This window comes from Ornithinibacillus jepli (genome assembly GCF_047228935.1).
Lineage (GTDB): Bacteria > Bacillota > Bacilli > Bacillales > Amphibacillaceae > Ornithinibacillus.
The window spans coordinates 1-57,671 of the sequence record NZ_JBFEGG010000004.1 but is presented as its reverse complement, the minus strand read 5'-3'; the positions used below and the strand labels follow the sequence as shown (position 1 = coordinate 57,671).

The following is a 57,671-nucleotide window of genomic DNA, read 5'->3' as shown; positions in this document are numbered from 1 at the left end:
CCTTTAGCACTTGTTCGATCTCTAAAGGATAAATATTTTCCCCACCAGAAATAATCATGTCTTTCTTGCGACCAGCTACATATACAAAACCTTCCTTATCCTGTCTCATTAAATCACCGGAATAAAACCAACCATCACGTATAGCCTCTTTCGTTTTTTCTGGTAAACCCCAGTACTCTTTCATAACATGTGGCCCCTTGATGAGTAACTCTCCTATTTCTCCTCTTGGAACAGGATTCCCATTATCATCAACAATGGCAATATCACAAAACATAACTGGTTTGCCTATTGAGCCTATTTTTCTCTTATAATCTTCTTGAACTAGCATAAAAATAGTAGGGGAAGTTTCCGTCATGCCCATTCCTTGTCCAAATGGTAAGCCCTTATCCAAATATGCTTCAATCAATTCCTTAGGGCACGGAGCACCTCCACTATAAAACCAGCGAACCGTTTTAAAATTTGCTGATTCAAATAATGGATGTTTTCGGATGGCATCATGTATTGTAGGAACACCCATCACGATGGTAACCTCATATTCTTCTATCATCTCAATAGCCTGTTTAGGATCAAATTTAGACGGAACTACTACTGTCCCCCCCGCCAAAAGAGCTGGGAATGCAAATAGTCCAATACCTCCAATATGAAATAACGGTAAAAGCACAATTACATTATCATTAGAAGTAATATCGATAGCGTATTGATTGTTTAACGCATTCCAAAACATATTATCCTGGGTTAAAACCGCTCCCTTAGGTCTCCCAGTAGTTCCTGATGTATAACAAATGATAAATGGGTCCTCTGATGTGTTCACACTAGCTTCTATCAATGGTTGCTCAACTATTTCAAAGGGCTCATCAAAATAGTAAGCGTTTTCAAAATTAACATAGTTACACACCTCATCGTATAGCTTAGCAGTTCTACTTTCGTAAAGAATGATAGTAGCACCACTATCTTTTATTTGGAATTCTAATTCCTTTGCAGTCAACCTAACATTCAGTGGAACTGCAACAAGACCTAGCTGGGCAATTGCAAAATATGTAATCATGTACTCTACTCGATTTTGAGAAAGGATTGCTACCCGGTCTCCCTTTTGTAAATGAAAGTGGTGTTGAAGTAATGTTGCCATTTGATTGACTTTATTTGATAATGCTTTGTACGTATAACTCTCTTTTTCTCCTATTAATGCAATTCTATCTGGTGTAATAAAAGCCCTTTTATGAACCCAGTAGGAAATAGGCTTCATTCCAATAACCCCTCCTAATTATTGATACCGTTAAATATAATTTCCATTGCTTCATCAAAAACATGATCTGGTACAGTTTCTTTCTCCCAGAAAACCCAACGCATTCCAATAAATTGACCAATCCCCATGAAGCAATACGCAACCGTTTCTGGATTTAATGGTTTACATTCTTTCTTATCAATCGCCTCTTCTATTGCTTTTATAAATCCTTCGGCAATCTTTTCATAATACCAACGATAAAGGTTCATATCGACTAAAACAGATTGTTGTACGATACTATATAAATTGCGATGATTGGTTAGCCATTCAAAGAATGCAACATATCCTGCACGTTGTTTCGCTTCAAAGGAAGTTTCCTTTTCCATTGCTACTTTAATTTGGTGACGAAAACTGGAGCTTAGTTGCCGAATTAATTCTTCAAACACTTCTTTTTTTGTTGAAAAATAGTTATAATAAGTCCCTTGCGCTACACCAGCTCTTAACGTTATTTCAGCAATGGATGTTTCAAAATATCCTTTCTCTCCAAAGATATCCTCTGCTGTATCTAATATCTTTTGCCTCGTCATTAGCCCTTTTCTTGTTAATTTAATTTCTGACATATGAATCACCTCTCACTTTTTATATTATAAAAAGTATTCAGAAAAATATCAATAACTTTTTTATGAAAAAATAAAACTCCATCTCCGTTATCTGAGATAGAGTTACATTATACATTTATTAATATGAACTTAATTCCTCCGACTCAATAATTAAATCATACATCTCCCTTGTTGGTGCCATTGGCTCAACACCTAATTCTTCATCGAGAACATGGCAGCATTTTTCATACCATTTTATTGCTTGTGGTCGATTATTTAATTGATAATAACTATACATTAATAGTCGATACGCTTCCTCCCAGGTTGGGTCTACGCTTATAATTTTTTCACAAAGTTTTATAGTTGCATGGAAATCTAGTATTCTTACATTAACTTGTGCAAGTCTTTCTGATCCACGTAAGAACAGCGTTTCTAATCTTTCTCTTTCCGATTCACACCAAGTGGTGTAACGGAGGTCTTCTAGATAACCTCCACGATATAGAGTTAATCCCTTTTCCAGTAGTTCTTTTGCTTTTTTTGCCTCTTTTTCTTCTAAGCCTTTTGCAATTAACGTCTCAAAATTATGAATATCTAACTCATAGCCTGATTCTGGATTTAAGCCATAATAGCTACCTTTTCGAATAATGAAGAAAGATTCTTCTCTAGCCTTCCGTTTTGGTTCAAGTGCTTTCAATAATGCATTAAATGAAACTTTGAAATTCTTCCCTGCCGTATCCGGGTCCAGTTCAGGCCAAAGGCTTGTAAAAATCTCTTCTTTTGATAAAAGCTTACTGCGATTGGTAACAAATAGTTCAAATAGCTCCTTAGCTTTACCTCGTTGCCAATCTCGATCCTCTAAGACTCTAGAACCAATCGTCACTTGAAAAATACCTAACGCCTTAATTGTTAACGTATATCCAGGGTGATTACTGTGTTCATTTAATTGAAGCTCAGCCATGTATTTCGAAACAAGCTGTGTTTCAATTCCTAGATGATTTGCTTTTAATAAGAGTGGGGCAATATTTTGTAAGTCAGTTGGGCCGAATACAGTCTTTTTCTTTAGGAAAAAGTCATAGCCCTCTGTTTGGATTTCCTGTATAAAATATGTCATATGCTCTATAAAGTTCTCATCATCGTCTTCCCGATCAGCAATAAATGCCCCCCAAAAAGCAGCTACCATCAACCCATACCGATCCCCGCAACTTTGGAAATCATCACGGACTTCCTTTAGAATCGTTTTTGCTTTGTCATAATGAAAATTATAAATTTCTGTTAACAGTAGTCCCACCTTTATTAGTGCACTCAACCATTTGTCCTTTACCTTTTCTGTTTCAGCAAGCCCTTTTCTTGCTGACTCTACCGCTCGTTCATAATCTTGGTTTTTCCCAAAAAGAATCGACATCCCCATGTAAGGTTCTGCCTTTCCTCTTGAAATATTTATCTTCTCCATTATTTCTAATGCTGTCTCATAGCATTCTAAGGCAAGATTGGAATCATATTCGGATAATTGAACAGCATGTCCCATCCTCATCCATCCACACGCTTCCACAAATGGGGATTGCGTTCTTAGTCCTAGTTGTATTCCATCTGAAGCTAGTTGTTTACTCTCTTCCGCATTTCCCATAAACGCTTCAATAATAGATAATAGTAAGTCTGTTTCACGATGGGATTGTGGCAAGTGCTTTGAAAATGTTTCACTGGTTGCTTTTTTCCGTCTCCATAATACTTCCTTCGCTCTTGCCAACCTACCTGTTCGAAGAAGAATTCTTCCTTCTAAATTCCCGTCCTCAATCGGTATATTGAGAGATTTCGCACGATCAAACCATGCCTCTGCCTTGTTTGCCTGTCCTAGGTTTAATAGATTCTCTGCTAATAGTTGATAAAGCTGAGCCATCTCTTCGTTAGGGGTATTCTCTTTTTCCCGCATATTAATTGCTTGCTTTACAAAGCGTTCAGCCTGATCTGGTTGAATCGTATCTAAATAAATCCGTGCTTTCCCCTCAAAAGCTAGCCCAATCAAATTATAATTCTCCTGGTCATAGCCTGGAATAATACTAATAATCCGGTCAAAATTCGTTTCTGCTTTATCATACTGCGAGCGATACCGTTCAATTTCTCCTTGGTAAAAATAAAGCACAGGATATATTTCTTTATACGTATCCGGAATAACGGTTAAAATATCATATAAACTTTGTAGCCTGCCAGACCGTAGCATCATAACCCCATATTCATGTACTAAAGCAGAAACTTGCGCATATTTCTCTACTTTCCGGTAATGATAAATCGCACCTTCCACATTTTCTTGTCTTTCAAAGTATTGTGCTGCCCTAACATGAAGGTTGCTATATTCAGATGGATAATTTTTCTGCAAACGATTTTCTAAAAATGCTTTAAACAATGCATGATAGCGGAAATAATTCTCTTCCCCTTCTACAATAAATAAATTTTGCTCAAATAAACCATTTAATATATCCCCAGATCCGTTAATCTGTAGTACATGATCACAAGCATCTGGAACTAAAACATCCATAATGCTAGATTGCAATAAGAACTGCTGAATAATTAAGGATTGTTTCGTTAGCACTTCAGATGCTAGGTATTCAAACAAGTCCTCAAGCGATGGTTGGCGATTCTTAAAAATCGTATCGATTGATGACTCATCTACTAACTGTTGGGTGATCATATGAAAAGCAATTGCCCAGCCCTCTGTAAGCTCATAGATTTTGTCTACTTTTTCATCGCTAAGTTCTATATTTAATAAATCTTCTAAAACAAAGTACATTTCATTAGCTGATAAAATTAAATCGTCCTGCGTAATTTCCAGTAAATCGCCCTGCACTTTCATTTTCGGGAGTATCTCCCACTTCGGTTTCTTTCGGCTAGATATCACAATATGTACATTTGAGGGGGAATGCTCTAGTAAAAATAATATCCATTTCTCAATTTCATAAGAAGAATTCACGTGATGATAGTCATCCAATATGATTGTGATATCTTCTTTTAACTCCATTAGTTCATTAATAAACATTGATGCCAAAGCATAGATTTGTTCTGTATCTATATAACTCCCAAGTTCTTCATATTTCTTATCAATATTTTTTCCGAACTTAGGATAGTGCATTTTAATTGCTGCTACTATTTTAGTAAAGAAAGGTAGTATATCATCATCTGCTGCTGATATCGTATACCAGCATGCCTTTACATTGGAATCATGTACGTATAAAGCAAGTGCAGTACTTTTCCCATAGCCTGCCCCAGCATAAAGAAGGGTTAACGTGTGATTGGAAATAGCCGATAATTTACGATTCAAATTTCCACGACGTATAAAACGCTCACGTATTGGTGGTGGAGCGTACTGACTTTGGATGATAGGGATATTTCGCATCACATTCACTCCTTTCTTGCTAGTTGCTAGTAAAGTCATAATCTTCTATACATTTTATCACAATTTTTATTTTCTGGAATATTTCCTTATGATAGTTTATATAAAATATGATATAGTTTTATATATTCTTAATCTAAGTAAATTATGATGTAGCTCGGCTACAGTTCAATATGGGGGATTTATAAATGACAACATTAAAGAAAGCAACATTTGCTGGTGGCTGTTTCTGGTGTATGGTAAAACCTTTCGACCAGTGGGACGGGGTTCATGCTGTAGTGTCAGGCTATACTGGGGGACATCTTGAAAACCCTACTTATAATGAAGTAAAAACAGGTACAACTGGACATTATGAAGCAGTTGAAATCACCTTCGATCCAAGTATTATTTCCTATAAAGAAATACTAGAAGTATACTGGCGCCAAATTGACCCAACCGATGCAGGTGGTCAATTCCAAGACCGAGGCGACCAATACCGTACAGCTATTTTCTATCATGACGACGAGCAAAAAGAACAAGCCGAAGCTTCTAAACAAGCATTAGCCGATAGTGGTAAATTCTCTAAGCCTATCGTAACCGAAATATTACCAGCCGTTACATTCTATCCAGCTGAAGACTATCATCAAGACTTTTATAAAAAAAGTGAAAAAGAATATAAAGAAGACCGTGCCAAGTCTGGCCGTGATGAGTTCATTGCGGAGAATTGGCAGTAGGTTGAATGAGCATCCTCTTGGGAGGGTGTTTTTTTGTTTGGAATAGGAGTTTGGTACTGAGGGTAGATAGATGAATGTGGTTATAGTAGTATTTTTCCCTCTGGTTCGGTGAATATTTACTGGGGTTCGCCGATTTCTGGCAAAAGTCCGGCGATTATGTGCAATGCTTCGGCTAATTTCCAATTAATTTCGGCGAATCACTGATGTTCGGCGATTTTTTCTACGCGTTCGGTTACTTATCTTCTAACTTCGGCCACTCACAACTCCCCAATATATAAAAAAGCAAAACCACATAAGTGATTTTGCTTTACTATCTTATAAGAAAATGAAATAAAGAACGAATATCACAAACAAGAAGTACATTACCGGATGAATTTGTTTCGCTTTTCCAGTTACAAGCATCGTAATTGGGTAGAAAATAAATCCAATAGCAATACCAGTTGCGATACTGTATGTTAATGGCATCATGATAACCGTTAGAAATGCCGGAACAGCGATTGTAAAGTCATTCCAATCAATATCCTTAAGTGCAGTTGCCATTAAAACTCCCACAATAATTAATGCTGGTGCTGTAACTGCTGAAGTAACGATACTTAATAATGGCGAGAAGAATAATGCTAGTAAGAAAAATCCTGCTGTAACAACTGAAGTAAATCCAGAACGTCCACCAACTGCAACTCCTGATGAAGACTCGATATATGAAGTAGTTGTGGAAGTACCAACTGCGGCACCTACTACTGTTGCAGCTGAGTCAGCAAATAATGCTTTACCTGCACGTGGTAATTTATTATCCTTCATTAATCCTGCTTGTGAAGAGACTGCTACTAATGTTCCTGCAGTATCAAAGAAATCCACAAATAAGAAGGTTAAAATAACAACTAACATTTGAATTGTAAAAATATCACCAAAGTGTGTAAATGCTTCACCGAAAGTTGGAGCAAGACTTGGTACACTTCCAACGATTCCATTAAATTCAGCTAATCCAAAAATTAACCCTACGATTGCTGTAATTACCATTCCATAAAAAATTCCTGCTTTTATTCTCATTGCTAACAGGATAACAGAAATAACAAGACCAAAAATAGCAAGTAATACAGCAGGAGAAGTAACATCTCCAATAGCCAATAATGTTGAATCATCATTTACGACAATTCCTGCATTTTGAAGACCAACAAATGCAATAAATAATCCAATACCAGCTCCAACTGCTTTTTTCAATTCAGCAGGGATGGCGTTAATAACTAATTCACGAAGACCAGTTAATGTTAAAACAATAAAGATAAGTCCAGATGCTAATACGCCAGCTAAAGCTGTTTCCCAAGGAATATCCATTCCAATTACAACGGAGAAGGCAAAGAATGCATTTAATCCCATACCAGGAGCAAGTGCGATTGGGTACTTAGCTAAAAGACCCATTAATAGCGTACCAATTGCTGCAGCGATTGCAGTTGCAGTAAATACTGCCCCTTGATCCATTCCAGCAGCACTTAAAATATCTGGGTTAACAAATAAAATATAAGCCATTGCTAGGAAAGTTGTTAATCCAGCAGTAAATTCAGTGCGGAAATTTGTTCCTAATTGTTCAAATTGAAAAAACTTCTTCATTACTTTTCCTCCTAAAAATAACAAGTATGATTGCAAAGAAAAAAAGCAAGCTTAATTCCACCAAAATGGGGGATCTAAGCTTGCTACCAAAAAACTACGTGAGAAAAGTAATCTGATCATAGTAAATAGTAAACTATCATCTAGTTCATTACTAATCTGCGTAGTCAGACCATTTACGGCGGTCTGGTAGAAACTTCGGGCCATATCCCCTAAATTATACGCATAGTATATTCTTTTACCTTGTTCCTGATAGTATATTACTATTTCACTAGATAAATGTCAACTATTTCCGAACGTTTTTTTATAAAAGGAAATTATTGTTCGTATTTTTATTCCCACTCAATTGTTGCTGGTGGCTTACTCGTAATGTCATACACTACTCGATTAATATGTGCAACCTCGTTTACAATTCTAGTGGAGACTTTTTCTAATACATCAAAAGGTATTCTAGCCCAATCTGAAGTCATTCCGTCGATAGAAGTAACCGCACGAATACCAATTGTGTAATCATACGTACGAGCATCTCCCATTACACCGACACTTCGAATATTCGGTAACACGGTGAAATATTGCCAAATATCGCGTTCTAGTCCTGCATTAGCGATTTCTTCACGAAGAATAGCGTCTGACTCACGAACAATTTCAAGCTTTTCCTCCGTCACTTCGCCTAGCACACGAATTGCAAGTCCTGGTCCTGGGAACGGTTGACGCCATACAATACGGTCTGGTAATCCTAATTGGGAACCGAGTTCACGAACTTCATCTTTAAATAAAGTGTTAAGTGGTTCAATTAGTTCAAATTGCATATCTTCAGGAAGTCCACCTACGTTATGGTGCGATTTTATCGTTTGAGCTGTATCCGTTCCGCTTTCAATGATATCTGTATAAAGCGTTCCTTGTGCTAGAAAGTCCATATTTTTAAGTTTTGCGGCTTCATCATCAAAAACATAAATAAACTCATTACCGATGATTTTGCGTTTTTTCTCTGGATCATCGACACCTTTAAGTTTTGATAGGAAGCGCTCTGAAGCGTCGACTTTGATCACATTCATATCAAAATCATCAGCGAAAACCTTCATAACATCATCTGCTTCGTTCTTACGTAACAAACCATGGTCAACAAATATACAAGTTAGTTGGTCGCCAATTGCTTTATGAATTAATGCCGCTACAACAGAGGAATCCACACCACCACTTAGGGCACAAAGTACGTGACGGTCACCGACTTTTTCCCTAATTGCTTTAACTTCTTGTTCGATAAAGTTTTCAATCGTCCAATCACCATTAGCCCTACAAACATCAAACACGAAATTTCGTAATAATTGATTACCGAATTCCGAATGGCGTACTTCTGGGTGGAATTGAACACCGTACATATTCTTTTCTTTCATACTAAAAGCAGCAATTGGTGTAGAAGGATTGATAGCATCAACTGTAAACATTTCTGGAGCTTCAACTACTTTGTCTCCGTGACTCATCCAAACTGTTTGCTCTTCTGGGGTTTCACTGAATAATACTGGATTGTTTTGTAGTGAAATGGTTGCTTTTCCATACTCACGGTTCTTTGATTTTTCTACTCTTCCACCGTAATGTAGAGCCATTAATTGCATACCATAGCAAATTCCTAGTACTGGTATATCTAATTCAAAGATTCTTTCGTCTGGGCGGAAGCTGTTTTCATCGTATACACTATGTGGTCCACCGGAAAGAATGATACCTTTTGGATTTATTTTTTTGATTTCTTCTATTGTGATTTTGTGTGAGTGTAGTTCACTGTATACACCGAATTCTCGGATTCTTCTTGTAATTAATTGGTTATATTGGCTGCCAAAGTCTAATACTAGAATCATTTCGTTGTCCATATTTTATTCTCCCTCAAGTTTTATTAAAATTATTTACTAACTACCAAACCCGCGACCCGAATACACTCCGCTCTCCTGCGGGTGACCCGTGAGCCTCCTCAGAGCCAAGGCTCTTGCGGGGTCTCACTCTGGCCACTATTCCCGCGGGAGTCTCCGTGTATTCGGGTCGCTCAGAGCTTCAACTTTAGTCATATTACCTTCCAAAAAAACTTTAAAAATAATAAAAAAATCCGGACTCCTACTTTTTCTATACACGCTTTCCTGAGCATGTTTGGGTATAGAAAAAGGCAGAAATCCAGAACATTAGTGTTGTTTTCTAGAGTTTCCGCCTTCATAGTCAGGGTTTTTACGGTACCCCGGTAGAGACTTTCGAACCATATTATCGAGGATATATGAAAGCGAGTCTTATTAAGTTAAACCTATTTTACTAGTGAAAGGAAACTCTAGTCAACCCAATATACGTTTAATTAAATTTTTCCACAAATTAGATATTTCATCATCGACAGTATGGGTGATGTTATGTTGATAGATTAGTTTCTCATAGTTGGCTGTTAATTTGCCCATTTCATCAGAACCATACCAATTGTCTATCCTTACCGCAAATTCTCTTAATGTTTGATCAGGTTCTTTTTTGAAACCTTTATTTTTTAATAACTTTAATACAAAATGAAACGCGTCTTGATAAGACTCTGCGTCTTTCCTTTTTATCAATCTTCTTTCTATCAAATAACTTCTTATTTGATTTCTCTTCCAATATGTTAATAGTATTCCAATCACGAGAATAACTACTAGAATAATAAAGTGAACGAGTTTAAACTCAAAAAACGGATTACCTTCTTCTGCCCCACTTGGACTAAACGCGTCTTCTACTTCCTCTGGAGTTTGTAAATCTTGTTCAGGCGGCGTTGGTGTCTCTACATCTGGTACCTCTATAGCATCATCTGTAGAAGTGTCCACCGAATAACTATTTGGTACGTTAAAGCCTTGAGTTGGTTCAAACGGTACCCAACCAACACCTTCAAAATATACTTCAACCCATGAATGGGCATTGGCATTGGTAATTTCGTATAAATCTTGACCTTCACTATTTACATTGTCTTCAACCTTTACCCCGCTTGAAAAACCTTTTACCCAACGAGCTGGGATATCAAGTGTTCTCAGCATGACTACCATGGAAGTCGAAAAGTTATCACAATATCCAACTTTTGTTTCAAATAAAAACTGATCAACGTAATCTTGATCCTCTGATGGCACAGCCACATCTTCAATTTGATACTCAAAGCCGTTTGCACTAAAGTAGCGTTCAATTGCTCGGACTTTGTCATATTGGTTATCGTAGCTATCCGTAATCTCTCTCGCTAAATCTCCTACTCTACTTGGAAGTGTCGCTGGGATTCGGGTATATTGTTCCATCAACTTTTCATCAGTTGGTTGTGCACTTTGGCGCATTAACTCAATCGGATATGATGGTTTGTCATAGGTAATCATATAATTAGATAAGATGATATTTTGATCATCTACAACAGTTAAGATTTCACCATTATCTTCGCGTAACTTTAATTGCACTTCCCCATCTGGAGCTATAACATTTTTAATTCCGTATGGATATAAGAGCTTTGATATATATGCTTTTTCATCAAATTCTAGTGTCATGCTCCGTTCTTCGGTTTCGACACGATCAGTAAAAGTTTCAAATTGAATATCCCAATCCACTTGTTCCAAATGGTCTATTTGTTCTGAATTAACCCAGCCTTTTCCAGTGTAATAATCCTTCGATTCTATACGGAAATAGTTATCCTCTTGCATATAAGCATTAAAGACAGGCGTATAATCCTGAACAAAAGAGCCGCCTAGTCGGGAATCATTTTCACCATATCCAACTTTCTGAATTAATCCTGCGCCTCCACTGCCATTTCCGTTTATTACACCCTCAAAGTAAGGAACCGGATCTGCCCATTGTGGTTCAAGTTTTGGTGCAGCGTAACCAACCATGGAAGAAAATAACACAACCGCTACAAGTGGTAAAATCCAAAGTGGTCTGGTATTTAAACGATAGGTTTGAATATTCTCGTTTTGAATTTCCTTTAACACATTAGCTAGCCCAAGTGCTAAAAATGCAATTACAAAGGTGCGGAATATTGCCCAGTCTGCATTATAAACGGTAAACGTATCTAATAATGTAATGTAAATAAACGTCAATACACTAAATATTAATACTCTTTTTACTTGGACAAACCAATAGTAAACTAAATAACTCATTAACCAAATAATGAATAAAAACATCAGTGTACGGAACATATTCGATAGATCAAACCATTGTCTTGCAAATAGTACCTGAATGTTATAAATCAATTCCGTATAAATTTCCTGAAACCACAATACACTCCAAAAACTATTCACAGAATACAATCCATTCAAGATGAAAAATATCCCGAATCCTTTTAATAAAATGGAAAGCCACCATTTAACTTGGAGCAACGTAATAAAGAAACAGAAAAACGCGTAAATGATAAAAACACCGATAAAAGTAGTATCTGTAACTTGGTCAACTGGATAGAGCCATTCTAAAAATAGTAACAGGCCAGCGAGATATAAGGTTGAGGTATAAATAAATGGGATTCTCGTTTTATTTACTTTATTCATCAGGCATTCACCTCAATTGGATCTACGACTAGGTCTTTTTCTGTTAATAGACTAACTCCAATCCCTTCATTCCGAAGCTCTTGAATGACCCGGTGTTCTTCCATCGAAATACGGTTCTCTGCTTGGATAAATATGATGAGTAGCTTCTTCTCTCGGAGCCTCATCTTCTGTAATGTTTCCCTTAACATTTCATCCAGATGAGTGATTGCTATTATGACATAATAGCTATTTGTAATCTTTTGCATTTCTTCTTTAAGCTTCCTAGCAAATTGAAATGTTGAACTAGGCTGTACTTGTGTTAAATGTTTTCGAATCAATTCCATTTTCATCGGGTCCTGTCTTACCGGGAAAAATACAGTGTCAGACCCAACCGAAAGAAAGCCAACCTGTGAAGCTTGTTTACGAATTGTCTCCATTAAAGAAATACTCATTTCTATGGTTGCTTCATAAGCTAACAGATTCATCCCATCGTAATAGCAGTTATCTAAAATAATCAGAGTATCTGTACTTCTTTCCTGTTCAAATTCTTTCGTCATCACATCATTTTTCTTAGCAGTTTGCTTCCAGTCAATCCAAGAGAACTTATCTCCAGGCATATATTCGCGAACTCCTGTTGCAACATTAGTATTCTTTAAATTCATCGCAAAGGAAGAAATCGATCCTTGCTCATAACTGTTCATCCTTTCCCTCATATGAAGCTCTCGTTCGATTGGATAAACAATCAGCTCACTCGTTACAGGATAAACAAACTCCTTTTTAATTAAGCCAAAAATATCACCAGTTCTTACACGAATTGCTGGTAATAAATGTACCCCTCTTGGAAGTTGCTCTAAATCGTAAGCAACGGTAAATTTACGCTTAAGCAAAGGGAAAATAATCTTTTTTACTTGGCGAGCTTTAAACAATTTATTTGGTTGGTCTAGATATTGAAATTTTGCATGCCTCAAGTCGATTCGATTAATCGTATCTGGAAAGACTTCCTCCACGATAATATAGTAAATTGGAAAGGGAATCTTCCTTTTAATCTCTAGCGACACAGTTATCCGGTCCCCCGTTGCAACAACATGTTTTACCATATTCCTCTCCACTTGCCACTTAGAAATCGGATAAAAAGCAAAACCAACGAGATAAAGAAATATTGGTAAAAAACTATAAAATAGAAACCAGCTAGTAAATCCTCCTTGAAACATGGCATAAGCATACAATACAGCAAATAATAGGAAGACAAATATTACATTACGTACTAAACGAAAAGCCCGTTTCATTACTTAAAAGTCCTTTCGAATAGGTACAAATGTTTGTTTGACTACACGCTCTACTATTTGTCTTGCTGTCATCCCATCATATTTCGCTTCCGAAGTTAATATAATACGATGAGGAAGGACGTAAGGAGCTAAATACTTCACATCATCAGGAAGAACAAAGTCTCTCCCCATGACATATGCATATGCTTTCGCAGCCTTCATTAAGCCAATTGATCCACGTGGACTTACCCCTAGAAAGATAGATTCATGATTTCTTGTTTCTCTTACTAGATTAACAATATATTGTTGAACATTTTTCTCTATATAAACATTGCGAACTTCTTCTTGTATTAATACTAATTCTTCTTTTGATATGACAGGTGAAATAGTTTCTATGGGGTGCTCTTTAGATGTTCTTTCTAGCATTTCTAACTCGTCTTTTAAAGATGGATAGCCCATCGTAAGTTTTAAAATGAAACGGTCTAACTGAGCTTCCGGTAGTGGGTATGTTCCTTCATATTCAATCGGATTCTGAGTGGCCATAACGAAAAAAGGTCTTTGAAGTGGAATGGTCTTCCCATCAACTGTTACACTTTTTTCTTCCATTCCTTCAAGTAATGCAGACTGTGTTTTAGGCGAAGTACGATTAATTTCATCTGCTAATACAATATTTCCTAAAATCGGCCCACCACGAAATTCAAATTCCATTTCTTTCGGATTATAGATGGATACACCGGTTACATCGGAAGGTAATAAATCTGGGGTAAATTGAATTCTTTTAAAATCGCAATCTAGTGATTTAGCTAATGTACGAACTAGCATTGTTTTCCCAACACCAGGAACATCTTCAAGTAATACATGCCCCTCTGCAAGTAAAGCCACTAAACTTAAAACAGCTACATCTTCTTTCCCAATCATTACTTTATTAATATTCTCGATGACTTTTCCTATTTTTTCGTTATATATTATTGTTTCCTGCATCTACTAACGCCCCTCTGCATAAAATACTGTACCCTTTAACTATACTAAAAATTAGTTCGTTAGTAAAAGGTTACTTAATATACATTATTTTCAAAAAATATCATTTATAAACTATTAATATTTGAGTAAATAATATGGCACTCTACCTATATACACCGTGGAAAACTTGTTTCAAACCTGATTTGTGGAAAGTAATAAGATTGAAATATAAAAGGACAGATCCTTTTATTCTTAAAGACCCGTCCTTATTTTTATATACGTGGCAATTTGCCTTTTTCACTTATTTCTTTCAAGAAAGGATTTTTGAAAATGTCTATCCAGAGTGATGTCTGTTCTAGTTGATATGCTAACTGTAAAAGACGATGTTCTTCACCTTTTGTTGCCATCACTTGTACACCCAGTGGTAAGCCTTGATCTGATAAATAAACAGGAACAGATATCGCTGGTTGACCGGTTAAGTTAGCCAGTTGGGTAAATGGTGTATACGTTAAACTTGGTAGGAACATTTCATATATGAGCTCCTGCTGACCTGTTTTATCAAGTTTCATAATACGCTCTCTAAGTTCCGCTTGTTTTTCTTCTGAGTGGGTAAGTTCCCCCACCTTTGGAGCCGTATAAGCGGTAGCTGGAGTAATAAAGAAATCATACTCACTATGAAGTTTAGCCATTTGTGCTGCAGCAACATCCCAAGAGGAAAGACTCTCAGAAAATACTGCAGCTGTAACAGACTTCCCAGCAACACTTAATAGCCAAGATTCAACCTCCATATCATCAGCCGTAAGCTCCCTTCCAAATGCCGCTTCCAGCTCTTGGACTAACGAAGCCATCTCTCCACTATTCATTAAATAATAATTCCGCATTAACTGAATACCGTCTACACCATTTTCCTTTTCTTCTACAATATGACCTTCACTCTCAAGCCATGAAACTACTTGCTTTACTGCTATTTTCGCATCCTCTGATACTGGTGTACCAACAGGTGAGTTAGTGGAAAAAGCAATTCGTAACGGCTTTTCAAAAGGCTTTGTCATCTCATCATGGAAGCTACCTGGGAAAAGTGGTGTTTGAAAAGCAGCCTCAGGTTGAACAATCTGTAGAATATCAAGTAATGAAGCACTATCTCTTACTGTTCTAGATAAAGCAAAGTCAATCGATGCCCCTTGCCACTGTCGACCGGCACCAGGCCCAACTGGAGTACGTCCCCTTGTTGGCTTTAACCCAAATAAACCGGAAAACGATGCAGGGATACGTATCGATCCTCCACCATCACTAGCACCAGCCATTGGGACAATCCCCGCAGCAATCGCAGCAGCCGTCCCACCACTAGATCCTCCAGGAGAATGCTCTATATTCCAAGGGTTTCTTGACGGACCATACAATACTGGTTCGGATATATTTTTCAGACCAAATTCCGGTGTATTTGTATGTCCTAAGAAGATAAATCCTGATTGCTGAAGCTTGTCCACTAAGTTCGAATTTTCTTTAGCGAAATTAGAACGCAAAAGTCGCGAACCTGAAGTAATCGGCTCTCCCTTTAACCTTTGCGATATATTTTTTAATAAAAATGGAACCCCATGGAACCCCGAGCCTTTTATATTAATATTCTCCACTTCTTGAAGTGCCTTTTCCTTCCGGTCATGAATAACTGCATTCAGTACGGGATTAACCTTTTCTAACTGCTCGTAGCTTAGCTTGACAAGCTCTTTTGCGGTTACTTCTTTTTTACGAACTAAATCTGCCATTTCCGTTGCATCTAAAGTTATATAGGTACGTAAATCCATGTTTTACACCTCGAATTTAATTGTTTCTACTAGTGTATCACCAAAATGAATAATATAAAATTTCGAGCATTCGAAGCAATATCGAGCTTGCTTTAGTTAAACCCCACCTTTTGAAAAGTAATAAAACAAAACAACCTTTCATAATATGTTACGAATGTACTGTCCAAAAAATAGTATCCGTTATTACCAAAAGTTTGGATTATACTTTTAATTTTTTATCAGCACTAAAAAGGAGGAAATCAGTTGTTCATACAGAAACGTTATATCTTTGTATATGTTATCCTTTTATTCCTTTCTGTCCTACTTGTTGCATGTGATGATAAAAAAGCAAACGAATCATCAGAAGGTGAAGATGCTCAAGAAGAAAATAATATACCAAAAGAGCCAATACCAGGAGGTTCGATTACCGGTGCGCTATACTCAGCACCTGCTGGAATGTTCAATCCTATTTTTCAAGACGATCCATATGAAGCAAATATCTTATCATTTACTCACGAAAGTCTAGTAAGTCAAAACAAAAGCATGGAATATGTCCCAAAGCTTGCCAAGAGTTGGGATCTAAACGAGGAGCAAACCAAACTGACCCTTCATCTTCAAGAAGGGGTAAAGTGGCATGATGGAGAAGAATTTACAGCAAATGATGTAGTATTTACGTATCAAGCAATCGCTGATCCCGATTACATAAACGCTGGTGGGATTCGAACTGCTTTTGTTAAACCTCTACTTGGTTATGAAGATTATGTTAATGGGGAAACTGATGAGTTTCAAGGAGTTATCGCAGAAGATGACTATACCGTAACGTTTACATTCGCAGAGCCGAACATAAATCCACTATATTTCGCAAGTTTTCCTATTATTCCTGAACACATATTTAAAGATATACCAATACCTGATATGCCTAGTGCAGAAGCATCCATATATCCAGAAAAGGTAATCGGTACTGGACCATTTAAATTTGTACGTATGGTGGAAGGTGAGGAATATACTTTAGAGCGCCATGATGACTACTGGCAAGGCACACCATACCTTGAACAAATTATCTGGAAAGTCGTTGCCAAACCAGTAATAACATCTTTATTAGAGAATGGCGAGATCGATTTTATCGGTGATCCTGATGGCATTACTCCAGATGATTATGAATCCGTTACAAAGTTAGAAAACATGAGTATTATTGAACAACCCGATTTCGGTTATCAACTACTAGGTTTTAAGCTTCATCATCAAACAAAAGAAGATGTGGAAAATGGAGTTCTTAATCCTGATAACTGGCAGCCTAACAAGAAATTATCTGACCCTAAAGTACGTCAGGCAATTGCTTATGGTATTAACCGTGAGAAACTAATTAAAGAAATATTAAACGGTCACGGGGAAATACTTAACTCACCGATTGCCAAACAATTCTGGGCATTTGATGATAGTGTGACAGAATCTTACCCATTTGCCCCAGAAAAAGCAAAAGATATATTAGAAGGATTAGGGTATGTCGATATAGATGATGATGGATTTCGTGAAGACCCAGATGGAGACAATTGGGTACTAAATTTCGATTATCCAACTGGAAATAAAATTCGCGAAAAAACCGCTCCATTAATAGTGGAAATGCTAGAAGAAATCGGAATTAAGGTTAAGCTTCGAGAGCCTAAAGAAATGTTTACGTTAATACAAGAATTAACGAACGATAACAACAATTTAGATTTGCATTTGTTAGGTTGGAATTTACCTAGTACAGACCCAGATCCATCTAGTCTGTGGGAAACTACAGCTTCGTATAATTTTTCACGTTGGAATAATCCGGAATCTGATGAATTATTAGACCAAGCACGCCAAACACCAGAGGCTTTTAAACAAGAGTACCGTGCAGATATGTATCGTAAGTGGCAAAAACTATACTCTGAAGACTTACCTGCCTTTATTCTTTATGCACAAAATAGCCTTTGGGCTTACAACAATAGATTGCAGGGTGTGCAACCATTGCCATTTTCTATGTATAACAATACCCATCTATGGTGGGTTTCAGAAATGAAATAAACATTTTTAAATATCGTTTTATTTTATGTTGCTGGTTAGTATCCTTTCTTTTCTCTCGACTATAAATACTAACCAGCTTTTTTTAGAAGCTTTTAAAATATCTCCCATGTCACAGGAGAACCTTTTTTAATATCGCGATTCACTCGCTTTCCTAATAAAATCGGAAAATATTTAGGAGATAAACCATGGCCCGGTCGGATTGCCTTTAAATTTTGTTCTGTTAATAGATCCCCTTCTTTTAAATCCTCCACAACATATAAGGATCTACGGAATTTCAAAGATGCTTGCTCCACATCTGTTGGGCCATAATGAACCTTTCCGAGAGATTCCCATGCCTTTTTAGTCTCAGACACTAGTACCTTTAGCTCATCTGGTTCCATGGAGAAGCTTGCATCTACACCACCGTCTTCCCTTGATAAGGTAAGATGCTTTTCAATAAGTACAGCACCTAAGGCAACACTTGCAACAGCTACTCCAACTCCCATCGTATGATCTGATAGTCCTACCTGGCATTGAAATAACTCTTTCATATGAGGAATTGTTTTTATATTTGTATGAATAGGTGAGGCCGGATAGGTACTGGTGCATTTTAATAGAATAATATCCTCACACCCCGCATCTTTAGCCGCGTTGACTGCTTCAAATATTTCTGCTGATGTACACATCCCTGTTGAAATAACCATTGGTTTTTTGGTTTCAGCTACCCTTCTTATTAACGGTAAATCGGTACATTCGAAGGAAGCAATTTTATAACAAGGTACATCAAGCGATTCAAGAAAATCGACTGCGGAGTTGTCAAAAGGGGTGCTGAAGGCTAAGATGCCTAACTCCTTACACCGATTAAATATAGCTTCATGCCATTCCCAAGGTGTGTAAGCTTCTTGATACAGATTATACAACGATTTGTTATCCCATATACTTGCTTCGTCACTTATTTTAAAGTCCTTTTCATTTAGATCTAATGTCATAGTATCAGGGGTATAGGTTTGTAGTTTAATAGCATGTGCACCTGCTTTTGCTGCTTCCTCAACGATTTGAATTGCTCTATCAATAGATTGATTATGATTACCGGAAATTTCCGCCACAATAAAAGGTGGATACCCTTTACCAACCAAATGATTCCCAAGCTTTATTGGACTCATATCATCCCTCCTTTTTGTACATTAATCTATACCTAATCTCTTTCCATTTTGATTGAAATAATGCCAATTGCAACACATCAATATAGTTATTTTCCTTCTTAATATGATCAACTAATCTTCCTTCATATTCAAAGCCTAACTTTTTATGGAACTTGAAACTAACCTCATTAGTTAATAAAACCTGTGCACAGACTTTATGCAAATCCATCTCATGAAAGGCTTTATTTAAAGCAAGTATACCCATTACAGTACCTGATCCTTTCGGTGCTTTCTCATCTCCTATATAAAGTCCCCATTCGCAGCGATTATGTTCTTTACTTATTTCTTGTAAGCTTACTACACCAATTGGTTTCCCTTTATAAGTTAATACATATACCTCTTTATCTGCGGTTTCTTTAATACTTTGAAACCAGCGAAGGTGATCCGCCCATGTAATATGATGATTGGAATACATTACATTTTTTACCCTGGGGGAATTCCGCCACTCTAACACTTGTTTTAGATCATCTTCCTTTATGACTCGTAGCTCATAATCTCTAATTTCTGACATCATCCTCTTCTCCTACTAGAAGTTTTACTACTGGATTCTCAGTAGTTAACATAAAATCATCTTTAAACAAACTAATTCTCTCTATCATTCGTTGAACAATCGATGGGTCGGTTAATAGTTTATTCAATACGACAGCTATTTGCTTTACTGTTACCTCTTCACCTTTCCCTAAATGATAGATAACACCAGACTGTAGCAGATGGTTAAGAACTTCGCGTTGATTATCAGCGGTTTCAATCGTGATGGAGGGTAGATCCATAGCAATTCTCTCCCAAGTCGTAACACCACCTGCCCCTATTGCTAAATCAGCCTTTAGCATCAAAGGAGCTAAAGAAGGAACTTGCGGGAAAAGCCTAATACCGTCGAGATGACCAAAATGCTCTAGAATAAGAGGTTTATCCGGATTGGAACTCCCTATCACAACGTCGTAAAGAATTTCCTTTTTCCTTACTATGGTAATTGCCTGAAGAACCTTCTTCGTCTCACCTGTAGGATCGCTTCCTCCAAATGAGATAAGTATCCTTTTTACAGTATGTGAGCGAGGTGGAGTTTGACTATGCCGATATACTTTATCTAGTAATAGATAGGAAGGACCTAATAATTGAACCGCCCGCTTAGGTAATAGTCCATCATAGCGGTTTTCCATATTTGCTACTAAGTTCTGATCGAGTAATAGCTCACAATCATGATTTCGATTGGCTAAATCGTCAATAACCATTATTTTCTTTACCCGTTGACGCATCCTTTGCTCCCAATGAAAATCCAGCCCGTAATGATCTACTACGAGCCAGTCAATCTCTTCCATATCCTTCATTCTCTCTATACACTGTGCTATATCTATCTCCCAATATCGCCTATACCAGTCTAACTGACTTAACTTTGAGTCTAATTTTGGTAGAACAATTACGGAAGAGGTGAACTCTTTCATCTCTTCCAGTATATTACCGGGTAAATTTCGACTAATAAAGGTTACTTTTACACTTCTTTCAAGTAATTCATTTGCTAATATTAGACATCTCTTTACATGACCCGTACCTAATTGACGTGATGCATCCACTCGAAATACGATATGCATTAACTATCCGTCCTTTTGTTTTACATCTTTATTTATCAACATCCAATCCGGATTATTTGCTAATAATTTGACTGCATCTTCCATTGTAAAAAGGGGATTACTTGGATATAACTCGGTAATAATCTTCTTAATAAGTTGAAAATCTTCTTTCGTATCGACCGTCCAGCGATAATTACTATAATCCGTATTATTTAAGACATTAAAAGTTGAGAAGTGATTTCGAATATATGGAGTGACATGCTCTCTATCTAATGGTGATTCAGCTTCAAAATTGGCTCTTTCCAGTGCATCCATTGAAAACACCTCCGTGTCCATACCTCTCGGAAAAGACCGTTTAATCGTATTCGAACAATAGGAAGTGCCTTCTTTTAAATAATCTATTATGACACGATCTATTATATTCGAATCTATAATTGGACAATCACCGGTTAGTCTAACTATTGTACTAGCAGAGAACTGCTTTGCAGCTTCATAGTATCTCCCTAGAACATCCGCTTCATCACCACGATAGTAAGGAATTGAATTAGCTTCACACCAATAGATAATAGCATCATCTTTTACATTATTACTTGTTGCAATAATCACTTGATCAAGAGCTTTTGACTGTTTCACACGTTCCACTTGATAGTCAATGATAGGCTTATCAAGTATTGGTTTTAATACTTTACCAGGCAATCTTGTTGAACCCATTCGAGCTTGAATGATCGCTAGAATCATTGTTACACCTCATAATAGGAAATGACTTTTTTTACAGCAGAAATGACATCCTCCACATCAGACGGATTCATTTTTGGAAATAGTGGTAGTGTAATAATGGTTTTATATATGGCTTCCGCGTGAGGACAAAGTCCTTTTTGATATCCAAGTTTTTGATAGTAAGGATGGAAATAAACAGGGATGTAGTGGACATTCACACCAATATTCTCTTCAATTAATGCTTTAAATATAGCTTGGCGGTTATCGCGTAGTTTGGACAAATCTAGTCTTATCACATACAAATGCCAGCTAGACTCTCTATCGTCATGAACTTTGGGTACAATTATTGGATTTAATGTTTGGAAGGCTTCTGTATAAGTAGTTGCAATTGCTTTTCGCTTTAGTAGAAAATCTTCTAATTTAGCTAGTTGACTAATGCCTAGTGCAGCTTGGATATCCGTCATTCGATAATTATATCCAAGCTCATGCATCTCGTAATACCATGGTTCATTATGATTCGTTAATAAGTGCTTATCTCTTGTAATTCCATGACTACGGAATAAGATTAGTTTCTCATAATAAGATTTGTCATTAGTTGTAATGATGCCACCCTCTCCAGTAGTTATATGCTTAACAGGGTGGAAGCTAAACATCGTCATATCAGCAATAGATCCTACCTTATCTCCATGATAGGTAGCACCAAGCGCATGAGCTGCATCTGCAATCACAACTAATCCATGTCCTTTTGCAATTCTCATAATCTCTTGATAATCAACCGGGTTACCAGTATAGTCTACGGGAATAATAGCTTTCGTCTTATGATTAATTTTTGTGGTTAGTTGTTCCGGGGATATTAAATAGGTTTCTGGATCAATATCAACAAACACTGGCTTTGCACCGCAATAAAGAATACAATTAGCTGTTGCGGCGAATGTTATAGGAGTAGTTAGCACCTCATCACCAGAAGTAATTCCTGCTGCAAAACAGGCAGCATGCAGAGCTGCTGTTCCATTAGAAAATGCTACCGCATAGTTGGTTCCAACGTAACCCGCAACCTTTCTTTCAAAAGCCGTAATATGCGGACCTGTGGTCAACCAATCTCCTTTTAAAACATGAATAACTGCTTGCATATCTGATTCATCAACCCATTGACTACCATAAGGTAAATACATGTCTCGTACTGGTTTCCCACCATAGATTGCTAATTTTTCACCTTTTGCCATCAAGTACACCTTTTTCTTCTAGGAATTCAAACGAATCCATTCCTCTGTTTTTTTTATTCCTTGTTCCAGCGTATAGGTTGGCTCCCAGCCTAATAGATCCTTTGCCTTTGAATAGTCGCATAACAATTTGGGTATCTCGCTTTGCGGATGAATATGGGGAACATATTTTATTTTCGTATGATCACTTTCTATCAGTTTCGCTAACTCTTCTATTGAAATATCTTTTCCAAGACCCGCATGAATCACTTCACCCTCTACACTTTCATTGTATCCAGCTTCTACAACAAATCGTGCACAGTCTTCCACATACAACAAATCCCTGGTTTGCTTCCCATCTCCATATATTTGTAAATCTTGATTAGCTAACTTTTTCTTAATGAATATCGAGACTACTCCTCCTTCTCCTGTGGTCTTTTGAAATGGTCCATACGTGTTAAATGGCCGCAGTATGGTTACTGGGAGATTATACGCATAATAGTATGATAGAACTAACTGTTCAGCTGCCAATTTAGAGCCTGCATAAGGGGAAGCTGGCTTTATAGGATCTATTTCTTGTATACCTTCTCCCCCTAATGCACGGTCATACACCATACAAGTACTCATGAAAATAAGTTTAACCTTTTGTTTTCGGCAGCACTCTAATAAATGAAAAGTACCTACCACATCATTATCGAAAGTTGTCCTTGGATGATCGATACTGTCCTGAACATTAATACTTGCTGCTAAATGATAACAAATGTCAAATGATTGCTTAAACACATCTTCCAATAGTGTTCGATCTTTTATATCTCCAATAATTAATCCCTGGTAATTCGGGAATTTCTCAAATTCTGTTAGGTTTTGTTTTCTACCGTTGGTTAGGTTATCCAACACCGTTATTTGATGTCCATCCTCCAGAAGACATTTTACTACCCATCTCCCGATAAATCCCGCTCCACCAGTAACTAGTACATTCACATTTTTCACCCTTTCTACATGGACACGATTTTCTATAAAAATTCCTTTACTTCGAAAATATTCTTAACGTATAAAGTTCCAAACCTGCATCTTTACAGTTGGACTCTTCTATTTGTTTCAAACCATATTGTTCAAAGACTTTACGATAATTTCGAGGGAATAATCGCCAGTTTTCTGCTTCTTCAGCTTCAATCGTAATGAGATACTTCCCCGTAACTCTAGCAATCTCTTCAAATACCCACTCACTGTCAGGGTGGATATGCTCAAGAACTGCCATAGTAAAGGTCAGATGATAATTAGATTCTGGAATGGTTTGTATGATTTCCTCTATTGGAGAGCAAATTATTTCTGCCTGTTTAGCCATTGCTGGATACGTTTTTTTTAATAATTTAACAGCTTCTTCGCTAATCTCAATCCCGGTCAGATTGTGATAGCCTTCTTGATATAAATGATTTAGATTTCTGCCAACATTACAGCCAATTTCCAAAATACTATCTGGTGATTTTGCGTATTTTTTTACATATTCCCCTAAAAATTCACTTCTCTTTTTAGGTTTAATATAGGTTTCTGGTTCACTTTTGTGCTTCCAATAATCATGAATATCGTTTAATGACTTTCTCTCCTGTTTACTCATGCTTCATCCTCCTATTATTCTTTCATTAATTTGTCTACGAGCTTCCTTAGCCTATTTCCAGATGAGAATTTCATCGGATATGCATGCTTTAGAAATTCCTGCTGACTTGCTACAATTTGTTCTCTTCTAATATTTGTCATATACTGTCGCACCTTGTCTGCTAATGCCTCTGGTTTTTTTTCAACAAATTCATAATCTGGTGAGAAATAACCTGTATTACCCTCAAAATTAGTTCCAAATATGAATACTGGTTTACCTAAGATCATTGCTTCTAAACCTACAGTAGAAGAATAAGTCGCTACAATATCTACATTATGCAGAATGTCGTAAAGCTTATACTTCGTGATTGATTTAACAAATGGGAATATTTCCGTTAAGGAATGTGACTTTTTAGTGGGATAATCCTTTAAAATAATATTCAAATCGGTATTACTGGATAATGCTTTAATAAAACGTTTCCAGCCTTTCAAATTTTTATTTCCACGGACGGCTATTAAAAGTGTCTTCTTTGAAGGATCAATACCTAATTGTTGATGGAACACTTCTCTACTTATTTTTGGTGGATGCCTCATTAAATCAAACCGTGGGTGACCAATAACCTCAATCGATCCATCTGGTGCCCCATTCTTGTAAAACCATTCCCGTTCATAAACCCCGTGCACAGCGTCCACCCTAGCAATTTTAGGCAGATACCCAATTTCACTAGAAATAATACCGTGTTGCATACATATTGTTGGAATGCCTTTCGTTTTTGCAACTATAACTAATACACGACTTTCCAAGTAATGAGTTGACGGAACAACTACACAAGCAACATTATTCTTCGTTAAAAAATTTTCTGCTTCTTCAAAACGATTAATTATCTTCGTAAGTTGCATAAAAAATACAGAGCGAAACTTGCTATTCGAATAGAGAATATGATTTTCATATCTTTGAAAAATCTTTTTGGCCATACTTTTAACCTTGCCTATAGATCCACTCGTATCAATAGTATATTTGTCAAAATAGTCAACAGGTATGGCAATTGCAGTTTGGTTAGCTGTTTTGGCATTTTTAATTTTCTTAAATACCAATCCTTTCATTTGTTGGGCTGGTTTCCCTTTCACTATTTGTTTAGAACTGTCCATAAGTGAAGGGGATGGGCCCTCACTTAACCGAATGATTGGGTAACCCTTAAAATTCATCGTAAAGGTTTGCATGGGCATTCTTAGGAGATTATAAACATCATGGAAGACTATTTTTCCTTTTTTCGGTTTTGAGCTTTTTTGTTCCATCGTATTTAGGTAACGATTAAATTCTTCCTGAATTTCACGGGAATCTGTAATGATATGTTTGCAATGATGAATAAAATCCTTTTTATAGAAATTTGGCTCTATTTCTCTAACTAAGCTTCGGAAATGACATAAATAAGGTAAGGAATATCCACGATAGGTTAGTTCTTTATAGTCATTTAAAAAATCAAGATACATAGACCAATAGTTTTTAGTGAAAGTATCCATTAATTCTCACAACCTTAACTAGATTAGTTTTTCACTTAATAATAACGACCGAAGCTTTTCCTTAGATAATGGGGTTTGGGAATGGGAGTTGTAATATGTTGCTTCTGCTTTGTTTACATTAGGATAACTAATCGTAGCACTTCTGGGTATGATAAACATATCCGATGTTTCCCATGCCTTCTTTGCCTCATCTTCTGTCATCAATTCTTCATACATTTTTTCCCCTATCCGCTTTCCAACCACCTGAATCTCTACATTATCTTTGTCTATTTGTTCACGTTGACATATTTCTTCTAGCACAACTTCAGCAAGTAAACCTATTCGAACAACTGGCATTTTTAACACAAATACTTCCCTACCCTTCGCCTCTTTCATTGCCTGAATGGTTAGTTTCGTCGCTTGGTCTAAAGTCATCATAAATCGTGTCATAGTAGGATCTGTAATGGTGATTTTACGTTCATTCAAAATGCTCTCTATAAATAATGGAATTACGGAACCTCTTGACCCCATTACATTTCCAAAGCGAACACAAGCAAAAGTCGTATCGATTAACCCACTTCTGTTTGCTTGAATAATTAAACGTTCGGCAATAAGCTTACTTGCCCCATATGCGTTAGTTGGAGAAATCGCTTTATCTGAACTAGTAAAAATTACTTTTTCTACTTGTTGACTAATTGCTGCTTGAATTACATTTTGCGTTCCTAGTATATTTGTCTTCACAGTCTCGAATGGGTTTGCTTCACTAAAGTCCACTCGTTTCATGGCAGCCAAATGGAATACTAAATCTACACTTCGCATGGCCTCATTAACGGTATCATAATCTCGAATGTCCCCGATAATATAGTGTAAAGTCTCCTCTTCTCCTAATTCCTGTTGTAAAAGCTGTTGTTTGTGCTCATCACGACTTAAAATAGTAATTCTTCTAGGCTTTTCGGGGAGAATAGTATTAATAATGCTCTTCCCAATAGTACCCGTTCCACCTATTACTAAAATATGCTTTTCTTTAAAATACATCTTGATTCATTCCTTCCCTCATATCGTTGTTGTCAGGAGGAGCTATACTTCTATATGTATATTAACTACAGGGTAATTGGTTAAAGACCGCTGCCTATTAAAGAATATATTATTTCATTCTGTGCTCTAAAGAATTAGGGGAGGGCTTGTACAGTTAAACTAATTCCTAATAAAAATCAAACTACGATTAGTAGGCTAAATCATCGATGAATGATTTAACCTACTAATCGTAGTTTGTATAATACATTTATAAGGCTTTTATTTTAAATAGGTTTTGCCCTATTGGTTCGATATCTAAATTACTATTGAGATTTTCTACCTGGTTTATCTTAAGAAAGAAATCTTGGATCTCTTGTTGGGTTAAAGAAAAACGCCGTTTACGTTTTTGCTTTGTCATAATCCCACGGTCTATAATAAGCTTTTGTCTTACTGGTATATCTTGAGCAGGTATTGCTATTTCATTACAATGGTGAATAATAATATCATATGCATACTCTCCCTCTTTCCATCTGCAATATGGTGCCATTACTTTTGGACTATTCACCCTACCCGTTTTTACGTTTAGTTCCTTCATTACTTTACTTACTTCATCTACAGTTCTCAGTCTTTCGCCTAATTGATTTGGCACTTCCTTTGATGTTGATTCTACTGGTAGATATGAAATAACCGGTTTATTTAAATAAAATCCCTCGATTGCGGAAGTACACCCATTATGAATAATAAGCTTCGTGGCAAGTAACCACTTAATTATATTTCCTTCATGAACCACCTTTACATTATTAGCTGTAGAAAAACTTTTCCGGTAAGATTGCATGTCCTCTCCCGGATGGGGCCGAATAATAAATGTTTCATTTGGAAATCGCTCGGAAAGGTCCTTAACTAAATCAATAAAATAGTAATAGAGTTGTTTAATAGATTTAAAATGTGGACTATCAACTTTACCTCTAGGGGTATTGTATAGCGAAAAACGAGTATTAATTAAGATGAATTCTTTATGTTTCTCCTTTAAGACTTGAACATCCGGTTCATAAAGTTGTCGGTATCTAGGTGTTAATAGATCAAATCGTGGGTTTCCTACTATATGGCATTTACTAGCTAAATCAGGATAAGCCTTCGAAATCACATCGTGTTGGAATTCACCCCAGCATAACTCTTTATCAATCAATTTCAACATATCTCTTTTCATTCGATCTTGAATATATCTATCCGCTTGTATAAGTAGTCCTTCTTCATCAAGCTCTACTATACGGTGACCGTTTTGACTTGCTCTTGTAATTACTCGTTTTCTAAAACCATGCGGATATCCTTTGGAAAAGAAAATTCCTTCTGGCAATTGGTCTGAAGCATTTTCTACCATGTAATGGTCTCCGATTACCACTAGGTAACCCTTTCTAGCCGCATGGTATGCTAATAACAGCTTCGCATCGAGCTCTCTTACTTTAACCTCGATCGGTAAATATAGCCAGCTCTTATATTCCCGCAATTTTTTCCAACCTTTCATTCATTATTTTTTTCTTTTAACTGCTGAATGATTTCCTCAAAGGCATGCTTATTTTCCGACATCAATCGATCGATGTCCAGACTCTCACTATTCGTTGCGCTTCCTTTTACAGAAGCCTGTTGATCTGATCGTAAAAATAAATACATCATAATCATGTCAATGGTATGGTTATCTAAAAATATGAAACTAGCGTTATTATTAATTTTTTGTTCTGTTTTTAACATCTGTTGCATCTGCTCTTGTAAATAACGGTCAACTAAGTGTTTAATCGTTAATTCTTGCTGTTCATCCATCTGTATCATCCTCCTTAGCTATTGTTCCTTTAATATGAATATCATTCAATGCATGTTGCCCTTCCTGTATCTCATCACCATATACGAACGCATTTACCCGGAAGGAATACGAAGAATGTGACTTCCATTTTAGTTGAAAGTTGGAAAAGGAGATCTCTTCACCTTTAGCTAGCTTTCCTATATCAACTGGTCTTAACCAATATTCATGTTTGACTTTTGAATCATTGAACCTTTCCCAAGCTTGCGTAACCCGATTCTTTCGTAGAGAATCTTGATATATGTACTTACCAGAAAAGTCAAACTCATTTTCCGATTCAACTCGGATACAGATAAAAGGGTTATTCAAAGCTTGTGTCCCTATGTTTTTAAGATGAAATGTCCCTATACAAAAATTATCGAAATCCCCAGAAGGAAAAATATTAAATGAGTGGGTAAAATAACTAATCACTTGTAAAGCATTATTAGATTTCATAGATTGTATGAGGGCATTGATCTCACGTATATATTTGTTATTTAGCTCTTTCCACTCTTCATATTTACGATTTTGGACCATTAGAAAGCACCTCCACAAAAAATAAAGAGAGGAAAACTCCTCTCTTTAAGCTTATGCTTCATTATGCCTCATTAGTACTGGAACGTTTAGCTGGACCAACATCTACAGAGCTAGGAAATACTACTGGGCATTGTGGTGGGATAGTAGGTGCAGGGCAAGGTGGGAATGGCAGAATATCCCTTGGCTGGCAGAACTCAGCAACAATTTCTAACGTTACATCAAAAGTAGATTGGATACTCTGACATAAACGGACATCAACTGTTACATCAAGGACGTCAATTCCTGTAGTTGTTCCTGCATCACATGCCGCTGTACAAACAAAACAAGATAAATCGGTAAAATCTACATCTATATCTGTGTCCTCAGGTGCGCAAAGAATCACTTGTTCACAGCGTGAGAATTCTACTGTCCCAACCTCAACAGTCACTCCACCTAATTCCGGTACTAAATCTACAAATATAGTTACATCGAAGGTTTTACGAATGTTAACTATTTGTAATGTAACTTCTGCACCGTCTACAACAAATTCTTGATCAACTCGATCTAAGATAACTACTGGGTCAACAGCAGCAGGTTCAACTGTACAAGTTACGGAATCGATGTCAATATCATCACACTCTAATTGAACACCAGTTATAGGGTTCACAGGTAATGGCAAGTCGTCAATAGCTAGATCAAAGTTTGCTTCGTTTACAATCCAGTCATATACTTTCTCCGTGTTAATACAGAGTAACTCCTGCCCTCCTGATAAGTTTCCTGACTTCATTAAGAATACACCTCCAAATTATTTCAATCTTTACACTGATAACCTATGTGAATGTATGTCAAATGGTTTGATTAAAAAGCGGAATTATCATGATATTTAGGAATATAGGTGCATATCATTTAATAGTTATACGATTATACATTCCTATTTTACAAGCATTTCAAAATCATGTGCTTTTGTAACCATTTAAATACATATAAATAAACTATTAATGTGCTGTGTAAAGGGTGACAATAATGTATCAATTTAAATTATATAATGTAACGGAAATTGAAAACTTAAAACAAAAACTGGAGGATTACGAACAAAAACGCATACCTATAAGCTCATATAAAAAAAGTAATAAATTTCCTGAGTTACATCAGGCTTTAAAAGAGTCAAAAGAAAAAAATATACAGTTAAAAGGGGAATTAAAACGGATGGAAACGCAATATGAGGAACAAATTAACCGTTATGAACAACAAGCTCAACATATCATTACCAAATTAGAATCAATTGATGATTCTATCAATCAATTAAAACAAGATATCTCCTTAATAAAAGGGGAGGTAAACAGCTTTCATTTACAGGAAGTAATTGGTAAACTGGACCAGGTTATTGAAAAAACCGATGATAACCTAGCAAAAATAAAAAATGATATAGAACTTCAAAATCAAGACTTCTCTCAAATCAGAGAGAGACTGACACCAAAAGAAGAACCAAAGTCTGTTTCAGCACAATCAGAATATCGTCGAGTGCAAAATATTCTTCATTCCATTACAACTAGCAAAGGAGCCCTAATACAAAGTAATAAAACAACTAGAAAAAAACCAGCACAGTCTAAAAATCCCAGCATAAATAGAATTCCTACCCGGCCAAATAGTAGAAATAACACATTATCTATAAGCCAAAGTAGAAAAAGTTTCGTTAATTCGCAGTATGAGTTGAACAAAAACATTATTAAGAAAAAGAATACACCATCTCCTGTACAAGAGCCAATAACAAAAGAGGAGACTCAGAAAATCATCACTCCAGAACCTATTAGTACCAATAAAGTAGTGAATACAGACTCCCTTCCTGCTACCCCAATCGAAAATAAATCAGAACCCAAAGTACCAGAAGTATCTAAAATGGAGAATGAAGCTTTAGCAAATCCAACTGAAAGTAAAGCAATAAATGCGACACAACAAGTAATGAGCCACGATAAAACGAAAGAATCACCTAACCATCCAAAAGAACAAACAGAAATAAATGCTACGAGTAAACGCTCTTCCTTTTTCTCCTTCTTTAAGTCAAAATAATATGAACCAAACAGAAATTGTAATCCCTAAAGGTCTTTATAGTAAATTATTAAACACCTGTCGCTCGGAGTTACCTTACGAAGCATGTGGATTATTAGCCGGTACATCTAACCAAATCAAATCACTCTGGCCAATGAAAAATGAGTTGAGATCAACAAATCGATTTTTTGTGAGTAAATATGTTGTGGAAGACACAATGAAAAAAATTAACAGCCTGAAACAGGAAATCTTCGCAATTTATCACACTCACCCTAATACAGCAGCCATACCATCTACTATTGATATCATGAATCACCATGATGAGAGTGTGGATATGGTTATCATTTCTTTTAAGTATCATGTACCTATGATGAAATGGTACACCATAGATGATTCATCCTATCGGGAACGCCCTTTTTTAATAATATAGAATTATTCGTCCATTCCTTCTTAACAGAGTAGAAATAAATTATAGTAAACAGAGAAAGGAGTGCGAATAAGATGAAGGCTACAAATATAGAAAGACCTAGGAGGATCAAAGAAGTACAATATTCTAAACTCATCCTTAATACTAGTCAACGGAGAACCCTAAAAGGCATTTCAATCAAAAGAAAGAGCTGTGGCTGCAGCTGGAAACAGTACAGATCATAGGTAAAGTAACATCCCTTCATTTTTTAAAGCGATATCTACAATTCTACTACTTACATCGCTTAAGCACCCGGAATACACCTGGATACACTTCCTATTTTCCTATAAAAGTTAGAAAGAGACTGTAAACATTCGGATAAAGAATGTTACAGTCTCTCTTTTTATACTAACTTCTGACGACAAATTTGAACAGAAGTTAGCTCCATTTAATTTATTCCCACAGTTTGAACAGAGGTTTCGCCATGACCAGTTGATTGGAGATTTGCTCTGCAGGTTGTGCTTGCTGACCACTTTGACTTTGTTGCTGATTTTGATTATTTGATAGATTAATATTTTTCATCATCTTATTTGCCATGTGGGTTCATAGTTTTTTCGTTATATAGTGAGATAAGATACACAAGTTTTAGAGGAAACTTATAGTTCAAACCTTTTGCACAAGAGTTGAACTGCTTTTTCACCATTTTCAATATCTACAACATAGGAAATACTGATTTCTGATGTCGTGACTTGATAAAATGGAGTATTTGATTCAATTAATGTGCGAAATACTTTCGAAGCAACACCCGTCATGTCACGCATCCCTGAACCAATAACGGATACTTTAGCAAATCGGTTTTCTATTTTGAAATAGAGTTCAGGGTATTCTTCTTTTAGATTGAAGAAGATTTTCTGGATTTGGTATTCTTCCGTGTCCTTCATCGTAAATGATAATTGTAACCCTTCGTTATTCGTAATCTGTGAAATCATATCGACATTAATTTCCTCTTGCTCCAAATGAATAAATAATTTATCAAGTAGGTGTGTATCATTTTCAGGATAATTCAATGTCACATGAATCATATCCGGATCAATCGCAACACCTGTGATTGCTTTTTTCTCTATCATTTCAACAGTAGCCATAACCCAAGTTCCTTTCTCCTCTGATAGTGTTTTAGCTAAATAAATAGGAATATTGAAATTCTTTGCAATTTCTACGCTTCGAGATACGAGAACTCCTGACCCCAGCGCACTCATCTCCATCATTTCCTCATATGAAACAACTTGGAGGCGTTTTGCATCAGGATAGATTCGTGGGTCAGTACTATAAACCCCAGCAACATCTGTATAAATTTCGCATGGGCATTGGATTGCTGCTGCAAGTGCTACAGCTGTCGTATCAGAGCCTCCACGGCCAAGTGTTGTTATTTCATTGTCCGTATTAAATCCTTGGAAACCTGCTACGATAAGAACATCATATGTATCGAAAAGTTGTTCAAAAAGCTTTGTATTTATCCTTGAAATCTTGCTCTTTAAATGATGGCCAACCGTTTCGATACCAGCTTGATAACCTGTAAGAGGCTTAGATTTTACTCCAAGATCATTCAGAATAATAGATAGATAGGAGATAGTCTGCTGCTCACCGGTTGTCAGGAGGACAGCCAAATCCTGTTCGTTAGGTGATTGGGTAATCGAGCTCACCTGTCGCAATAGTTCATCTGTTGTTTTCCCCATAGCACTAACAACAACTACTAGCTGTTCCCCCTGTCTTACACGACCCTTCAAGTAGTCTGCAATATCCTTAATTTTCTCTAAACTGCCTACACTCGTGCCGCCAAATTTAAGTACATTTCTTTTCATAATCTTCCTTCTTTCTACGGATGATGCGACTTGCTAGATGGGCCAGAAATTAGGAATAGGATTATCCCAACCATAAAAAAACAAGCCGAGTATTCCGACTTGTTTCAAGATCTGTCCTATATACAAGTGGAAGCACTCCATTATTATTAGAAAAACTCTCATTCGCTTGCCTTTTGGCGAATGTATTAGTTTTTCTTATGCAGACGGGAAAGATTATTATACTTTCCTACCTGCCAAAGAATAATGACAGACTGCATACTCTTAATATACAATCCAACAAAGTCCTATCTGCAAACAGAACTTTATTTCGGCAAAGGCCCCTTTCGCTTACTACAATTTGCAGATTTACATAGTAAGTTACTGATGACATTTGCACCTCATCCAGTGATTATTTAATTAATATTGTAAGTATATGAAAATTTCTTGGAATTGTAAACCCAATAGATTAGGAGTTTATCCGAATTATTAATGCAAAACACTTAAATAATAGTCTATTCCTCAATGTCCATCCCCTTTCCCACTAGTTTTGTAACAAAAAAAGCATTGCTTCCTATGAAGCAATACTTTTTGAAATTATTACCGGTGATATTCCAATGGTCCACCTGGTCCAAGTGGTAGTCCAAACAGCATCCAGATAATAAGCATTATCGTCCAGCTAATTAGGAAGAATATAGAATATGGAACCATCGTGGAGATTAACGTACCAATACCCATCTTTTTATCATATTTCTGTGCAAATGCAATAATTATTGCAAAATACGTCATCAATGGTGAAATGATATTTGTAGAAGAGTCTGCAATACGATATGCCATTTGTGTTAGCTCTGGTGAATACCCAAGCCGCATCATAATCGGTACAAATACCGGAGCCATCATCGCCCATTTTGCAGAAGCACTTCCAATAAACAAGTTAATAAATGCTGTAATTAAGATAAATAGAATAATTAGCGGAATACCAGTTAAATTAACACTCCCTAGAAAATCCGCTCCATAAACACCTAGAACTAGGCCGATATTGGTTTCATTAAAATATGCTACAAACTGTCCAGCAGTAAATGCCAAAACAATAAATGTTCCCATAGATGCCATGGTATCTGACATTTGGCTAGCAACATCCTTATCACTTCGAATGGATTTCGTAACTATTCCATACGTTAGACCAGGAATAAAGAATAATATAGCGATAATCGGTACTAATGAACTCATAAATGGCGATTGAATGATTTGCGCCATTGCATCACCTTCTGTACCGCGCATCGGAGAGTTTGGTAGAACGACAAGTAACAACGCCAGAACAAGACTGATTGCTACTGTAATACCAGACCAGATTAGACCTTTTTTCTCAATAGCTTGAAGACCTTCTAATTCTTCTTTTTGATCACCTTTATATGTGCCAAGTCGGGGTTCTACAATGCGTTCTGTTACCCAGGCACCGACAATTGTTAATACGAATACCGAAACAGAAATAAACAACCAGTTCATTGCGATGTTCATTGTCTCGGCATATGCTGGGTCAATAATCGCAGCCGCTGCAATAGTCAGCTCCCCTAACATCGCATCCGTACCAGAAAGTAATAGGTTAGCACTAAATCCTCCGGAAACACCAGCAAACGCTGCTGCAAGACCAGCTAGCGGATGCCTGCCAATTGCAGCAAAAATTAGTGCTCCTAGTGGTGGTAAAACAACATACCCTGCATCTGATGCCACACTAGACATAATACCAGCAAAGACTAACCCTAACGTAATAAATCTATTAGGTACAGACAATACAAAACCTCTAAGAAGTGCGCTTATGAGCCCGGTACGTTCCGCTACTCCTATCCCTAACATCGTCAACAGGACAACGCCAAGTGGAGCAAAGCCGATAAAGTTATCTGTCATGCTTGTGAAAATATATTGAATCCCCTCTGCACTTAAAAGGTTTTTGATTTCTACTGTTGTTCCTTCTTCACCAGGGTGTTCAACACTAATGTTTAATGGTTGTAAAGCTGCCGAAAGTAGGATAACAAATAGAGCCAAAATCGCAAACAATGTTGCCGGATGAGGCAGTTTATTCCCAACTAGTTCAATCCTATCTAAAGAGCTTTGAAATAGCCCCTTTCTTCTTTTTGCCATAAAAATAGTCCTCCTATAAGTGAAATCTGTTGTTGTAAATTAAACTAATTTATGAAAATTCAGATTAATAAGAAAAAGGAATGCATTATGCCTTTATACTTCATAAATTTAACCCCAATAATTTACTGGGACAAAGAACATAATAACAATTTCTTCCCTACATATCAAATTAATATTGAGGAAATTAATACAATTAACTTTATTCAACTCCCTTTGCTCAAAGGGGCTACAATCCTATTTGAAAAAATTCTAAAAAAATGTTGAAATAAGATACTAGATGATATATTATAACAACTAATTATTATATGTACAGATTACAAAAGCAACGATAAGGACATGAGTTACTTTTACAGTATACAGAGAGGGAAGGATTTTGCTGGAACCTTCCTTACTTATGGAAGTAACTTACCACCTTGGAGCTGTGTTGGGGAACTAAAGTATCCAATACCGTTTGCTGCGTTAAAGCATTGGAGCCATAAAGTTACAACTTATGGGAAGTTGGGTGGAACCACGGGTAAACATACTCGTCCCTTTATAGGGATTAGTGTGTTTTTTTATTTTCAAATAGGAAAAAATCTCAGAAAGGAACTTATATATCTTTCTATATCAATATCTCACTAAGCCTGCGGGTATATTGTAATCTTTCTTTAAACGGAGGGGAAAAAATGAAAAATTTAGTACTGAAGTGGAACAAAGTAAGTCTTGTCAAACGGATTCTTTTAGGTATCGTTGTTGGTATTATACTAGCATTAACCATTCCCGATTCTGCAAGTGGAATCATTATTTTTGGTGATTTATTTGTAGGTGCCTTAAAGGCTGTTGCACCGATATTAGTCTTTTTCCTAGTTATGCATGCCATCTCGAAACATAAAAAAGGAAATAAGACAAACATGAAATCTATTATTGTCTTATACGCCGTAGGTACATTGTTAGCCGGATTAGCAGGAGTTATAGCAAGCTTTCTTTTTCCCGTTACGCTGTCCCTTACATCTAGTGCCGAAGATTTGACTCCGCCTAGTGGCATTTTAGAAGTTATTGAAACATTACTATATAACATTGTTGATAACCCGGTAAATGCGCTAATAAATGCAAACTATATTGGTATACTAGTTTGGGCGATTTTGCTAGGAATTGCATTAAGAAGTGCATCCGACTCTACTAAAAATGTGCTGGAAAGTTTCTCGAATGCTATTTCGACCGTTGTGAAATGGGTCATTAATTTAGCACCACTTGGAATCATGGGACTTGTCTATGCCGCTATTGTTTCTAGTGGGCTATCAGCATTACTAGACTACGGAAAACTGCTAGCAGTTCTATTAGGATGTATGATTTTCGTTGCTCTAGTTATTAATCCACTAATTGTGTTTATAAACATACGTAAAAACCCATATCCACTTGTCTTCACCTGCCTAAAGGAAAGTGGTATTACAGCATTCTTCACGCGTAGTTCGGCTGCAAATATTCCAGTTAATATGAAGTTATCTGAAAGGCTAAATTTAGATAAAAATACGTATTCGTTATCGATTCCATTAGGAGCTACCATTAATATGGCCGGAGCAGCTGTTACGATTTCCGTATTAACACTAGCAGCAGTCCATACCCTGAACATCGAAGTGGATATATTTACAGCAGTTATTCTGATTGTCCTATCGGCTATTTCCGCTTCTGGTGCTTCTGGTGTTGCTGGTGGATCTTTATTACTCATTCCCCTTGCATGTAGCTTGTTCGGAATATCAAATGATGTTGCCATGCAAGTCGTCGCTGTCGGTTTTATTATTGGTGTTTTACAGGACTCTTGTGAAACTGCATTGAATTCATCTACTGATGTACTCTTTACTGCTACAGCGGAGTTTGCTAAAAAGCGTAAAGAAGGCGTTGAAATTGCAACAGACCCAGGTAAAGTAGTATAAAATAGAAGTTCACTTTTCTACTGTTAATAATAGCTGTCTTTAGGTATAACCTATAAGACAGCTTTTTTGTCCTGTTTCAAGCTAATATAAGAAACAAAAGTAATGGCCCTTCCTAACTCAATGTGACAATTTACATCATGAATAGCCAGAATTTTCTATTGACTAAACGTTCATTCAATAATAAAATGACTATATAATTGGAATGGAGGGTTTGCAATGGATTTGTATTATGAGGTAAAGGGCGAAGGAAATCCTGTTGTACTTCTTCACAGTGGAGGTGTAGATTTACGAGAATGGACTTATATTACACCACTTCTAGCCGAGCACTATAAGGTCGTTACTTTTGATGCACGTGGAATTGGGAAATCACCTTCCCCTTTGAATCAAGTTAATTATGTGGAAGACTTACTATCGATTCTTAATCATTTAAAATTAGATAAAGCAACTCTTATCGGTCACTCTATAGGCGGGCAGATTGCTACTGAATTTGCTCTTAATTATCCTGAGAGGGTAAAGAAACTAGTTTTAATTGGCCCTTCTTTATCAGGCTTTCAATATTCAAAGGATTATAATACTTTTATGAATACTATTAATCATGCAGCCCCAGATTTAGAAAAGATGTTAGAGCTATCACTTAATGGTTCTTTGTATAAAATTGTTATGACAAGTATTAATCGGGAATTAATGGTAGAAATGCATCGCCTTTACTTTGAACGTATATTAACATGGCCGGCTTTTGAAATGGTTTGGCCACAACCAACCGCTATCGATAGATTAGAGGATTTATCGATAGAAACACTCTTTATTATTGGTAAGGAGGACTTCCTAGATAATCATCGTGTAGGAGAATGTTTTAAACGAGCTCCAAAAGTTAATTTCGTTGAAATCCCTGATGCAGACCACATGCTACCATTAACACACACGGAAGAATTACATCACCACATTATAAATTTTTTAAAGGAATGAATTTAGATGCCACGAACTCAGGAAGAGAATGATAGAATCCGTAAATTAGCTAAAGAGAATATTCATAAAGCAGCTATGAAATTATTCATAAAAAAGGGGTACCATGCGACTTCTATTAGTGATATATCTGAAGAAGCAGAGATATCAAGAGGCTTGTTATATAATTATTACAAAGGTAAAGAAGAACTACTGGCATCAATGGTAGAGGTTAGAATTAGCCAGATTATGGAGGTAATGAAAAGTGCGACCGAATATGCTACACCCTCGGAAAAGCTTAGTTATATAATAAATCAAGCAATTGATAGTGTTTATCAAGATCCAAAGGTGTATCGATTCTATCTAAATCTCCAAACACAACCAGAAGACGATCATGAGCTCAACAAATATAGTAAATGGTTAATTGATGAGAACGCTAGACAATTCGATTTGCAGTGCAAAATATTTGAAAATCTAGGGGTAGAAGAACCTCGTAAACGATCGTTATACTTTTCATCAACCCTACAAGGAATCATGTTAATGATATCGACTTATCCGGAGCAGTTCCCTATTGAAGAAGTTAAAAAACAGATGATTAATGAATTTTGTACCTAGAATATCAAATAATTGATATTGTGAATAGACAGGTCCTTTAGTGAAAACTTAGGGCTTGTCTATTTTATTTTGGTTATTCATTCCTAATGCAGGATTAACCATACTCTTTTATTAATAAAAATATCTCTAAAATAAGGAATGGATATTAAAATATTTCGTGAAATGACGATAAATGAAGTAGGACGAGTTGTTCGTCATCTACGTTTATAAGTGCCATTATAAACTAATGACGAAATGCAACTTCTTCACAGAATTTTTTTAAAAGGAAGTGTTTCAAACGATGGCAGATGGAACTTATACAATGAAAGTAAACCCTGCAAAGAAAACAATCGAAATGACAGTGAGTGGAACTTTCACTCCTGAAAAAGCACAACAATTTATTGATGATTATCAAAGTAAGGTAGCATCAATAAATGCAAGTGAATTCGTTTTAGAGTTTGATTGCAGAGATTTGGATGTCGTAACAAAAGCAATGATACCTACTTTAGAAAACTGTTTACAACTTTACAAGTCTTCTGGATTTAAGAAAGTAGAAGTAGGGATTAGTAAAAGTGCTATTATTTCCATGCAGTTAAAACGCTTGGCAAATAATGTAGGGTTAACCAATTTTGAAGTAATCCAAAAATATTAATCTTCACACAAAGGTACGGAGCTGTCACAGGGTCCTGCCTTTTTTGTTTAAAATAACAAGAACAATCATTAGAATACAAATTTATCATTCGAGAGGACTATAACGAAAATGACTAACATTAAGATTAAGGCAGTGGATGTTTACCATGCAAAAAAACAAGTTGACAATGAAGTTTATCTTGAACACTTTCAGAAACAAGGAAAAGACATAACCAATTTCTTAAACATTATGGGTAGAAAAAAGCGCTATGTTATTGATAATCTTGAAGAAAACACCAATACGATGGCGATTGAAGCAACTAATCGTGTGTTAAATAAAGCGGGGTTAGAGGGCAAGGATATCGATATGATTGTTTTTTCTAGCCAAGTACCTGAAATGACTGTTCCGACCAACGCTATGTTTGTTCATCATGCTATTCATGCTCGAAAAGATACTGTTATCTTTGATATGAATGCAAATTGTGCTGGTATGACTATAGGTGTAGAACAAGCTTCACGATATATGAAATCAAATCCACATGTTAATACCGCACTTGTCATAGGATCTGATTATCTATCATTAGTTGCTGACCCAAATGATGCCATGACATACGCTAACTTCGGGGATGCCTCTGCAGCAATTATTTTAGAAAAAACAGAAGAGGATACAGGCTTTATCGATGCAATGTTTGAAGTAGATTCAAGCAACCGAAACAACATTTTATATCCAGCAAAAGGATTATCTCAAGCAATTAAAGCTGGTGAAAGCGCAGATTCCATGCTTTGGCTTCCATTTGATGGAGCGATGTCACTTCCTTATACATATGAAATGTTTGAAGCCATTCTAAAAAGAAATCAACTTACAATAGATGATGTAGATGTGTTCTGCTTATCCCAGTTTGCTAAGGTAAACATTGATAAGATTCAAGAACATTTTGATATTACGGATGAAAAAATCATTTATGTAGGTGACGAGTATGGATACACTGGTACAAGCAGTCCATTCATTGCCCTTCATGAAGGAATTGAATCAGGTAGAATTAAGCGTGGAGATTTAGTGTTATTCTGGACGATTGGTGGAGGGCATGAGTTTATTACAATGTTGTATAGGTATTAAGTAAATATATATTTACGAAGCTATTTATGTTTATGAACTGTTGGCTGATAAAAAGCCATAGTTGAATAAAAAAACTATAATTTCTAACCATTCGTTGTCTTTCGGCAAATCCAAGGCTACCAATGGTTAGAAATTATTTTTATATCGTAATCTTTATTGCCGACCTTAAAATAGCAACTAAACATCTTGATATGTTAGAATAAGCTAAATTAAACATATCATAATGAAAAGAGGTGAAAATATGTTTGATAAAATTAAAAAACAATTAAAGAATATTGCACGGGGAAGCAGTGCTAGAAGACACCGTTATTACGGCGGGAGTAGTGGGCACAGAAAACATGGTTACCATCACCATAGCGGTAGTAGCAAACGTCATAAATATAATCCAATGAGCGGTAGTAAACGTTATAAACGTAAAAGCTGGGGAAGCAGCAGTTAAACTCGCTTTCTAGATAGCTTCCACTGCTACAGAAAGATCTTGTAAAATTGTCTCAATTGTAGAATATGGTTCATCTATTCTAAGAAGTTTCTTCAATAAAAAGACAGTTTCCTTGTTTAATGAAAGTTCTTCTGTCCATGGAAGAGCTTTTTTTGTTTTCGAAGGATACGTTGTATAAAGCAAATATAACAGGATATCTCCTACATCATAATAATCTTGAAGCCTCCACTCCCTTTTTATCTGAGATTGATTAGGTGTCGCTTGCTTCGCCAAACCAAAGTCAATTAAATAAGGCTCATGGTCTTGTAATAAAATGTTTGGTATCCGTAAATCAAGATGGTAAATATCCTTTTGATGAAGGTAATCAACAAATTTAATTAATTCAGCAATAAATAGTAATGATTCTTTCTCATTAAACGTCTTCTTATTTAGAAAAATTTCATCCTCCAAGTTTATCCCATCGATATGACCCATTACATAAAAATAATGACCGTTTTCCGAAAAGGAATCATAAAGCCTTGGCATGCGCTTATGTTCTAGTTTCCCCATAATCAATATCTCTTTATGAAATAGTTTAATTTCATTCTTATTTTTGCTCTTACTTGGTCTTAGTTGCTTGATTACTTTAGTTTCTTTCGTATGCAAATCAATACAAACATAAACCATTCCAAAACTTCCAGTTCCAATCATATCGATAATCTGGTAGCGATCTTTTAATATTTCTTCTGCTTGAATAGGTTTATCAACAATAAACTGATAGATCTTTCGAATGGGACGTAGCATAGGTTACTCCTTTATATTCTCATCATTAAGTTTATCGAAAATAGATTTCCAATAACTAATTTCTATTAATTGAGGCTCCGCAATGTTTTGCTTCCCCTAGTACCATCTCTAATCACGATAACTTAATTTTATTATAAAATATATTTCACTATCTCAGTAAATAAATATAATGTAACAAAAAACCGGTATAAATAGCCAGTCCAATCACCTATTCCTTTAGTAGTAAGAATTATATAATTCCCATCATTTTTGATTCATAAGTTGTATATACCCGTTGCAATTCTTTTTCTATAATCAAGTTATGATAGCGTTTTCATCCGAGTCCATAACTTCTAATAAAAATTCAGTTAAGGAGGAGAAACATGCTACGTAAACTAGTCTATACAATGTTATCAATTGCTTTATTCACCATGATGTTATTTAGTACTGAAACGACATCAATAGCGAAGTTCGATCATTTTAATGGCCCAGAGATGGAAAAGCAAAATAACAAGAAAACATCATTAAAGCCCCACCCGGAATTTTCTTGGGGAACCCCTGCACCATCTTCACCTGTTCTGCATCCCGGTTCCATAAAAGGTGCTGGCATGATGGCGGAACCGTTATCGAATATTGATTCGATGATGGAAACTATGATTGAAGATGGGTTATTCCCTGGTGCAGTAACTTTCGTTGCTCGTGGTGGACATATTGTTCAGCATGAAGCATATGGACATGCTTATCTTTATGAAGATGATAATTTTACCGAAGCTGAAAACCAAATAGAAATGAAGAAAGACACGATTTTCGATCTTGCTTCCATTAGTAAGATTTTCACAACCACTGCAGCAATGAAGCTATATGAAGATGGCTATTTTCAGCTTGATGATTCTGTTGCACAACACCTTCCCGAATTCGCAACGAATGGGAAGGAAGATGTGACAATTCGTCAACTAATGACCCATACATCCGGTTTTCCACCGAGCGCTCCTGTCTATGATGTAGAAGGTGACCGTGAAGATCGCCACCAGTATGTACTCCAATATCCACTCACCAATGAACCTGGAACCGTTTATACCTATAGCGATTTAAATATGATAACGTTAGGAATTTTAATTGAGCGATTATCTGGTCAAAGACTAGATCACTATGTGGAGGAAAACATTACAGATCCTCTCAACATGAACGATACGATGTATAATCCACCAGAATCATTAAGACACCGAATTGCAGCAACAGAGTATATGCCATGGACAGATAGAGGGATTGTATGGGGACAAGTTCACGATGAAAAGGCGTGGGCTCTTGATGGTGTTGCAGGTCATGCTGGTGTCTTCTCTACCGCCTATGACTTAGCCATTCTTGCCCATATGTTCCTTAATGAAGGTAGCTATGGCGGAAAACAGATATTAAAGCCAGAAACGGTTGCTTTACTAGTAGAAAACCAAATACCAGAGTTCCCTGGAGATGATCATGGTCTAGGATGGGAACTATCCCAAATGTGGTATATGGAAGGGCTAACAGAAGCATCCTCGCTAGGACATACTGGATACACTGGAACATCGATCGTAATCAACCAAAACAATGACACTATCGCTATATTGCTAACGAATCGTGTTCATCCAACCCGAAATACAGTTTCCACGAATCCAGCCAGACGTAAATTTGCTGAACTAGTTGCAGATGCAATTCCTGTTACGATACCGAATAAAAAAGAAGGAGCATGGTTCGCAGGATATGGTGACCTTTTAGATCGGACTTTAACTGCTGAAGTGAATTTAGATACAGATGCAATCCTTTCATTTGATACATGGTATCGAACAGAACAAGATTATGACTTAGGATTCGTAGAAATATCAAATGACGGAGAAAATTGGACGCAGCTTACGGAACCATTCACAGGCACAAGTATTGACTGGTTATCTAATGAAGTAACGATTCCAGCTGGGACCACGCATATCCGTTTCCGCTATGATACAGACACGTATTATCATGGACGTGGGTGGTATGTTGCGAATCTGAAGTTGACGGATTCTGCTGACACAGAAATTCCGTTAAATCTAATCAGCGACGGCTGGACAAAACGTAACTATTAAAGATTCTCCTGATATGCTAGTTATTTTTAACAATTTGTAAAAAAAGTGTATCACTGTATTTTACAGAAAAAATAAGGAGGCTTCTTAAAGTTTAACCAACTTAAATGAAGCCTCCTTTCACCATCTATGTTAGGATTTTACTCTCACCACAACTAAAATCCATCGTTCTTATAGGGTTGTGAGCTTATTACATTATGCCGTCCCCCGTTTCGTATATTTCACATCTCACATTGTGCTAATATCAATTACAAATCGATACTTTACAACTGAAATGTGTCTCTCCATTTCACCTAGGAAACCATTAGTTTTTAAACCAATAAATAGATCCCATTTTCTCCCCTTTCTATTTCTCACTACTTTTTTAAAAATTTAGTAATGTATGGACTTACTTGGTTATAAACATTCATCACTTGCTTTCCAGTTGTCATAATTTTTTCTAAATCAATATTCCCCTCAGTATTTTGAAAACTAGATAATAAATTGGGGTTAACAGAACTCTGTCTTATTTGTTTGCGTTTTTCTGGAAGTATTGGAATCGGTCTTCTGGATGGTCTGTTAGTATTCATCTTTTATCACCTCCTGTACAGTTTAATTTGTTGTTATATAGTATTCTGGGCTGGAAAAATCCGGAAAGGTAAATGGCTATATATCGTTCGTTTTATTCAAAATGAGAATCTGCAATATTTATATATCCCAAACATAATATAAAGAAAATATCCTTTCATTAAGGAGGAGACGAAGTGAGTGTAATCGCAACAGACAAGTGGCTTCAAGCTGATTATGATAATCCAATTCTGCTCTGCAGTAGGATAACGAAATATTTTAATAACGTTTCTGCTCACGAATTATATCAACACTTGAAATTACATGGGATGTATCAACCCACTCCTCATGGAAAAGTACAAGTAGAAACATTACTAGAGAATGATGTATGGAATACGTTAAATAAGGAATTTCAATTACTTCAACAAGAATGGGATGGCCCCGATATCCCAATTTATATATTTCCATCTGACTCGACAAATGATGAATTAAAGGAAATCTTTCAAGGTAAATCTGGATTGTCCTTTAAGGATAAACTGTTTTTATTTGTCTCGGAAGGTAACACAGAAAAGGAATTACAAGCACTATTTACACATGAATATAATCATGTGTGTAGATTAACAAAATGGAAAAAGAATGAGAAAGACTACGTATTACTTGATACGATCATATTAGAGGGTATCGCAGAGAATTCGGTTCTAGAAAGGATGGGAGTAGAATACGTAGGGTCTTGGGCCAGTTACTACTCTGAAAGTGACCTGAATGAAATATGGAATGACTTGATTTTCCCAAACAGAAATATTTCCAAATCCGACTTCTTACATCACATGCTCTTATATGGAATAGATGAATTTCCTAAGATGGGTGGATATTGTGTGGGTAATTACCTAGTGAAAAAATTTTTAAAAGAATTCAACATTTCTAGTAAAGATGTACTAAGTATGGAGACAAATACGATTGCCCAACTGAATAAACATAAACAATAAAAAAGAACAAATGGTTGTAAGTTTAATACCATTTGTTCTTATAGATTACCAAAGAAAAAATGGGATTAATGCTAATGTAGCAATTGCACCAAGTGCAATGCCAGCCCCAAAACCGAAAAAGCCAATACCAAAGCCACCAAGGCCTCTATTGAAACCAAGAGGTTGCAAATAAACCCTAGTTCTCGAAACATGGTGGATTATCCCAGTATGCACACTTCCGTCATGACATCTTATTCTAACCGCACGACCTTTATATCGATTACACATATGATAATGATGTTCAATTGACAAGGTATTCACCTCCTACCAAATATCCATAGACACATAACATTGTATGCATCATATGCTACCAATTAAAATGGCATATACCATAGGGCAAAAGTGGATTTAGCACCACTTTTTGGAATTTTAGAAGATGACAAATTGAGATAAATTCATTAATAGTTTATTTTTAGGGATATCCGTCCAAAACCATTCTACACATCTTTCATATAGTGGTTTTATATCATTATGGAGGTGTTATGCTTATGGGCGAAGGTGTTGAAGGTGTAGGCTATGGTGGAGGGTTCGCTCTACTTGTTGTATTATTCATACTTTTAATTATCATTGGGGCTTCTTATGTGGGGTATGGATACTAAATTAGAAGACTACGGTAAAAAAGTTCAATAAATGTTAATTTCTATTTAACAAATAAGGATCTTCTTGTAGAAATAAGGGGATCCTTTATTTGTGCTGGTTTGGAATAAATTATGTGAAAGATAAAAGCCGAAGTCAAGGGATTCTATACTGTAACATCAAGATTTGTTAATGCCCATCCTACAAAGGCATCTACATGAACCAAAGTCCTCTCCTAACAATTGACTACACTGAATATTTTTAAAAGCACGGGACAATATAATGTAACCAATAAATAGCATAGAATAAGTGAATAAAGGAAGGAACTGTAATTTATGGGTACTACATTTTGGACCAATACGATATGGTATATTCTCCTTGGGATTATGACAATCCTTGTGTTGGTCATTGTTTTCATCAAAACACCCGACCGTAAACACGCACTCTCTCTATATTTTACTATATGTGGAATCACTTTTTTTGCATTCGAATTGATTATTTTAATGTGTTTGAAAGCGTACATATATTTTCCAAAGATCTTCACTAATCAGCACGATGATTCGGTTGTAGGGAATTTGTTTTCGCAAACTTCCGTATCCGCATCTGCCGTCCTCATTGCTGTCTTTAATCTAAAATTTCACTGGCAACTAATCATCGCTCTAATTTACGGTGTTATTGAAGAACTGTTTCTTCTATTGGGTATATATGAACAAAACTGGTATCGGACATGGATGACTATAATCAGTCTTCTCATTTTATTCCGCATTGCGAAAATAGTAAATGCTACCTTATCCAAACACATTGGACGTATTTGGCGTTACATTTTTATCTTCTTTGGACTGTGTACTTTGCACTTACATGTAGTAAATTGGGCATCCAAGGCTGTTGGAATTCGTAGTTTCAATGAGAATCTGTGTCCAGATATTGATTGTAGTATTGCTATTATCGCCGCGATCTATCATCTACTCTTGGCTGTTAGCACCATGATCCTGTATTTTACGAATATCAACTGGAAATCGAAAGTTGTGGGTATAGCCATTCTATATATTGCTCATTTCTTTGCAGAAAAATATAATGTGTTAATGAGCGCAGATGGTTGGTTTTTTCTCTTAACCTCTATAAGTATTTGGGGAATGTACTTGAATATTTACATCCTTGATCGATTATATCCTAAGGCCTCGTAGCTTAGCTTGAGGGTAAAGTGTATATCTTACGAAATCGGAAACGTCGATCATGACCTTTTCTTTGTGCGACAGGAAGAGCTTTAGCAGTCTAAGCTTTTTATTCCAGCAAAAAAGAGGCTTCCCACAAGTTTGAACAACTTATGAGAAGCTTCTGTTAATTTACCTCAACGTTAGTAAAATGTTAGCATTACTCTCATTTTACTTAATAACCTAATCATATCAAGGATTTGAGGGCGATATTACATCATGCCGCCCATTCCACCCATATCCGGCATTCCGCCGCCACCTGGGTTTTCTTCAGGAATGTCCGCAACTACCGCTTCAGTAGTTAAGAACATAGCTGCTACAGATGCAGCGTTTTGTAATGCAGAACGAGTTACTTTAGTTGGGTCAACGATACCAGCGTTGAACATGTTTACCCATTCGCCAGTTGCAGCGTTGTAACCAATGCCAACTTCTTCGCCTTTTAGACGTTCTACAATAACAGATCCTTCTAGACCAGCATTGTGAGCGATTTGACGAACTGGCTCTTCTAGAGAACGAAGAACGATTTTCGCACCAGTTGCTTCGTCGCCTTCAAGGTCTAGACCAGCAACTTTGTTGTATACGTTCACTAATGCAGTACCACCACCAGAAACGATACCTTCTTCAACTGCAGCGCGAGTTGAGTTAAGTGCGTCTTCGATACGTAGTTTACGTTCTTTTAATTCTGTTTCCGTTGCAGCACCAACTTTGATTACTGCTACACCGCCAGCTAATTTAGCAAGACGTTCTTGTAATTTTTCTTTATCGAATTCAGAAGTAGTTTCTTCTGCTTGTGCGCGGATTTGAGATACACGTGCAGAGATTGCTTCTGGGTTACCAGAACCTTCTACAATAGTAGTATGCTCTTTCGTTACAACAACTTTAGAAGCAGTACCTAATTGCTCGATAGATGCGCTCTTAAGCTCTAAGCCAAGGTCTTCTGTGATTACTTGACCACCAGTTAAAATAGCAATATCTTCTAGCATTGCTTTACGACGATCACCGAATCCTGGAGCTTTAACGGCTACAGCATTGAATGAACCGCGAAGTTTGTTTAATACTAATGTTGCAAGAGCTTCCCCTTCAACATCTTCAGCAATTAGTAGAAGTGGTTTACCTTGTTGAACAACTTGCTCAAGCACTGGTAGGATTTCTTGGATATTGCTGATTTTCTTATCTGTAATTAGGATATAAGGATTTTCTAGAACAGCTTCCATTTTATCTTGGTCCGTTACCATGTAAGGAGAAGCATATCCACGGTCAAATTGCATACCTTCTACTACTTCAAGCTCAGTAGTGAATCCTTTAGATTCTTCAATTGTGATAACACCATCATTACCAACACGTTCCATAGCTTCAGCGATTAAGTGACCTACTTCATCGTCTGCAGCAGAAATAGCAGCAACTTGTGCGATAGATTCTTTACCTTCGATTGGTTTTGAAATAGCTTTTAACTCTTCTACAGCAGTTGCTACAGCTTTTTCAATACCACGGCGAATACCTACAGGGTTTGCACCAGAAGTTACGTTTTTAAGACCTTCACGAATCATTGCTTGTGCAAGTACTGTTGCAGTTGTTGTACCGTCACCAGCAACATCATTTGTTTTAGAAGCAACTTCAGATACAAGTTTTGCACCCATGTTTTCGAATGCATCTTCTAATTCAATTTCTTTTGCGATAGTTACACCATCATTCGTGATTAGTGGTGAACCGAATTTTTTATCTAAAACAACGTTACGACCTTTTGGACCTAATGTTACTTTTACAGCATTTGCTAATGTATCTACACCGCGAAGCATTGCGCTACGTGCGTCTTCACTAAATTTAATTTCTTTAGCCATTTGAAATGCCCTCCTTAAGATTCATTTATTTATTGATTATGTTTAATTAGTTAACTACAGCTAAAATGTCACTTTCACGAAGAATTAAGTATTCAGTTCCATCGTACTTTACTTCAGTTCCAGCAAATTTAGAGAAGATAATGCGGTCTCCTTCTGAAACTTCAAGTGCAATTCTTTCTCCACTGTCAGTTACACGGCCAGAACCTACTGCAACTACGCGACCTTCTTGTGGTTTTTCCTTTGCAGAGTCTGGAAGTACGATTCCGCTTGCAGTCTTTTCTTCTTGCTCAACAAGCTCGATAACAACACGATCTCCTAGTGGTTTAATCATGAAGATAACCTCCTTAATTCCTTTTTGATTTATTTTAATGATTTGTTAGCACTCTCTTTATTTGAGTGCTAATTCCAATTAATATAATAAATAATTTTGTTTTGTTTTGCAAGTATAGAGTTACTAAATTTTTAATTTTTCTTGTCCAAGTTGATTCTATTATTATACATTGCCTGAATATGATAAAATACACAGGAATCGTTTTTAGCCTATTTACGGTAAACTATGTAGACTTTAAGGAGTTGAATTCATTGCCTAATCGATACTGGTGGGTAATTCTTACTTATATAGCGATGCAACTTTCTGGTGCAATTTTTGTACCGATTCTTGTTCACATATTTCCTAATCATCAAGTAGAAGCATCCATTTATTATTCCATTATTAGTTTTACAATCGGTTTAATTATTGTTTTAATATTAATGAAACCTGATATGGAATTGTCCCAAACTAGAAGTAACTGGTTAACGAGTAATGTTGTGGGCTGGTCTATCTTAGGGGTCTTCATGGCTTATTTCGCACAAGCAATTGCGACCATGGTGGAGATTAACATCTTCGGGATTAAAGCTGGATCTGAAAATACGCAGATGATCATGGAGATTACTCGCACGATTCCACTATTCGCGATAATTCCAGCTGTCATTGCACCCATTTTAGAAGAGGTTATTTTCCGGAAAATTATATTTGCTTCATTATATAAACGTACAAACTTCTTTATCGCTGCGTTACTTTCTGCGTTTATTTTCGGGATTATTCACGGTGAACCAGAACATATCTTAATATATGCATCAATGGGATTTGTATTTGCTTTTCTTTATGTGAAGACGAAAAAAATCATTGTTCCGATTATTGTTCATATGACGTTGAATTCTATTTCCGTTATCGCCCAATATTCACTTACACCGGAGCAAATCGAAAAAATCGAACAGCAATGGAATCAGGTACAAATGATTCTAATCGGAGGTTAAAAATTTATGAGAATTACCGCAAGAACCATGGCATTTATCTATTTTGCTATGGGTGCCTTATTTATATATGTCGCTATTACCTTTGCAGAAGATACAATTTGGAATTTCATGACGATACTACTTGCCCTAATTGCCACATTAGATTTCGGGGCAGGAATTCGGTATATGCGATTACATAATAAATTGAAAAAGTTAAAGAAAAAATAACGAAGGAAGCTCCTATAATAGGAGCTTTTTCTATACAAAAAAAGAAGAAGCTTATCGTGCCTCTTCTTCCACGTTCTCTACTTTCTCTAAAGGATAATGCTTTAAGAAATAAACTAATGCCTGTAATTCGATTGCTAAATCAATATGATGCACACGAACATCATCTGGCACCGAAATACGAGCAGGCGTAAAGTTTAAAATAGCTTTAATTCCTTTATTGATTAATCGCTCTGTTACACGATCCGCTTCTTGAGCTGGTATCGTTAAAATCGCAACTCTTACATTACCTAACTTTTCTTCTAAATCATCAATATGATAAATTGGCACGCCACCAATTTCCTTACCTACTTTGTTCGGGTCTGTATCAAATGCTAGCATAATTTTCGTACTGTTATTTTTGGTGAAATTATAGTTTAAAAAGGCTGTTCCTAAATTACCAACCCCAATTAATGCAACCTCTGTAATCTCATCTTGGTCTAACGTCTTACGAAAGAAACCTAATAAGTACTCCACATTGTAGCCGTAACCCTTCTTACCAAGTGCTCCAAAATAGGAAAAATCTCTTCTGATTGTGGCAGAGTCTACTTTAACCGCATCACTTAATTCTTTTGAGGAAACTCGTGTTTTTCCTTGCATTTGTAAGTTATTTAAAAAACGATAATATAACGGGAGTCTTTTTGCAGTTGCTTGAGGTATTTTGTTTTGATCCAAGCTGATTTCCTCCTTACTATCTATCCATGTATCTCATCCAAAACGATTATAACTGTTTCTCTATTCATACTGATTTCTATTTTATCAGATTTTTCCTGATAAGTCGTGATTAATTTCACAAATTGACAATATTATTGCCCCAACGCTTATATTTGGATAAACTTAAACTACTAGAGGTGACCATTATGATAATTATGCAATTAAATGATTTATCCAAATCATTTGGGGCTGAAGAAATATTAGCGAATATAAAAATAGAAATAAAAGATAAAGATAGAATTGCCATCGTCGGCCGTAATGGAGCGGGAAAATCTACTCTTCTTAAAATTATGGCTGGTGAAATGACATATGATACAGGTGAATTAATTAAACCGAAAGATCTAACGATTGGTTATTTATCACAGCATACAGGATTAGAATCCACAAACACCATTTGGAATGAAATGCTAGAAGTGTTTCAAGACTTAATTCAACAAGAAAAGAAATTACGTTCACTGGAAGCAAAAATGGCTGATGTGCATCAACTAGATCCACCGGAAGCACAAAAGCTGTTAGCCGAATATGACCGCCTACAACAAGACTTTGAAACGAACGGTGGGTATAGCTATGAATCTGAAATTAAAGCCGTATTAGCAGGACTTAACTTTCTAGATTTCGATGACCAAACGCCAATTAATGAATTAAGTGGTGGGCAAAAGACTCGTCTTGCATTAGGTAAGCTATTATTAAAGAAACCTAATTTGTTAATCCTGGATGAACCGACAAACCATTTAGATATTGAAACTCTCTCTTGGCTGGAGAAATATTTAACCGGTTATCCAGGTGCAGTAGTAATTGTATCCCATGACCGTTACTTTCTTGATAAAACGGTCTCTATCGTTTATGAAATTTCACGCCATCGAACAAAGAAATATCATGGATCATATAGTGACTTCCTACATCAGAAGGCACTGAATTTTGAACAGGAAATGAAAGAGTTCGAGAAGCAGCAAACAGAAATAAAGAAAATGGAAGATTTCATCCAACGAAATCTTGTACGAGCATCTACAACTAAACGTGCTCAAAGTAGAAGAAAGCAACTTGAAAAAATGGATCGAATCGATAGACCACTAGGCGATGAATCATCCGCTTCGATTACATTTGAAATTACAAAACGAACTGGTAATGATGTATTGAAAATCAAAGACTTAGCCTTCCGTTATGATGAAGAAGGAGAGCCAATCTTTAAAGACGTTGATTTTGATGTATCCCGAGGGGAAAGTATTGCACTTGTTGGACCAAATGGTGTAGGAAAAACGACACTTCTTAAAAATATTCTTGGCAAGCTTTCCCCTAGTGATGGGCAAATTCAAATCGGAACCAATGTTCAAATCGGTTATTATGATCAGGAACAAGCTAATTTAAGCTCTCATAAAACGGTATTAAATGAATTATGGGATGAGTATCCACATGTGAATGAAAAAGATATTCGGACTGTATTAGGTAATTTTTTATTTTCAGGAGATGACGTTCTTAAGCCAGTTCAATCTCTCAGTGGTGGGGAAAAGGCACGACTAGCTCTTGCTAAGCTTCGTATGCAAAAGGCTAATCTGTTAATTCTAGATGAGCCTACCAACCATCTTGATATTGATAGTAAAGAAGTGTTAGAAGCTGCACTCATTGATTTTCCAGGTACGATTGTTTTCGTATCCCATGACCGTTACTTCATTAATAAGATTGCTGATAAAGTGGTTGAAATGCAGCGCGATGGTGCTACTGTATATCTTGGTGATTATGATTACTATGTTGAGAAAAAACTGGAAGAAGAAGAGCTAGAACGTCTTCAAGCAGAAAAGGAAAAACCGAAAGAAACAAATGATAAGAAATTAAGTTTTAAAGAAGTAAAGAAACGTCAAAGTGAAGAACGTAAACGTGAACGACAAATAGCAAAACTAGAAGAAGATATCGAAGCGTTAGAAGAACAGCTCGCATCACTTGAAGAAGAAATGACAAAACCAGAAGTATATGAAAACCATGAAAAAGCTTTGGAATTTACAACTAAAACAAATGAGGTCAAACATGAAATTGAAAAATTGATGGAAGAATGGACCAGACTTCAGGATTAATAGATGAGAGGCACCTCGAATTATGAGGTGCTTTTTTTGGTCAAACTATTTTACTTCATTGAAAAAAGTTGAGGATTACTATCCACAATGATATCCACCAAAAAATAGCTAATATAACCATTATCAACAAACTTATTCACATTATCCACATAAAATAATACAGTTATCCACAATTATTATCAACAAAAGAAAGGCTATAACTTTACACGGAAACAAAAAAATATCCACAAGCTTGTGGATATTTTCTCATCGTAATATTAAGGAAGGATTTGCATTCAAATCCATACCTGAACGCCTTCCCTGTTCATAGTTAATCGTTCCCGCTGCTGCAATCATTGCTGCATTATCGGTACATAATTTTAATGGTGGAATCAATAATGGTATAGTAGTCTCCGCAAACTTAGCCTCAAGCTCTGCACGTAATCCTTTATTTGCTGCAACCCCACCTGCAACAATAACTTGTTTTACATCATATTGTTTTGCCGCTTTCACTGTTTTCGTTGCTAGTACATCAATCACACTCGCTTGGAAGCTTGCTGCAATATCCTCGTTCTTTAAGGTTTCCCCTTTTTGCTTTGCATTGTGGATTTTGTTAATAACTGCTGACTTTAATCCACTAAAACTAAAATCAAAGCTATCTTCCTCTAGCCATGCTCTTGGAAAATCGATAACAGCTTCTCCCTCTGCTGCTAGTCGGTCAATATGAGGTCCGCCTGGATAAGGGAGATGTAACATTCTTGCAACCTTATCATAAGCTTCACCCGCTGCATCATCCCTTGTTTCACCAATTACTTCATAGCTCCCATGATCTTTCATTAAAACAAGCTCTGTGTGTCCTCCTGAGACGATTAAAGCTAAGAGTGGAAATTGGAACTCTTCTTCTAGACGGTTCGCATAAATATGTCCCGCAATATGGTGTACCCCTACAAGTGGTTTATTTTTTGCAAAAGCTAATGCCTTAGCTGCATTTACCCCAATTAAAAGCGCTCCTACCAAACCAGGACCTTCTGTAACGGCTATTGCATCTATATCATCCCAAGTTAGTCCAGACTCATTAAACGCTTCCTCTAACACGATTGTAATTTGCTCCACATGATGTCTAGAAGCTATCTCAGGTACAACTCCTCCAAAGCGCTTATGACTTTCAATTTGTGAAGCCACCACATTAGAGAGGATCTCTCTACCATTTTTTACGATTGCAACGGCTGTTTCATCACAGCTCGTTTCAATTCCGAGTATATACGTATCATTCATAATAAGTTCACCCACATTACCACAGCATCTTCATGATTGTCTGTATAATAATTTTTTCGAATTCCACCAGGAACAAGTCCAAACTTGCGGTACAATTTCTGTGCCACAATATTCGTTACACGTACCTCTAAGGATAATCTCGAAGCACCTAAACTAATCGCTTTTTGTAAAGCAAACCGAAATAGCTTTTGACCAAGCTTTTGACCTCTGAATCCTGGTAGGATAGCTATATTTGTTATCTGTGCATCATCTAAAACAATCCACATTCCAACATAGCCAACTATTTTTTTATCAATCTCCATAACAAAATAATAAGCATGTTGATTTTGAGTTATTTCCTGTATGAAGATCTGCTCGTTCCACGGAGAGGAAAAAGACGCTACCTCTACCCACATTACTTGTCCAATATCTTCTACTTCCATTTTTCTAATTGTTAATTCAGCCATTTTGTTGGTCCTTCTGGGATTTTAGCCAATTCGCTTCCGCCTCTGCTAAGCGTAAATAATTTGGTGTCAGTGCATGGGTATCGCCTATTTCCTTATCCTCAGCAGCCAATACTAAATCTGATGGCTTAGGTATGTGGTAAGCAGTTTCCGGTATTACCGCGTAACTTCCAAGCTTCTCTACTATAATATCTTTATTTTTCTCAATATCTGGACTTAAGAAAATTACTTTTTTATTTAAAGAAGCAAGTTTATCTAGCCATTCAGCAAAAATAGTATTTTGTTCGTCTTTTATTAGCTCAAGCTTACCTTCTCTAGTTTCATATAATCCTGTATAGACTAAGCCGCGTCTAGCATCAAAAAATGGACAAATTAGCGTATCAGAAAACATCGCGCGGTATGCTAATGCTTCTAAGCTAGACACTCCTACTACTGGAATATTTAAAGACCATGCTAAAGTTTTCGCTGTCGTAAGCCCAATCCGAACCCCAGTGTAGGATCCAGGACCTTTTGCTACTACAACTTTCCCAAGCTCCTTCGGCGTTAGATTAACTTCTTTCATTAAGTGTTCAATTGCCGGCATCAGTCTAACCGAATGATTTTTCGCAATGTTTGTTACGACTTCCCCAACTATTTCCTTGTCCTTTAATATTGCGACACCTAATGCCTGATTAGATGTGTCCATTGCAAGTATATACATTTTGTAACTCCTTCTCTCATAACCAATCATTAACCGACTACAGCTTTTACTACCTTTTCAAAATGTGCACCAATTGGGTTAAATTCTATCCCCCGGGACTGCTCGTCCAAATATTTTATCGTAATGTCTAAGCGCTCTTCAGGTAGATAATCCTCAATAAACTGTGCCCATTCTACAACGGTTATTCCATTCCCATTAAAATACTCATCAAAACCAATATCCTCATCCGAATTTTCTAATCGATAAACATCCATATGATATAATGGTATTGTTCCTTCATATTCCTTAATAATCGTAAAGGTTGGACTACTTAACGTTCTTTTAATTCCAAGCCCAGTAGCAATACCTTTCGTAAAGGTTGTTTTACCTGCTCCTAAGTCCCCCTCAAGGGTCAATACATCACCAGGTTGTAATAAGGAAACTAGTCTTTCAGCTAATGCTATTGTTTCATCTGCCGTATTAGTTTCCACTTTATATGTACTCATTATGTCACCTACTTAAATGGTTATATCCTTTTTTCTCTAACCGCTCCATTTTACCATTTTCCTTTTGTAAAAACACCTTACCGGAATCATCTGTTACGTAACCGATTTCTGTAATAGGTACTTGATGTCGTTCTGCACTCTGTTTGACCAGTTCCCAATCTCTCGGAGAAACCGTACCAAGAAGTTCATAGTCTTCTCCACCAAATAACTTCCATCTATATTGAAGTTCTGCATCGAATTGATTGAGTGCAGGATGAATTGGTAACTTATCTTCTATTAATACAAGACCTACTTTTGATGCTTCAGCAATTTCATGTGCCTCACTGGCAATTCCATCGCTTATGTCATTCAAAGCCACTCTGTTTATCTCTTGTAAATCTAAAGAAAACTTAACCCTAGGATTAGGTAATTGATGTCTCTCTTTAAAATATTGTTCATCAGTATGTATAGTAGTATTAGGATTCAATAATAAATGTAGCCCCGCTTGAGAATCACCAAGTGTCCCTGTAACAAATACAATGTCACCTTCTCTAGCTGAACTTCTCAACCTTGAATTATCCTTATTAGTAAGCCCCATTACTGTTATGGAAATGACTAATTCTTTTCCAGATACAGTGTCTCCACCAATTAAGTCCACTTTATATCGATCAGCAAGGTATTTCATACCATTATAAATATCAGCCAATTCTTCCTTAGTCCAATCATTTGAAATAGAAATACCTACAAGATAAAAGGCAGGTCTTGCTCCCATTGCAGCTAAATCACTTAAGTTTGCTGCAAGCGCCTTATATCCAATATGGTACGGTGTCATTGTTCTTCTATTGAAATGAACATTTTCTACAAACATATCCTTTGCAATCACGATATCCTCGCCAGTTGGACGGATAACTGCCGCATCATCTCCTACACCTTTAATCAAAGAAGGTTGCCTATAATAGGTTTGCTGAATTGATTGTATAAATGAAAATTCATCCATAGTGCTCACCATACTTTCTTTAACACTACATCCATGATAGCAAAAAGATGGTTTAGATACTATTTTACACTCCTTTGAAAACAAAAAAACATGATCTCCGTAGAAATCATGTGTGCTTATGTATAAAATTTAAATGGCGGTCCGGACGGGACTCGAACCCGCGACCTCCTGCGTGACAGGCAGGCATTCTAACCAACTGAACTACCGGA

51 protein-coding genes, 3 riboswitches and 1 other annotated feature (1 of these 55 running past the window's edge) are annotated in these 57,671 nt (G+C 36.4%); of the genes, 16 read left to right on the top strand and 35 right to left on the bottom strand.

The features are described from left to right. The 3 genes from menE to AB1K81_RS14740 all read right to left on the bottom strand — a co-directional run. On the bottom strand, positions 1-1,243 hold the 5' portion of the coding sequence (gene menE, locus AB1K81_RS14750; protein ID WP_412977434.1) for an o-succinylbenzoate--CoA ligase. 257 nt of this gene lie to the left of the window's left edge; the window shows 1,243 of its 1,500 coding nt (coding positions 1-1,243); its start codon is at positions 1,241-1,243; its stop codon lies off the left edge, out of view. A 14-nt stretch (positions 1,244-1,257) separates the two neighbouring features. Beyond that, positions 1,258-1,842, bottom strand: coding sequence for a TetR/AcrR family transcriptional regulator (locus tag AB1K81_RS14745; protein WP_412977433.1), 585 nt, complete (start codon positions 1,840-1,842; stop codon positions 1,258-1,260). A 118-nt stretch (positions 1,843-1,960) separates the two neighbouring features. Next, entirely contained in the window at positions 1,961-5,206 is a 3,246-nt protein-coding gene (locus AB1K81_RS14740; RefSeq protein ID WP_412977432.1) for an AfsR/SARP family transcriptional regulator, read from the bottom strand. A gap of 185 nt (positions 5,207-5,391) precedes the next feature. On the opposite strand from AB1K81_RS14740, the gene msrA reads away from it, so the two are divergent. Further along, the gene (msrA, locus tag AB1K81_RS14735; protein ID WP_412977431.1) at positions 5,392-5,916 is read left to right on the top strand and encodes a peptide-methionine (S)-S-oxide reductase MsrA; all 525 of its coding nucleotides are present in this window, start codon (positions 5,392-5,394) and stop codon (positions 5,914-5,916) included. 315 nt (positions 5,917-6,231) lie between these two features. Here msrA and AB1K81_RS14730 read toward each other — a convergent pair whose 3' ends face one another. The 6 genes from AB1K81_RS14730 to AB1K81_RS14705 form a co-directional block, all read right to left on the bottom strand. Next, entirely contained in the window at positions 6,232-7,521 is a 1,290-nt protein-coding gene (locus AB1K81_RS14730) for an NCS2 family permease (RefSeq protein WP_412977430.1), read from the bottom strand. 141 nt (positions 7,522-7,662) lie between these two features. After that, positions 7,663-7,763: riboswitch (purine riboswitch) on the bottom strand. 87 nt (positions 7,764-7,850) lie between these two features. Beyond that, positions 7,851-9,383 carry a glutamine-hydrolyzing GMP synthase gene (gene guaA / locus AB1K81_RS14725; RefSeq protein WP_412977429.1) on the bottom strand — a complete coding sequence of 511 codons (1,533 nt, stop codon included), beginning with the start codon at positions 9,381-9,383 and terminating at the stop codon, positions 7,851-7,853. Between the two features lie 314 nt (positions 9,384-9,697). Then, positions 9,698-9,799, bottom strand: a riboswitch (purine riboswitch). A gap of 31 nt (positions 9,800-9,830) precedes the next feature. Then, positions 9,831-12,026, bottom strand: a complete 2,196-nt coding sequence (locus AB1K81_RS14720) for a transglutaminase domain-containing protein (RefSeq protein ID WP_412977428.1) — start codon at positions 12,024-12,026, stop codon at positions 9,831-9,833. Beyond that, positions 12,026-13,291: a DUF58 domain-containing protein gene (locus AB1K81_RS14715; protein WP_412977427.1), complete on the bottom strand. Its 1,266-nt coding sequence runs from the start codon at positions 13,289-13,291 to the stop codon at positions 12,026-12,028. The genes AB1K81_RS14720 and AB1K81_RS14715 overlap by 1 nt, the downstream gene beginning before the upstream one ends. Before the next feature lie 3 nt (positions 13,292-13,294). Continuing rightward, a complete protein-coding gene (locus AB1K81_RS14710; protein WP_412977426.1) occupies positions 13,295-14,251 on the bottom strand; it encodes an AAA family ATPase in 957 nt (318 codons plus the stop codon). Positions 14,252-14,502: 251 nt separating this feature from the next. After that, positions 14,503-16,032, bottom strand: a complete 1,530-nt coding sequence (locus tag AB1K81_RS14705) for an amidase (RefSeq protein ID WP_412977425.1) — start codon at positions 16,030-16,032, stop codon at positions 14,503-14,505. 243 nt (positions 16,033-16,275) lie between these two features. On the opposite strand from AB1K81_RS14705, the gene AB1K81_RS14700 reads away from it, so the two are divergent. Then, positions 16,276-18,060 (top strand): ABC transporter substrate-binding protein, encoded by a 1,785-nt coding sequence (locus AB1K81_RS14700; RefSeq protein WP_412977424.1) that lies wholly within the window; start codon positions 16,276-16,278, stop codon positions 18,058-18,060. A gap of 92 nt (positions 18,061-18,152) precedes the next feature. Here the strand turns inward: AB1K81_RS14700 and pseI are convergent, their stop codons facing one another. The 13 genes from pseI to AB1K81_RS14635 form a co-directional block, all read right to left on the bottom strand. Then, positions 18,153-19,202: a pseudaminic acid synthase gene (gene pseI, locus AB1K81_RS14695; RefSeq protein ID WP_412977423.1), complete on the bottom strand. Its 1,050-nt coding sequence runs from the start codon at positions 19,200-19,202 to the stop codon at positions 18,153-18,155. A gap of 1 nt (position 19,203) precedes the next feature. After that, the gene (gene pseH / locus AB1K81_RS14690; RefSeq protein WP_412977422.1) at positions 19,204-19,752 is read right to left on the bottom strand and encodes a UDP-4-amino-4,6-dideoxy-N-acetyl-beta-L-altrosamine N-acetyltransferase; all 549 of its coding nucleotides are present in this window, start codon (positions 19,750-19,752) and stop codon (positions 19,204-19,206) included. Next, entirely contained in the window at positions 19,739-20,827 is a 1,089-nt protein-coding gene (gene pseG / locus AB1K81_RS14685; protein WP_412977421.1) for a UDP-2,4-diacetamido-2,4,6-trideoxy-beta-L-altropyranose hydrolase, read from the bottom strand. Before pseG ends, pseH begins: the two co-directional genes overlap by 14 nt. A 3-nt stretch (positions 20,828-20,830) precedes the next feature. Then, positions 20,831-21,544 (bottom strand): cytidylyltransferase domain-containing protein, encoded by a 714-nt coding sequence (locus AB1K81_RS14680; protein WP_412977420.1) that lies wholly within the window; start codon positions 21,542-21,544, stop codon positions 20,831-20,833. A gap of 2 nt (positions 21,545-21,546) precedes the next feature. Next, positions 21,547-22,746, bottom strand: coding sequence for a UDP-4-amino-4,6-dideoxy-N-acetyl-beta-L-altrosamine transaminase (gene pseC, locus AB1K81_RS14675; protein ID WP_412977419.1), 1,200 nt, complete (start codon positions 22,744-22,746; stop codon positions 21,547-21,549). 18 nt (positions 22,747-22,764) lie between these two features. Then, complete coding sequence (locus AB1K81_RS14670) at positions 22,765-23,703, bottom strand: dTDP-glucose 4,6-dehydratase (RefSeq protein ID WP_412977418.1); 939 nt, start codon at positions 23,701-23,703, stop codon at positions 22,765-22,767. Positions 23,704-23,749: 46 nt separating this feature from the next. Continuing rightward, entirely contained in the window at positions 23,750-24,337 is a 588-nt protein-coding gene (locus tag AB1K81_RS14665) for a class I SAM-dependent methyltransferase (RefSeq protein ID WP_412977417.1), read from the bottom strand. Positions 24,338-24,351: 14 nt separating this feature from the next. Continuing rightward, positions 24,352-25,836, bottom strand: a complete 1,485-nt coding sequence (locus AB1K81_RS14660) for a capsular polysaccharide export protein, LipB/KpsS family (protein WP_412977416.1) — start codon at positions 25,834-25,836, stop codon at positions 24,352-24,354. A gap of 18 nt (positions 25,837-25,854) precedes the next feature. Further along, positions 25,855-26,850, bottom strand: a complete 996-nt coding sequence (locus AB1K81_RS14655) for an SDR family NAD(P)-dependent oxidoreductase (RefSeq protein ID WP_412977415.1) — start codon at positions 26,848-26,850, stop codon at positions 25,855-25,857. A gap of 247 nt (positions 26,851-27,097) precedes the next feature. Further along, positions 27,098-28,333, bottom strand: coding sequence for a surface carbohydrate biosynthesis protein (locus AB1K81_RS14650; RefSeq protein ID WP_412977414.1), 1,236 nt, complete (start codon positions 28,331-28,333; stop codon positions 27,098-27,100). Positions 28,334-28,347: 14 nt separating this feature from the next. Next, positions 28,348-28,644, bottom strand: coding sequence for a hypothetical protein (locus tag AB1K81_RS14645; protein WP_412977413.1), 297 nt, complete (start codon positions 28,642-28,644; stop codon positions 28,348-28,350). Then, positions 28,637-29,197: a hypothetical protein gene (locus AB1K81_RS14640; protein ID WP_412977412.1), complete on the bottom strand. Its 561-nt coding sequence runs from the start codon at positions 29,195-29,197 to the stop codon at positions 28,637-28,639. Before AB1K81_RS14640 ends, AB1K81_RS14645 begins: the two co-directional genes overlap by 8 nt. Positions 29,198-29,258: 61 nt before the next feature. Further along, the gene (locus tag AB1K81_RS14635) at positions 29,259-29,963 is read right to left on the bottom strand and encodes a BMQ_0737 family morphogenetic spore coat protein (RefSeq protein WP_412977411.1); all 705 of its coding nucleotides are present in this window, start codon (positions 29,961-29,963) and stop codon (positions 29,259-29,261) included. 236 nt (positions 29,964-30,199) lie between these two features. On the opposite strand from AB1K81_RS14635, the gene AB1K81_RS14630 reads away from it, so the two are divergent. Together AB1K81_RS14630 and AB1K81_RS14625 are read left to right on the top strand one after the other, a co-directional pair. Next, the gene (locus AB1K81_RS14630) at positions 30,200-31,243 is read left to right on the top strand and encodes a hypothetical protein (RefSeq protein ID WP_412977410.1); all 1,044 of its coding nucleotides are present in this window, start codon (positions 30,200-30,202) and stop codon (positions 31,241-31,243) included. A 1-nt stretch (position 31,244) separates the two neighbouring features. After that, on the top strand, positions 31,245-31,652 hold the full coding sequence (locus tag AB1K81_RS14625) for a M67 family metallopeptidase (RefSeq protein WP_412977409.1): 408 nt from the start codon (positions 31,245-31,247) through the stop codon (positions 31,650-31,652). A gap of 632 nt (positions 31,653-32,284) precedes the next feature. Here AB1K81_RS14625 and AB1K81_RS14620 read toward each other — a convergent pair. Further along, positions 32,285-33,487, bottom strand: coding sequence for an aspartate kinase (locus tag AB1K81_RS14620; RefSeq protein ID WP_412977408.1), 1,203 nt, complete (start codon positions 33,485-33,487; stop codon positions 32,285-32,287). Positions 33,488-33,609: 122 nt separating this feature from the next. Next, positions 33,610-33,876, bottom strand: a riboswitch (Lysine riboswitch). Positions 33,877-34,063: 187 nt separating this feature from the next. Next, positions 34,064-35,602 (bottom strand): AbgT family transporter, encoded by a 1,539-nt coding sequence (locus AB1K81_RS14615; protein ID WP_412977407.1) that lies wholly within the window; start codon positions 35,600-35,602, stop codon positions 34,064-34,066. A 316-nt stretch (positions 35,603-35,918) separates the two neighbouring features. Beyond that, positions 35,919-36,137: a binding site (T-box leader), on the top strand. Positions 36,138-36,267: 130 nt separating this feature from the next. Between AB1K81_RS14615 and sstT the strand changes: the two genes are divergently transcribed. The 6 genes from sstT to AB1K81_RS14585 all read left to right on the top strand — a co-directional run bounded on the left by sstT (position 36,268) and on the right by AB1K81_RS14585 (position 41,234). Further along, entirely contained in the window at positions 36,268-37,512 is a 1,245-nt protein-coding gene (gene sstT / locus AB1K81_RS14610) for a serine/threonine transporter SstT (RefSeq protein WP_412977406.1), read from the top strand. 216 nt (positions 37,513-37,728) lie between these two features. Continuing rightward, positions 37,729-38,478, top strand: a complete 750-nt coding sequence (locus AB1K81_RS14605; protein ID WP_412977405.1) for an alpha/beta fold hydrolase — start codon at positions 37,729-37,731, stop codon at positions 38,476-38,478. A gap of 6 nt (positions 38,479-38,484) precedes the next feature. Continuing rightward, a complete protein-coding gene (locus AB1K81_RS14600; protein ID WP_412977404.1) occupies positions 38,485-39,069 on the top strand; it encodes a TetR/AcrR family transcriptional regulator in 585 nt (194 codons plus the stop codon). Between the two features lie 280 nt (positions 39,070-39,349). Further along, positions 39,350-39,700, top strand: a complete 351-nt coding sequence (locus tag AB1K81_RS14595) for a hypothetical protein (protein WP_412977403.1) — start codon at positions 39,350-39,352, stop codon at positions 39,698-39,700. 108 nt (positions 39,701-39,808) lie between these two features. Then, a complete protein-coding gene (locus tag AB1K81_RS14590) occupies positions 39,809-40,795 on the top strand; it encodes a ketoacyl-ACP synthase III (RefSeq protein ID WP_412977402.1) in 987 nt (328 codons plus the stop codon). A gap of 241 nt (positions 40,796-41,036) precedes the next feature. Beyond that, on the top strand, positions 41,037-41,234 hold the full coding sequence (locus tag AB1K81_RS14585; protein ID WP_412977401.1) for a hypothetical protein: 198 nt from the start codon (positions 41,037-41,039) through the stop codon (positions 41,232-41,234). A gap of 9 nt (positions 41,235-41,243) precedes the next feature. Here AB1K81_RS14585 and AB1K81_RS14580 read toward each other — a convergent pair whose 3' ends face one another. Beyond that, positions 41,244-42,017: a serine/threonine protein kinase gene (locus AB1K81_RS14580; protein ID WP_412977400.1), complete on the bottom strand. Its 774-nt coding sequence runs from the start codon at positions 42,015-42,017 to the stop codon at positions 41,244-41,246. 362 nt (positions 42,018-42,379) lie between these two features. Here AB1K81_RS14580 and AB1K81_RS14575 point away from each other — a divergent pair, with 362 nt between their 5' ends. Then, on the top strand, positions 42,380-44,092 hold the full coding sequence (locus AB1K81_RS14575) for a serine hydrolase domain-containing protein (RefSeq protein WP_412977399.1): 1,713 nt from the start codon (positions 42,380-42,382) through the stop codon (positions 44,090-44,092). A gap of 353 nt (positions 44,093-44,445) precedes the next feature. Here the strand turns inward: AB1K81_RS14575 and AB1K81_RS14570 are convergent, their stop codons facing one another. Next, a complete protein-coding gene (locus AB1K81_RS14570; protein WP_412977398.1) occupies positions 44,446-44,658 on the bottom strand; it encodes a YppG family protein in 213 nt (70 codons plus the stop codon). A gap of 174 nt (positions 44,659-44,832) precedes the next feature. On the opposite strand from AB1K81_RS14570, the gene AB1K81_RS14565 reads away from it, so the two are divergent. Next, positions 44,833-45,621, top strand: coding sequence for a DUF2268 domain-containing putative Zn-dependent protease (locus AB1K81_RS14565; RefSeq protein WP_412977397.1), 789 nt, complete (start codon positions 44,833-44,835; stop codon positions 45,619-45,621). Between the two features lie 45 nt (positions 45,622-45,666). Here AB1K81_RS14565 and AB1K81_RS14560 read toward each other — a convergent pair whose 3' ends face one another. Beyond that, a complete protein-coding gene (locus AB1K81_RS14560) occupies positions 45,667-45,888 on the bottom strand; it encodes a hypothetical protein (protein WP_412977621.1) in 222 nt (73 codons plus the stop codon). Positions 45,889-46,148: 260 nt separating this feature from the next. Between AB1K81_RS14560 and AB1K81_RS14555 the strand changes: the two genes are divergently transcribed. Further along, positions 46,149-46,259, top strand: coding sequence for a YjcZ family sporulation protein (locus tag AB1K81_RS14555; RefSeq protein ID WP_412977396.1), 111 nt, complete (start codon positions 46,149-46,151; stop codon positions 46,257-46,259). A gap of 1,400 nt (positions 46,260-47,659) precedes the next feature. On the opposite strand, the gene groL is transcribed toward AB1K81_RS14555, so the two are convergent. Both groL and groES read right to left on the bottom strand, forming a co-directional pair. Further along, positions 47,660-49,285: a chaperonin GroEL gene (groL, locus tag AB1K81_RS14550; protein WP_412977395.1), complete on the bottom strand. Its 1,626-nt coding sequence runs from the start codon at positions 49,283-49,285 to the stop codon at positions 47,660-47,662. A 46-nt stretch (positions 49,286-49,331) separates the two neighbouring features. After that, positions 49,332-49,616 carry a co-chaperone GroES gene (gene groES / locus AB1K81_RS14545; RefSeq protein WP_412977394.1) on the bottom strand — a complete coding sequence of 95 codons (285 nt, stop codon included), beginning with the start codon at positions 49,614-49,616 and terminating at the stop codon, positions 49,332-49,334. A 251-nt stretch (positions 49,617-49,867) separates the two neighbouring features. Between groES and AB1K81_RS14540 the strand changes: the two genes are divergently transcribed. Together AB1K81_RS14540 and AB1K81_RS14535 are read left to right on the top strand one after the other, a co-directional pair. Then, complete coding sequence (locus AB1K81_RS14540) at positions 49,868-50,581, top strand: CPBP family intramembrane glutamic endopeptidase (protein WP_412977393.1); 714 nt, start codon at positions 49,868-49,870, stop codon at positions 50,579-50,581. A 6-nt stretch (positions 50,582-50,587) separates the two neighbouring features. Further along, positions 50,588-50,788 carry a YdiK family protein gene (locus AB1K81_RS14535; RefSeq protein ID WP_412977392.1) on the top strand — a complete coding sequence of 67 codons (201 nt, stop codon included), beginning with the start codon at positions 50,588-50,590 and terminating at the stop codon, positions 50,786-50,788. Between the two features lie 51 nt (positions 50,789-50,839). Here AB1K81_RS14535 and AB1K81_RS14530 read toward each other — a convergent pair whose 3' ends face one another. Next, a complete protein-coding gene (locus AB1K81_RS14530) occupies positions 50,840-51,499 on the bottom strand; it encodes a redox-sensing transcriptional repressor Rex (RefSeq protein WP_412977391.1) in 660 nt (219 codons plus the stop codon). A gap of 185 nt (positions 51,500-51,684) precedes the next feature. On the opposite strand from AB1K81_RS14530, the gene AB1K81_RS14525 reads away from it, so the two are divergent. Then, entirely contained in the window at positions 51,685-53,604 is a 1,920-nt protein-coding gene (locus AB1K81_RS14525; protein ID WP_412977390.1) for an ABC-F family ATP-binding cassette domain-containing protein, read from the top strand. A 246-nt stretch (positions 53,605-53,850) separates the two neighbouring features. Here the strand turns inward: AB1K81_RS14525 and tsaD are convergent, their stop codons facing one another. The 5 genes from tsaD to thiL are packed head-to-tail and all read right to left on the bottom strand — an operon-like array spanning position 53,851 to position 57,462. Then, on the bottom strand, positions 53,851-54,861 hold the full coding sequence (gene tsaD, locus AB1K81_RS14520; RefSeq protein ID WP_412977620.1) for a tRNA (adenosine(37)-N6)-threonylcarbamoyltransferase complex transferase subunit TsaD: 1,011 nt from the start codon (positions 54,859-54,861) through the stop codon (positions 53,851-53,853). Beyond that, on the bottom strand, positions 54,855-55,304 hold the full coding sequence (rimI, locus tag AB1K81_RS14515; RefSeq protein WP_412977389.1) for a ribosomal protein S18-alanine N-acetyltransferase: 450 nt from the start codon (positions 55,302-55,304) through the stop codon (positions 54,855-54,857). Before rimI ends, tsaD begins: the two co-directional genes overlap by 7 nt. Then, a complete protein-coding gene (gene tsaB / locus AB1K81_RS14510) occupies positions 55,297-56,001 on the bottom strand; it encodes a tRNA (adenosine(37)-N6)-threonylcarbamoyltransferase complex dimerization subunit type 1 TsaB (RefSeq protein WP_412977388.1) in 705 nt (234 codons plus the stop codon). The genes rimI and tsaB overlap by 8 nt, the downstream gene beginning before the upstream one ends. A gap of 29 nt (positions 56,002-56,030) precedes the next feature. Further along, positions 56,031-56,486: a tRNA (adenosine(37)-N6)-threonylcarbamoyltransferase complex ATPase subunit type 1 TsaE gene (gene tsaE / locus AB1K81_RS14505; RefSeq protein ID WP_412977387.1), complete on the bottom strand. Its 456-nt coding sequence runs from the start codon at positions 56,484-56,486 to the stop codon at positions 56,031-56,033. Between the two features lie 4 nt (positions 56,487-56,490). Next, the gene (thiL, locus tag AB1K81_RS14500) at positions 56,491-57,462 is read right to left on the bottom strand and encodes a thiamine-phosphate kinase (RefSeq protein ID WP_412977386.1); all 972 of its coding nucleotides are present in this window, start codon (positions 57,460-57,462) and stop codon (positions 56,491-56,493) included. Positions 57,463-57,671 lie beyond the last annotated feature (209 nt).

Excerpts from the sequence above, each read along its gene's own strand:
- AB1K81_RS14745 (WP_412977433.1), bottom strand. The coding sequence starts at position 1,842 with ATGTCAGAAATTAAATTAACAAGAAAAGGGCTAATGACGAGGCAAAAG.
- AB1K81_RS14740 (WP_412977432.1), bottom strand. The coding sequence starts at position 5,206 with ATGCGAAATATCCCTATCATCCAAAGTCAGTACGCTCCACCACCAATA.
- msrA (WP_412977431.1), top strand. The coding sequence starts at position 5,392 with ATGACAACATTAAAGAAAGCAACATTTGCTGGTGGCTGTTTCTGGTGT.
- AB1K81_RS14730 (WP_412977430.1), bottom strand. The coding sequence starts at position 7,521 with ATGAAGAAGTTTTTTCAATTTGAACAATTAGGAACAAATTTCCGCACT.
- guaA (WP_412977429.1), bottom strand. The coding sequence starts at position 9,383 with ATGGACAACGAAATGATTCTAGTATTAGACTTTGGCAGCCAATATAAC.
- AB1K81_RS14720 (WP_412977428.1), bottom strand. The coding sequence starts at position 12,026 with ATGAATAAAGTAAATAAAACGAGAATCCCATTTATTTATACCTCAACC.
- AB1K81_RS14715 (WP_412977427.1), bottom strand. The coding sequence starts at position 13,291 with ATGAAACGGGCTTTTCGTTTAGTACGTAATGTAATATTTGTCTTCCTA.
- AB1K81_RS14710 (WP_412977426.1), bottom strand. The coding sequence starts at position 14,251 with ATGCAGGAAACAATAATATATAACGAAAAAATAGGAAAAGTCATCGAG.
- AB1K81_RS14705 (WP_412977425.1), bottom strand. The coding sequence starts at position 16,032 with ATGGATTTACGTACCTATATAACTTTAGATGCAACGGAAATGGCAGAT.
- pseI (WP_412977423.1), bottom strand. The coding sequence starts at position 19,202 with ATGAGTCCAATAAAGCTTGGGAATCATTTGGTTGGTAAAGGGTATCCA.
- pseH (WP_412977422.1), bottom strand. The coding sequence starts at position 19,752 with ATGTCAGAAATTAGAGATTATGAGCTACGAGTCATAAAGGAAGATGAT.
- pseG (WP_412977421.1), bottom strand. The coding sequence starts at position 20,827 with ATGCATATCGTATTTCGAGTGGATGCATCACGTCAATTAGGTACGGGT.
- AB1K81_RS14680 (WP_412977420.1), bottom strand. The coding sequence starts at position 21,544 with ATGATTCTAGCGATCATTCAAGCTCGAATGGGTTCAACAAGATTGCCT.
- pseC (WP_412977419.1), bottom strand. The coding sequence starts at position 22,746 with ATGGCAAAAGGTGAAAAATTAGCAATCTATGGTGGGAAACCAGTACGA.
- AB1K81_RS14665 (WP_412977417.1), bottom strand. The coding sequence starts at position 24,337 with ATGAGTAAACAGGAGAGAAAGTCATTAAACGATATTCATGATTATTGG.
- AB1K81_RS14660 (WP_412977416.1), bottom strand. The coding sequence starts at position 25,836 with ATGGATACTTTCACTAAAAACTATTGGTCTATGTATCTTGATTTTTTA.
- AB1K81_RS14655 (WP_412977415.1), bottom strand. The coding sequence starts at position 26,850 with ATGTATTTTAAAGAAAAGCATATTTTAGTAATAGGTGGAACGGGTACT.
- AB1K81_RS14645 (WP_412977413.1), bottom strand. The coding sequence starts at position 28,644 with ATGGATGAACAGCAAGAATTAACGATTAAACACTTAGTTGACCGTTAT.
- AB1K81_RS14640 (WP_412977412.1), bottom strand. The coding sequence starts at position 29,197 with ATGGTCCAAAATCGTAAATATGAAGAGTGGAAAGAGCTAAATAACAAA.
- AB1K81_RS14635 (WP_412977411.1), bottom strand. The coding sequence starts at position 29,963 with ATGAAGTCAGGAAACTTATCAGGAGGGCAGGAGTTACTCTGTATTAAC.
- AB1K81_RS14630 (WP_412977410.1), top strand. The coding sequence starts at position 30,200 with ATGTATCAATTTAAATTATATAATGTAACGGAAATTGAAAACTTAAAA.
- AB1K81_RS14625 (WP_412977409.1), top strand. The coding sequence starts at position 31,245 with ATGAACCAAACAGAAATTGTAATCCCTAAAGGTCTTTATAGTAAATTA.
- AB1K81_RS14620 (WP_412977408.1), bottom strand. The coding sequence starts at position 33,487 with ATGAAAAGAAATGTACTTAAATTTGGCGGCACGAGTGTAGGCAGTTTA.
- AB1K81_RS14615 (WP_412977407.1), bottom strand. The coding sequence starts at position 35,602 with ATGGCAAAAAGAAGAAAGGGGCTATTTCAAAGCTCTTTAGATAGGATT.
- sstT (WP_412977406.1), top strand. The coding sequence starts at position 36,268 with ATGAAAAATTTAGTACTGAAGTGGAACAAAGTAAGTCTTGTCAAACGG.
- AB1K81_RS14605 (WP_412977405.1), top strand. The coding sequence starts at position 37,729 with ATGGATTTGTATTATGAGGTAAAGGGCGAAGGAAATCCTGTTGTACTT.
- AB1K81_RS14600 (WP_412977404.1), top strand. The coding sequence starts at position 38,485 with ATGCCACGAACTCAGGAAGAGAATGATAGAATCCGTAAATTAGCTAAA.
- AB1K81_RS14595 (WP_412977403.1), top strand. The coding sequence starts at position 39,350 with ATGGCAGATGGAACTTATACAATGAAAGTAAACCCTGCAAAGAAAACA.
- AB1K81_RS14590 (WP_412977402.1), top strand. The coding sequence starts at position 39,809 with ATGACTAACATTAAGATTAAGGCAGTGGATGTTTACCATGCAAAAAAA.
- AB1K81_RS14585 (WP_412977401.1), top strand. The coding sequence starts at position 41,037 with ATGTTTGATAAAATTAAAAAACAATTAAAGAATATTGCACGGGGAAGC.
- AB1K81_RS14580 (WP_412977400.1), bottom strand. The coding sequence starts at position 42,017 with ATGCTACGTCCCATTCGAAAGATCTATCAGTTTATTGTTGATAAACCT.
- AB1K81_RS14575 (WP_412977399.1), top strand. The coding sequence starts at position 42,380 with ATGCTACGTAAACTAGTCTATACAATGTTATCAATTGCTTTATTCACC.
- AB1K81_RS14570 (WP_412977398.1), bottom strand. The coding sequence starts at position 44,658 with ATGAATACTAACAGACCATCCAGAAGACCGATTCCAATACTTCCAGAA.
- AB1K81_RS14560 (WP_412977621.1), bottom strand. The coding sequence starts at position 45,888 with ATGTGTAATCGATATAAAGGTCGTGCGGTTAGAATAAGATGTCATGAC.
- AB1K81_RS14555 (WP_412977396.1), top strand. The coding sequence starts at position 46,149 with ATGGGCGAAGGTGTTGAAGGTGTAGGCTATGGTGGAGGGTTCGCTCTA.
- groL (WP_412977395.1), bottom strand. The coding sequence starts at position 49,285 with ATGGCTAAAGAAATTAAATTTAGTGAAGACGCACGTAGCGCAATGCTT.
- groES (WP_412977394.1), bottom strand. The coding sequence starts at position 49,616 with ATGATTAAACCACTAGGAGATCGTGTTGTTATCGAGCTTGTTGAGCAA.
- AB1K81_RS14535 (WP_412977392.1), top strand. The coding sequence starts at position 50,588 with ATGAGAATTACCGCAAGAACCATGGCATTTATCTATTTTGCTATGGGT.
- AB1K81_RS14525 (WP_412977390.1), top strand. The coding sequence starts at position 51,685 with ATGATAATTATGCAATTAAATGATTTATCCAAATCATTTGGGGCTGAA.
- rimI (WP_412977389.1), bottom strand. The coding sequence starts at position 55,304 with ATGGCTGAATTAACAATTAGAAAAATGGAAGTAGAAGATATTGGACAA.
- tsaB (WP_412977388.1), bottom strand. The coding sequence starts at position 56,001 with ATGTATATACTTGCAATGGACACATCTAATCAGGCATTAGGTGTCGCA.
- tsaE (WP_412977387.1), bottom strand. The coding sequence starts at position 56,486 with ATGAGTACATATAAAGTGGAAACTAATACGGCAGATGAAACAATAGCA.
- thiL (WP_412977386.1), bottom strand. The coding sequence starts at position 57,462 with ATGGATGAATTTTCATTTATACAATCAATTCAGCAAACCTATTATAGG.